Below are 55747 nucleotides of genomic sequence, written 5' to 3'. Positions count from 1 at the left end.
GCCGCCGCACTTGGGACAGGTGCCCACCTTTTTGTGTTCTTCCTTCTGCCTTTCCTGCGGAATGATGCGGCCTTTTTCGTCGCGGGTGAAGTTGGTGGTGTAGCGGCATTCGGGGTAGCCCGTGCAGGCCAGGAATTCACCGCTCTTGCCGAATTTCACCACCAGAGGCTTGCCGCATTCCGGGCAGGGCACATCGGTGGTGAGACCGCCCTTCACGGGGGCCATGTTCTTTGCTGCCGCTTCGAGCGTGGGGGTGAAGTCCCTGGAAAAGTCCTTCATGAGGTCCACCCAGCCCAGTTCTCCGTCGGCCACCTTGTCGAGATTGTTTTCCATTTCGGCGGTGAAGCCTACGTCCATGAGTCTCTTGAAATGGTCGCGCAACTGGGAACAGACCACATTGCCCAGATCCGTGGGAATGAAGTGCTTGTCTTCCAGGCGCACATATTCGCGGTCCTGAATGGTGGAAATGATGGTGGCGTAGGTGGAGGGGCGGCCTATGCCTTTTTCTTCCAGCTCGCGAACCAGCGAGGCTTCGGTATAGCGCGGCGCAGGCTGGGTGAACTTCTGTTCCTTGTCCAGCTTCTGCAAGGTGACGACTTCGCCTTCGCGAAGAGGCGGAAGCGCGCTTTCCTCTTCGTCCACGGAACGGGGCATGACGGCGAGAAAGCCCGGGAAGAGCAGTCTTTCGCCCCTGGACTTCCACTGTCCGGGGCCGCAGGTAAGGGTGACGGAGGTGTCGTGATAGGTGGCGGCGGCCATCTGCGAGGCCACGAAGCGGCACCAGATGAGACTATAGAGCCGGTACTGGTCGGAAGAGAGAAATTCCTTCACGTCCTGAGGGGTGAGGGCGACGTCCACGGGGCGTATGGCTTCGTGGGCGTCCTGCGCGCTGGTCTTGCCCTTGAAGGAACGGCCCTTGCCGCCCGGGGCCATGTAGTCCTTGCCGAAGCGCGATTCTATGTATTCCGCTGCGCTTTTCTTCGCCTCGTCGGCGATGCGCACGGAGTCGGTACGCATGTAGGTGATGAGGGCGGTGGTCCCTCTTTCGCCGAGTTCGATGCCTTCGTAAAGGCGCTGGGCCGTACTCATGGTGCGTTTGGAGGTGAAGCCTATGCGCTGGTTGGCCGTCTGCTGCAGGGTGGAGGTGGTGAAGGGGGGCAGAGGGCTGCGGGAACGTTCCTTTTCCTCCACCTGCGTCACCACGAAGGGCTGCCCGGCCATGGCCTGTTCCATGGCGTCGGCCGCGGCCTTGCTGGCGATGAGTATCTTGCGGGCGGCCTTGCTCTCGCCGTCTTCCCCGGAAAGCTGCTTCAGCGTTCTGGCGAAGTTCGTTTCCACCTTGACAAGTTCCGCCTTGAAGGGCGGGGGCGTGGCCCCGGCAAGCAGGGCGCGGAAGGTCCAGAACTCCTCGGGGACGAAGGCAAGCCGTTCCTCTTCCCGTTCCACGATGAGGCGCAGCGCCACCGACTGCACGCGGCCTGCGGAAATGCCCCGCTTCACGGTCTTCCACAGAAGGGGGGAGATCTTGTAGCCCACGAGCCGGTCGAGCACGCGGCGGGCCTGCTGGGCGTTGAAGAGGTCGGGGTTGATGTCGTGCGGATTGTCGAGCGCGTTCTTCACGGCGCGGGCCGTGATTTCGTTGAACTGTATGCGCTTGATGTTCTTCGCCTTGTTTTTGATGACTTCGGCGATGTGCCAGGCAATGGCCTCCCCTTCGCGGTCGGGGTCGGGGGCGAGGTAGACGGTATCGGCCTTGGAAGCGGCCTCCTGCAGGTCGTGCACGACCTTTTCCTTGCCTTTGATGATCTCATAACGGGGGGCGAAGTCGTGGGCTTCATCCACGCCTATTTCCTTTGTGGGCAGGTCGCGGATATGCCCCACGCTGGCCTGCACCATGTACTTGCCGCCCAGAAATTTCTTGATGGTCTTCACCTTGGCCGGTGATTCCACAATAATGAGATCCTTGCCCATACAACGCTCGCAGATAGGAATTTGGAGGGAAATTTCCCGCCTCAAGGAACATACGTCAAAAGGGGGGAGCGTCAAGCCCCGGAAGGAGAAAAGAGCCGGTTTCGCGTCATTCCCCCCGGTAAAACGCCGTGCGGCGGCCGTTTTTCCGGGGCGGACATGACGGCGACGCGGGAGACTCGCCCTTATGCGTTTTTCCCGGGGCGGATTTTTCAGAACAGTTCCGCCTCATGGGCGTGAGCGTCGAACACGATGCGCTCAGGCCCCAGGCCGAGCATACTCCAGCGCTTTTTCAGCGCTCCCCTGTCGCCGTAGAGAAATCCCTGACAGAAACGGGGAAGCACCAGCCGTTCCGGTTCTCTGCCCAGCGCGTCCCGGGCTTCCTTCGCGGCGGAAAGCAGGGACTCGGCCTGGATGAGCGCTCCGAGGGCGGGGTGACGGGGGCCGGCAATAAGCGCCCTGTCGAAGGCCGGTTCCGGCGCCACGGCCAGACGAATGACGGGCACGCGCGCCTTCCAGGCCATGTGCAGCGCCGTTCCCAGAGTACGGACGGTATCTTCCACGCTCCAGGGGCGGTAGCTGCCCTCGCGGTACCACCGGGCAAGCACCGTCCCCTCGGGCACAAGGCAGGGATAGAAGCGCAGACAGGCGGGAGAAAGAGAGAGCGCCTTTTCCACGTCGGCCAGAAAGACCTCGGGCGTGCTTCCCGGCATTCCGGGAAGAAGCTGTATGCCGAGCGAGAGACCGGCCCCGGCAACGGCCCTGCATCCGGCCTCGGCCCCGCTTCCCGAGTAGCCGCGGCGGGAAAGGGCGAGGGCTTCATCATCGAAGCTCTGTATCCCGAGTTCCACAAGATCGACGCCGGCAATAAGCAGTTCCTTCAGTACGGCGGGGGAAAGCGCGTCGGGTCTGGTGGAACAGCGGGCACGGGTGACGCGCCCGCAGGAACGCATGTTCTGCAGAAATTCAAGGCAGAGGGCACGCTCCGACTCCGGCAGAGCGGTGAAGGTCCCGCCGTAAAAGGCGAGTTCTCTCTCTTCCCGTGCCGTGCAGGGAGATGCTTTTTCCAGAAGAATACGGGCTTCGGCAAGAATTTCCTTTGTGCCGGAAGGTACTTCATGCCCGGTCTGCTTGTCCTGCGCGCAGTAGACGCATTGACCGGGGCAGCCGAGAAAAGGCAGAAAAACCGGAAATATGCGCCCGGCTCTGTATTGTCTTTCCCCTGTATGGAAACGGACGCTCCGACCATGGTGAACGGCGGGCGTAAAAAAGAATGTCGACATTTTTTCGCCTCGGAAGAAAGCTCTTGATGTTCTAATCGCTAGCGTTTAGGATGGCAAGGTATCCCCCGTGTTAAAAACTCGGGAGGTCTTTGGAGGTCTGTACTGTCATGTCTGAAGAAAAATGTATTTTCTGCCTCATTGCAAAGGGAGAAATTCCCTGTGCGAAAGTATATGAGGATGATAGTGTCCTGGCGTTTCTGGATCTTTCTCCTGTCCATCCCGGGCATACGCTGGTCATTCCCAAGGAGCATTACAAGGATATGCTTCATGTGCCCTGCGAACTCGGGACGGCGGTGTTTTCGGCTCTGAAGAAGGTGGGCGCCGCCGTGATGGGCGCTACCGGCGCTTCGGGATTCAACGTCATGCAGAATAACGGATTATCCGCCGGGCAGACCATGTTTCATATCCATTGGCATATTATTCCCCGTTTCGACGGGGACGGTCTCGGCGTATGGGAGCAGGGGAAGTATCCCGACGCCGCAGCCATGCAGGACATGGCCGCCAAGGTGGCTTCGTACCTGGAAAAATAATCCGTCTTCAGGAAGGAGTGGCAGGAGGAACATATGAATAAGGCTCTTACCAAGGCAGACATTGTGGAAGCGGTGTACAACGACAAGAATCTTGGCCGCAACCGTGCGGAAGTAAAGAATATCGTTGAAAATCTGCTTTTGCTGATGAAGCAGGCCATCAAGAAGGACGACGCGCTTCTGATCAGTGGTTTCGGCAAGTTTGAAGCCTACGACAAGAACGCCCGCAAGGGGCGCAACCCCCAGACCGACGAATCCATCACCCTGCCTCCGCGCAAGGTCGTGGTGTTCCGCCTCTCCCGCAAGTTCCGCATGGAGCTCAACGGCGGCGAAGAAGCATAAACGCCGCATACAGCTTGAAGGGGCCCGCTTCGGCGGGCCTTTTTTCTTGTCCGGGAAAAGGGCGGCGCGCTGTACTCCCTGTTTTTTTTGCGTTATAGCCTAAGGCGCGTCCTCCGGCTTTTTCCGGGGGAAAATCCTGGCCGTGCGGCCAGATGTGAGAGGTGATCATGTCCGTTCCCGTTCTTGATGCCGCCGCCTGGACGGCAAAGCTTATGGAACTGCCGCGTCACGGCGCGGCAAAGGTCACGGCGTTCTATGAACACCGCATGGGAGCCGTGTGCAGGGATGCAAGGTTCCTTCTGGTGCCGCTGGACGACCACATGGTGCACCGCGGCGACGCCATTTTCGAAAGTCTGTCCTTTCTGGAAGGACGCATAGTGCAGCTTGACGCGCACCTTGCCCGCATGAGGCATTCCGCCGAAAGGCTGAAGCTTGCGCCCCCCTGTTCGTGGGAACAGCTCCGGGACATCATGCTCACCGTGGCGAAGGCCGGCGGCGAAGCTTCCGGCGGGCTCAAGGTGCTGCTCGGGCGCGGCTGCGGCGGCCTCGGCGTGGACCCTGCCGAATGCCCGGAAACAAGCCTGTACGTCGTGGCCACCAAGGGCGCCCCCCTTCAGGAATCCTTCTGGCTCAAGGGGCTTACCGCGGCGAAAAGCGACGTGCCCGCCAAGCAGGAGTGGCTCGCGCAGATCAAATCCACCAACTATCTTGCCAACGCCCTCATGGCCATGGAGGCCAGGGAAAAGGGCGTGGACCTCACCTTCTCCTTCGACGAGCGGGGATACCTTGCCGAAGCGGCCATTGCCAACGTGGCCATGGTGGACAGGGAGGGAAGGCTGCTGCTTCCCAACTTCCGTCATGCGCTGCCCGGCACCACGGCCATTCTGGCCATGGATCTGGCAAAGGCGTTCATGAGCGTAGTTCTCACCGATATCACGGAAGAAATACTGGAACAGGCTTCCGAGATTCTGGTACTTGGTACTACATGCGAGTGCGTGGCGGTCACGCACTACAACGGCAAGCCCGTAGGCGACGGCCGCCCCGGTCCCATTGCGGACAGGCTGCGCCATCTGCTGCATGACGCTCTTGTGACCGGAGGCGTGCCGTTCCTCGAATGATCAACAAGTGAGGAACTCATGCGCATCAAAACTCTGTTCACCGGTTTTTGCTGTGGTATCATCCTGGCTCCCGCGCTGGCCTTTGCCGCCGACAACGCTCCCGCTCCCAAGGCGAAGCAGACCGTGGCCGATACTCCCTTCGTGATCGTGGCCCCCAGTGAGGAAATCGTGGTCACCTTCCCGCTGTTCCTTGTGGAACGCGGCGTGGTGGAGAGCGTGGACATGAAGAACGGCACCTTCTCCCTCAAGGACAAGGAAGGCGGGTTTTCCACCATCAAGGTGACGGACAACACGCTTGTTGAAAACGTGTACGCCGACATCTTCACTTGGGAAACCAAGAAGGGCATCGCCGATCTGAAGAAGGGCGACAAGGTGCGCGCCCGCGTGTTCCCCGGCGAGGACGGAGAACCTTCTTCGGCCATTTCGCTGGATGTGTATAAGTTCTAACCCTGTTTCAGGTTCCCGGACGGACCTTTGAAGGGCCGGAGCCTCCCTGCCGGGAGGCCCGGCCTTTTCTGCGCGCATTGTCCGGGGCAGGGGGCCCCATTCCGGCATGAACGGCCGGGGGAAGACGGGCGTCCCCCGCCGTTCTGGGGAAATCTTTCTGTTGCCGGCAGCGGGAGCGCCTTCCGCCCGGAAACTTCAGAGCATGTTCACCGGGTCGAGGTCCAGCGAGATGCGCAAGTCGTGCTGAAGGTTCCCCATGTCTCTGAGCGCCAGGGCGTAGGCCTGCCGCACGACGTGCCATGCGCCCGCCTTGATGAGGCACTGGAAGCGCGAACGGCCCTGTATGCGGGCAAGCGGAGCGGGGGCCGGGCCGAGTACGGTAAGCCCGAGCTCCCTGCCGTGCTTTCTCAATGCGGAGGCGAAGGCGTTCACATATTTCTGGCCTTCGTTCCAGTCCCAGGGATAGGAAAGACGTATGAGGGCAAGCTTGACGAAGGGGGGATAGCGCCGCTGTCTGCGCAGGGCTATCTCGTGTTCGTAAAAACCTTCATAGTCGCCGTTTTCCACGAACTTCCAGCAGTAATGATGAATGTCCCGCGTCTGGATGAGCACGCGTCCCGGCTTTTCGCCCCGCCCGGCGCGTCCCGAGGACTGTACCAGAAGCTGGAAGGTGCGTTCCGCCGAACGGTAGTCGGGCATGTTCAGCCCCATGTCGCCGTCGGCCACCACGGCAAGGGTGACGTTGGGAAAGTGATGCCCCTTGGAGAGCATCTGCGTGCCCACGAGTACCTGCGCCTCCTGCCTGGCAAACGCGGAAAGGATTTCCTCCATGCGGCCGGGCCTTGCCGTGCTGTCGCGGTCGAGCCGGAGTACGCGTCCTCCGGGGGGGAGCGCGCCGGCCAGTTCTTCGCCGGCCAGGCTTTCTTCCAGTTTTTCCGTTCCCTCTCCCATGGGCAGAAAGTTCATGCCTCCGCATTTTTCACAGGGCGAGGGGTAGGGACGGGTATGGCCGCAGTAATGGCAGACCAGTTGTTCGCGCTTCTTATGGTAGGTGAGGGCGATGTCGCAGTGGGGGCATTTGGCCACGGTACCGCAGTCCAGGCAGTACATGAGGGGGGAATAGCCGCGGCGGTTGAGCAGAACGACGGCCTGCTCCCCTTTCTGCACCGTTTCCCGCAGCGCCTCCACGGCTCGCGGAGACAGCAGGCGCGAAGAGGGCTGTTCCCTGATGTCCACCAGTTCTATGACGGGAAGGCTCCCCCCTCCCGCGCGGTGCGTCAGTCTTGCCAGAGGAAAGGCCCCTTCCATGGCGGCGTGGAAGGTTTTGATGTCCGGTGTGGCGGAACCCAGGATAAGCAGGGCCCTGTGCCTGCGCGCTCTTTCCCAGGCCACCTCCTTGGCCTGATAGGGCAGACGGTCTTCCTGCTTGAAGGAACCGTCGTGCTCTTCATCCAGCACGATCGCGCCGAGGGGAGGCATGGGCAGAAAAAGAGCCGAGCGCGTGCCGATGATGAGGCACGGCTCCTTGCGTGCGGCAAGGCGGCGGAAGGTGCGTTCCCTCTGCTGCTGACTCTGGTAGCCGTGATAGAAGAACAGCGGCGTGCCGGGAAAGCGCTCCGCGGCGTCGCGCCTGAGCTTGAGGGCGATGGCCACTTCCGGCGCGAGAATGAGGGCCGAGCGTCCCCGCGCGAGGCAGGCCCGGGCAAGTTCCAGATACACGGCGGTCTTGCCGCTGCCCGTGATGCCGAAAAGAAGGTGAGGGGAGGGGCGCTCCTGCCCTTCCGCCAGCGCATCCATTTCCCTGCAGTAGCCGTCGAGCGCGGCCTGCTGTTCCTCGCTGAGGGTAAAGGGAGCCTCCGGCGGCGGAAGCAGGTCTTCCCCGGGTTCGGCTTCGTCCTCCTCCGTATCGCAGGGGCGCAGCTCCACCAGCTTGTTCTTGACAAGACTCGTCAGCGCAGGGCCGCTGTCCGGCAGGGCCTCGCGCAGTTTTTTGCGGGAACAGACGCCGTTCTTCAGCAGCCAGTCCAGCACTTCGCGCTGTCTGGCCGCATGAGGCCGCACGGGCCAGGGCGGATCGCAGGCAAGAGCGCACAGTTCGCCCTGCGCCGCGTCTTCCGCCAGCATGAGAAGTTCCGCCCGGCCGTTCATGAAGTCCTGCGCCAGCGATGCGCGTTCGGCCTGCGGCATGGAAGGAATGTCCCGCAGGGCGAAAAGTCTCGGCCTGCGGCCCTTGCCGTTCAGGTCGGGCAGGTACTGGCGCACGCGGATACGCGCCGTGATGCGCAGCCCCTGGGGCAGAAGATTGCCGAGAATGCGCCCCGGCGAGGAGTACTGGCGGGCGGCAAGCTGCGCCACGGTATCCATGTAGTCGGCGGGAAGAAGCGGCGTTTTTTCCAGCGGCCAGGTAAGGGGGCGCAGCGTGATGCCTTCTTTCCGGGGCATGGCGTGCTGCCCGGAGAAGACGCCGTGTTCCGCGTTTTCGTCGTCTTCGGAAAAGACGGCGACGATGACTCCCGCGCGTATGGCTCCGTTTCCGAGCGGAACGGCCACGCGTATGCCCGGCTGCCAGGAAAAGCCCGGAAATTCCTCCGGGGTGAGATAGCTCAGCGTGGCATAGGGGGGGGAGCACAGGGCGACGTGGCAGATCATGCGTTGGTCCTTATCCTGAGAACGTGCGACGCGGCGGAAAAAGGCGGCGCAGGCACCGCCTCAGGGGAAAAGGGCGTTTCCGGCAGAGCCGCCCGGTTCAGCCCTTGAACACGAAGAAGGCCCCGGCCACGATGAGGGCAAAGCCTATGGCATGGTTCCAGGTGAGGCTTTCTCCGAGGTATACCGTGGAGAAGATGCCGAAGATGGTCAGGGAAATGACTTCCTGTATGGTCTTGAGCTCCGCGGCGGAAAAATAGCCGTACCCCACGCGGTTGGCGGGTACCTGCAGGCAGTATTCAAAGAAGGCTATGCCCCAGCTGACGAGAATGGCGCCGATGAAGGTCAGGGAATGGTGGCGCAGATGTCCGTACCAGGCATAGGTCATGAAGATGTTGGAGCCTATGAGCAGGACGACGGTGATGAGAGGAATGGGGAGATGAAGCGTCATGGCGGCTCTCCGGTGTGCGCCCCTGGAACGGGAGGAGCCCCGTGTGCCGGAAGGGCGGCGCATACGGCTTTACGCGGCGGAACAGGGGCCTGCGTTTTTGCGTATTGCCCCGCCCGTACGCGGCACGGACGGGGCCTGTCCGAAAAAGAAAGGGGAGCATGCTCCCCTTTGATGAACGATGTCGCCGGGCGCGGCCCGGAGACTACAGATCGAATTCCTTGTGCAGGACGTTCACCGCCAGTTCCAGATCGGCTTCGTCCACCAGGCAGGAAATCTTCACTTCCGAGGTGCTGATCATGATGAGGTTGATGCCCGCCTTGTAGAGGGCGTCGAAGGCGCGGCTGGCGGCGCCGCTGTGGTTGCGCATACCCACTCCCACCACGGAGACCTTGGCGATATTGGAGGAATGTTCGATGCTGCTGCACGAAGGAGCGGCCTTTTCCAGCACCTCCAGGGTACGCTTAAGGTCCTTGCGGGACACGGTGAAGGCCATGTCGGTCACACCGTCGCGGCTGGCCGTCTGGATGATCATGTCCACCACGATGCCTGCGTTGCCCAGCGGGCTGAAGATGCCGGCCGCGGAGCCCGGGCGGTCATGCACGTCGCGGAGCGTGACCCTGGCCTGATCCTTGTCAAATGCAATGCCCGAAACGAGCACGGACTCCATCATACTGTCCTCCTTGGTGACCAGCGTGCCCGGATCGTTTGAGAAGGTGGAACGCACCCGGACAGGAACATTATATTTTTCGGCGATTTCTACGGAGCGGATTTGCAGAACCTTGGCGCCCATGGAGGCCATTTCCAGCATCTCGTCGTAGCTTATGCGCTCCATCTTGTGGGCGTCCTTGCACATGCGCGGATCGGTGGTGTACACGCCGTCCACGTCGGTGTAGATATCGCATATGGTGCCTTCGCCGAGAGCGGCGGCAACGGCCACGGCGGAGGTGTCGGAACCGCCGCGCCCCAGCGTGGTGAGGCGCATGTCGGGAGTGCGGCCCTGGAAGCCGGCCATGACCACCACATCATACGTCTGGAAGGCTTCGCGGATGGTCTCGGCGCTGATGGAGTCGATACGGGCGCTGCCGAAGGCGTCGTCGGTGACGATGGGAATCTGGAAACCCAGGAAGGAGCGCGCCTTCACGCCCGAGTCGCGCAGGAGCATGGAAAACAGCGCCACCGATTCCTGCTCGCCGGTGGTAAGCAGAACGTCAAGTTCCGCGGGATCAGGTTCGTCCGACCACTGGTAGGCCCTTTCCAGCAGGCTGTTGGTCTGGCCGTAACGGGCGGAGAGGACCACCACCACCTTGTTGCCTTCCTCAAGGGCGGCAAGCACCTTGGCGCGCACTTTTTTCATGCACTCCAGGTCGGCGACGGAAGATCCTCCGAATTTCTGCACAAGAATACGCATAGCACATCCTGAAAAAAGGAGATAAGGAACGGTTAAGCCTCATCAGCAGGCAAAAAACGCATCTGAAGCGCGGGACGCAGGCCCTGCAGGAGCGCAGCCGCCTTTTCTCCCCGGGCTTCGATGCTTGCCAGCCGGAAAGCTTTGCATGATTTGTCACTGTTGTCCAGCGCTTTTGCCCCGTCTCCGTCCACGGGGCGGAGAGTCACGTCGAGCCTTTCCTCCGCCTGTCGGCCGGGAGCAAGATACTGCGGCCATTCCAGAAGCAGGAACGGGTCGCCTTCTTCCAGCATTTCTTCCATTTCCTCCGGCAGGGAGGCTCCTTCCGAAAGGCGGTACAGATCGGCGTGCAGCACTTCCGGCCGGGTGGGGTACACGTTGCACAGCGTGAAGCTGGGGCTCGCCACCTCGGCGCAGTCTCCGCCGGGCAGCGCGGAAACAAAGCCGCGCGCAAGGGTGGTCTTGCCTCCGCCGAGATCCGCAAAGAGGTACAGATTGCGTACGCTCGAGGCGCTCATGGCGCGGGCCAGCATGGCTCCGAGTTCCATGGTGTCCTCGGGACTTTTCAGAACAAGGTGCATATATCCTCCTTGCGGGGTTCTCCCGCCAGATGCGCGACGCGGGGCAGAGCGTCCGCAAGGTCGCGCGGGTCGTTGCCGCGCAGGGGAAATTCCCGGCAAAGAAGCATGCCGGAAAGAGCATGCAGCCATACGCCGAGCGTGGCGGCAAGTGCGGCCTTCCGTCCGCGAGCCGCAAGCGCCCCTATGATGCCGGCAAGAGTGTCGCCGGAACCGGCCACGGCAAGCTGCGGCACGTTCCACGGAGAAATGACGGCAGGTTCGCCCGGAACGGCAATGAGCGTGCCTTCCCCCTTCAGTACCCATACGGCAGGAGCCAGGCGGGCAAGTTTTTCCAGTGCGGAGAAGCGGTTTTCCTGCACCTCACGGACGGATATGCCGAGAAGACAGGCTGCTTCCCCGGGGTGCGGCGTAAGCACGTCGCAGGGCCGCAGCAGGGAAAGAAGTTCCGGCTTTTTCGCCAGGGCAAAGAGCGCGTCGGCGTCGATCACCATCGGGGGCAGGCCGGGAATGTTCAGCAGCCTTTCCACAAGCGAGGATGCGCCTTCGCTTCTGCCGAGCCCCGGGCCGAACACCAGCGCGCCGCAGCCTTCTGCCGCTTCGGCAAGGGGAGAGGCGTGTTCCGCGCTCCAGCTCTGGAACGGCGTATCGGCCAGAGCCCGGGTGATGACTGCGGGCATGGTATGGCGCGCAACGTCAAGCACGCCTTCCGGGCCCGCCACGGTGACAAGGCCTGCACCCGTACGCAGCGCCGCCCATGCGGCAAGGCAGGGAGCTCCCGTATAGGAGGAGCAGCCTCCGGCAATGAGCACGCGCCCGGCGTCTCCCTTGTGCGCAGGGCCCTCTTCCATGGGGAGGGCCGGAGTTTCGAGAATGCTCTTCATGCGGGGGGAGATTCCGTGTTCCACTCTGTAGGGAGAGCCGCGGTCTTCATCTCTCTGCCCCGGAACAAGCCAGGTGCGGAAGGAGGGCGGGTTCGTTTCCTCCACGGCGCGGGGCATGCCGATGGGAAGCACCTCCACGTCTCCCGTGAACTTTGCGGCCCAGGGCATGAGCAGGCCGGGCTTTGCCGCCTGAAACGTTGCCGTGACGTGGGCGCGCACGGCGTCCGGGCAGGGGAGGCCCGTGCGCGCGTCAAGCCCGGAAGGCACGTCCACGGCAAAAACAAGCCGGGCGGAAAGCGCGTTCATGTTTTCCACCAGCGCTTTTTCCTTTTCCCTCAGCTCTCCGCGGAATCCCGTGCCGAGCAGCGCATCCACAAGAATGTCAGGCGCAAAGGAAAGGGCTTTGTCCCACGCTTCTGCGGGAAGAAAGGGAACGCCGAGCCGCAGGGCGACATCCAGCCAGTGCCCCGCAGCCCCGTGTCTGTCGTCGGCGCAGCGGGTGCTCAGAATCAGAGGATGCGCTCCCGCATCCAGAAGATGCCTCGCCATGCAGAAGGCGTCGCCCCCGTTGTTGCCTTTTCCGGCCACAAGCAGCACGCGGCAGGAGGCGAGTCTGAGCCCCCGCTCCCGCACGGCACGGCGCAGCGCGTCCATGGCGGCGCGCGCCGCGTTTTCCATGAGCGTTTCTTCCGCCAGGCCCGAGGCTATGGCCCCGGCATCCCAGCGCGCCATTTCTTCCGGTGTGGGAACAGGAACGAACATGAGTTTTCCTCCGCGCGGCAGGGCCGCGCTTTTCCGTTGCCTCCTCCGCGCAGGCAGCTGCGCGAAAAGGAACGGTCATGATTCGAGAATCACCACGGCTCCGGCCACGTCGCGTTCATGGGAAATGGAAACGTGCACGGCTCGCACGCCCATTTCTTCTGCTCTGACTTTGGCCGCACCGTGAAAATGAAGTTCGGGCCGGCCTGAGGCAAGGGTGAGTATTTCCACGTCATGCATGCCTATACCGTGGGCGAACCCCGTGCCGAGAGCCTTGACCGCGGCTTCCTTGGCGGCGAATCTTCCCGCCGCGTAGGCCACGCGGGCCGCAGAAGCTGCGGGCAGGGCGCTGCGTTCCTTCTCGGTGAGCAGGCGGGCAAGAAAGCGTTCGCCGTACTTTTCCAGCATGGTCCGTATGCGCGGCAGAGCCGTAAGGTCGAACCCCGTGCCTTGTATCATGGCGTCCTCAGTGCAGAATGTTCCAGAGCATTTCCCCGGCGGTTACGTAGAGAAACACGGCAAAGAATCGCCGCAGCACGGGTACCGGCAGGGTATGGGCGAGTTTCGCGCCGAGGGGCGCGAAGAAGACGCTGGAACAGGCGATGCCCAGCGTGGCGGGCAGATTGATGTAGCCGAGGCTCCAGGCGGGAAGCAGCGGGTCGCCCCAGCCCACGATGATGAAGCCCACGGTGCCCGATATGGCTATGGGCCAGCTTATGGCGGCAGAGGTACCCACGGCCTGTCGCATCTCCACGCCGCACCAGCGCAGAAAAGGCACGGACATGCTCCCGCCGCCGAGCCCCACGAGGCTGGACACGCCGCCGATGGTGAAGCCCGCCGCCGCAAGAGCGGCCCTGCCGGGCATGGTCTTTCGCGGATGCGGATAAAAATCAAGCAGCATCTGCGTGGCGATGCACACGAGAAACACGACGAAAAAGCCCCGCAGGCCGGAAGTGGACATGCGCGAGGCCAGCCATGAGGCACAGAGCGTGCCGATGACGATGGCCGGGGAAAGGCCGAGAACGTATTTCCACAGAACGCCGCCCATGCGGGCATGAGAACGCGTGCTCGACACGGCCGTGAACAGAATGCTGGAGAGCGACGTACCCACGGCCAGATGCATGATGAGTTCCGGCGCAATGTTGCTCTGCAGCCGGAAAATCATGTTCAGAAGCGGCACGACCACGAGCCCCCCGCCGATGCCGATGAGCCCGGAGAGAAAGCCTGCGGTGGCGCCGCAGAGAAGGTAGAGCAGAAGAATGGTCATAACAGCGTGTGCGGCAGGAATGCTCCTGCCGGGAAAGCGGCGGGACCGGCCCGGTATTCCGGGCCGGTCTGAGGCGCTAGGCCAGAATGTCGGAGTTGATGGAGGCGATGTCGGCGCAGCCGGTGAGGGCCATGGCCGAGGTGAGCTGGCCCCTGATGTCGGCCACATAGGCGGCCACGCCGTCGGTCTGTCCGCCGATGGCGGCCACGGAGAAGGGGCGGCCGATGAGCACGGCCTTCGCACCGAGGGCGAGGAGCTTGAGCATGTCCGTGCCGGAGCGCACGCCGCCGTCGGCCAGTACGGGAATTCTGTCGCCCACGGCCGAGGCTATGGCGGGCAGCACTTCCGCGCCGCCGCGGGTGCCGTCGAGCACGCGGCCGCCGTGATTGGATACCACGATGGCGTCGACACCGGCGTCGATGGCGATGCGGGCGTCGATGACGGTCATCACGCCCTTGATCATGAACTTCGCGCCGCGTTCATGCACGAAGCGGGCGATTTCGGCAAGTTCCTCAGCGCTCTTGGGGGCGACGGGACGGCCCTGGAGGCGCAGGGTCACAAGGCCCGCGGCGTCCACGTCCATGCCCACCACGGGGCAGCCCGTGGCGGTGGCGGATTCGAGCCTGTTCCACAGAAAATCGCCTTCCCACGGCTTGATGAAGGGAATGCCCCAGCCTTCCGCCTTGCGGATGGCTGCAAAGGCGCAGTCGGGAATGAGGGAACCCACGCCGTCGCCGCCGCAGCCGATGATGCCGGCCTTTTTGGAACCGCAGATGACGGCTTCGGCATAGGCGGCTTCATCCACGGGATTCTGCGAGGCGTCGCCCATGTTGAAGGCCACGCCGCCGATGGGGGCGGCGAGCAGGGGAAGGGCGAGCTTCAGACCCAGGATTTCGGTGGAGGTGTCGGGCTGGGCCGCGGTGTGCAGGCAGCGCATGGCCAGCTTCACGCGGGCCAGAGCCTCCACATTGGCGCGGAAGGAGGAACCGGTGCCGAGTCCTCCCATGCCGGGCACTTCCCCGGCGCAAACGCGGCCGTCGCACTGCGGGCAGACGCGGCAATGGCCCTTCATGCGTTCACGGGCCAGCTGTTTGATGGATGCGTCCATGCTTGTCTCTCCTGTACGGGTAGAACGGTTCTGGGCCGGCGCGGCGGGCGCGCCGGAAACGGATCAGGCCCTGTGAGCGGCTTCCAGTTCGGCGGCGGCCTTTTCCACGGCGGCCTTGTAGCCTTCGCGTTCGGCGCGCAGCAGGGCGGCCACGCGTTCATCGTGCAGCGCGATGATCTGGGCGGCCAGCCAGGCGGCGTTCTTCGCGCCGTTCAGGGCCACCGTGGCTACGGGGAAGCCGGAGGGCATCTGCACGGTGGCATACAGCGCATCCAGTCCGCCGATGGAGGAACCGGCCACCGGAATGCCGATGACGGGCTTTATGGTACGGGCGGCCACGGCGCCCGCAAGGTGGGCGGCCATGCCGGCGGCGCAGATGTACACTTTGCAGCCGTCCGCTTCCAGCTCTTCCATGAGCTTTTCGGTACGCTCGGGCGTGCGGTGCGCGGAAGTGACGGTGTAGCGGTAGGAAATGCCGAGTTTTTTGAGCACGTCGGCGCAGCCGCGCACGACGGGATCGTCGGAGGCGGAACCGATGAAGATAGCGACTTGAGTCATGGCGAATATCCTTTTCCCGGAATAGTCCGGATTGCAGCGGTCCTTGGGGCGGGCCGCGCGGGGTTCACATGGGCTTTCAGGCGAGATGCAGTCTCTTCAGGCCCTTGTTGCCGATATCGGTGCGGAACTGGCTGTGCTCCATGGCAAGCAGGGCCAGCCCTTCATAGGCGCGCGTCTGGGCGTGCTTCAGGTCGCTTCCGAGGGCGGTGACGCAGAGCACGCGGCCGCCGTTGGCAAGGATGCGTCCTTCCCCGGCCTTCGTACCCGCCTGGAAAACGCGCACGTCTTCCAGAGCTTCGGCCTTTTCTATGCCCGAGATGGGCATACCCTTGGGGTAGGAGTCGGGGTAGCCTTCGGCCGTGAGCACCACGCCGAGGGCGGAACGCTCTTCAATCTCGAGACTCACGGTGTCGAGCGTGCCGTCGATGCAGTGGAGCATGATGTCCGCCAGATCGCTTTTCAGGCGCATGAGCAGGGGCTGGCATTCCGGGTCGCCGAAGCGCACGTTGTATTCCAGCACCTTGGGGCCGTCCTTGGTCATCATGAGTCCGGCGTACAGAATACCCTTGAAGGGGGCGCCGCGGCGCGCCATTTCCGCAAGAATGGGGCGCGCCACCACGTCGGCCATGGCGGAGAGTTCGGCGTCGGGAAGAACGGGAGCCGGGCTGTACGCGCCCATGCCGCCGGTGTTGGGGCCCTTGTCGTTGTCGAACACGGCCTTGTGATCCTGAGCCGAGGGCAGAGGCAGGGCGGTTTTGCCGTCGCAGAAGCAGAGGAGGGAAACTTCCTCCCCTTCCAGAAATTCCTCGATGAGCACGGTGCTGGCCGCTTCGCCGAAGGCGCTGTTTTCAAACATGAGGTCGAGGGCGGCGTGCACCTCCTCCATGGTCATGGCCACCACGACGCCCTTGCCCGCGGCAAGGCCGTCGGCCTTGACCACCAGCGGCGCGCCGTGCCTTTCCACAAAGGCCTCGGCATCCGCGCGGCTGGTGAACACGCCCGCCGCGGCGGTGGGCACGCCCGCCTTCTGCATGACTTCCTTGGCGAAGGACTTGCTGCCTTCAAGCTTCGCGCAGGCGGCCGAAGGGCCGAAGCAGGCTATGCCCGCTTCCTGCATGGCGTCCACTATGCCGAGGGTGAGGGGAAGTTCGGGGCCAGGCACCACGAGATCGACGGCCTTTTCTCTGGCAAAGGCCACAAGGCCCTGAATGTCGCTGTCCCTGATGGGCACGTTGACGGCCACGGAGGCCGTGCCGCCGTTGCCGGGAGCAACGAAGATGTCCGTCACGTCCGGCCGCTGGCTGAGCTTCCAGGCCAGGGCGTGTTCTCGTCCGCCGGAACCTACGATGAGTATGCGCATACTATCCTTCCTTAAATTCATGGTTCTCAAAGGCTCGTTTGCCGGAAGCCTCACTGTGCAAAGGCGGCTTTCCGGTTCCGTCCCCGCCCGGAACGCGCCGGACGGGGACGGAGAAAACGCGCTATTTCATGAACAGCATTTCCTGATAGCTGGGCAGGGGCCAGAGATCGTCGGCCACCATGTTTTCCAGCCTGTCGGCCCACTGACGCAGCTCTTCCATGGCCGGAAGCACGCTGTGCAGGCACTGTTTCGCACTCTTGAGCAGATGTTCCTCGCAGGGCGACCAGTCGAGCTCGAGCACGCGTTCCTCAAGCGTGCGCAGGGAAGTCTCGAAATGCCCGATGACCTCGGCCAGATCCTTGAGGGAGTCAAGCGAGGCGGGCACTCCCAGCGCGGTGCAGGCGGTGGCGGAGGAGGCGAGTTCCTGGCGGTAGCGGACGGCCGCGGGATAGATCTGGGTGCGGGCCATGCGCACGGCGAGGCAGGCTTCGGTATGCACGGTCTTCAGATACTGCTCAAGCTGTATGTCCTCTCTGGCCTTGAGTTCCTGCCGGGAGAAGACCTGGTAGCGTTCGCACAGTTCCACCACTTCGGGCGAGGAGAACACCGGCACGGCGTCGGGCGTGGCCGGATAGTTGGGCAGACCGCGGCGTTCGGCCTCCTTCTGCCAGATTTCGGAATAGCCGTTGCCGTTGAAGATGACGGCGCTGTTTTCCTCCATCACGTTCTCGATGAACTTCTGCACGGCCTCGCCCAGGCTGAGGTGTTCCTCCTGCAGGGCGTTTTCCAGGAAGGTGGCGGCATAGTCCAGAGATTCGGCCATCATGGTGTTGAGCACCACGAGGGCGTCCGCGGCGGACATGGAGGAACCGAGGGCGCGGAATTCGAAGCGGTTGCCCACGAAGGCGAAGGGACTCGTGCGGTTGCGGTCGCCCGGATCGGCGGGAAGCGGGGGCAGGGTGTCCACGCCCACGTTCATCATGCGCTTGCCCTGAGCGCCCACGACCTGGCCCACGCGGAACTGTTCGAGCACGTCGGTGAGCTGGTCGCCGAGGAACAGGGACATGATGGCGGGCGGCGCTTCGTTGGCGCCGAGACGCCTGTCGTTGGAGGCGGAACTCACCACCGCGCGCAGGAACCCGGCATGGCGGTGCAGGCCGCGGATGACGGCGCACAGGAACACGAGGAACTGGGCGTTTTCATGGGGGTTGTCGCCCGGCGCGAAGAGGTTGCCCACTTCCGGGCTGCCTATGGAGTAGTTGAGGTGCTTGCCCGAGCCGTTGATGCAGTCGAAGGGCTTTTCATGCAGCAGGCAGGACATGCCGTGGCGGCGGGCCGTCTTCCTGAGCACCGTCATGATGAGCTGGTTGTGGTCGCAGGCGAGGTTGCCCGACTCGAAGGTGGGAGCGATTTCGTACTGGCTGGGGGCCACTTCGTTGTGGCGCGTCTTCACCGGTATGCCCAGGCGGTAGAGCTGGCGTTCCACATCGGCCATGAAGCCGAGCACGCGGCTCGGAATGACGCCGTAGTACTGGTCTTCGAATTCCTGCCCCTTGGGAGGACGCGCGCCGAAGAGGGCGCGGCCTGCGATGAGCAGGTCGGGCCTTGCGGAAACGAAGGTGCCGTCGATGAGGAAATATTCCTGTTCAAGGCCGCCGTTGGACATGATGGGCATGGTGGGATTCATGCCGAACAGACGCAGCACGCGGGCGGCCTGCTGGTTCAGAGCCTGGTTGGAACGCAGAATGGGCGTCTTTTTGTCGAGGGCGATGCCCGTCCAGGAAAGGAACACCGTGGGGATGCACAGCACCATGCCCGCGGGGCTTTCCATGAGGTAGGCGGGGCTGGTCACGTCCCACGCGGTATAGCCGCGAGCCTCGAAGGTGGAGCGAAGCCCGCCGGAGGGGAAGCTCGAACCGTCGGCCTCGCCCTGCACGAGGGCGCTGCCGCTGAACTGGGCCAGCGCTCCGCCCTTGCCGTCGGGATCGAGGAAGCTGTCGTGCTTTTCCGCGGTAAGGCCGGTCAGAGGATAGAAGACATGGGTGTAATGGTCCGCGCCGCGTTCCATGGCCCAGGATTTCATGGCGTTGGCCACCACGTCGGCCACGGCGGGGTCGAGGCGACGGCCGAGGTCGATGGTGGTGCGCAGGGATTTGTACACGGCCTTGGGCAGGTAACGCCGCATGGCCTTGTCGTCGAAGACGTTGCAGCCGTAATATTCCGTGGGATCGGTGTGGCTTTCGGCCGCTGCGGGGCGGCCCCCCGCTATGTATTCCGCGTCATGGCGTCTCGTGGCGACGGAAAGCACGGCATGACTGCGGCTGGCGTTGGCGGAACTCATGCGAACTCCTTCAAAAAAATGATGACAGGCCCGGAGAACCGGGCCTTTCGGCGTTGGGGATGTCCCCGGGTCAGTCTATGGAAACCACTTCCAGGGCGAAGGTGAGGTCCTTGCCCGCCATGGGGTGGTTGGCGTCGAGTACGATGTGCTTGTCGTTCACTTCGCAGATGGTCACTTCCAGTTCCCCCTGATCGGTGGAAACGTGCAGCATCATGCCCACCTGCGGCTTGATGGTCGGCGGCACCTGTTCCAGGGGCACGGGGAAGAGAAGCTGCTGCTGTCTGGCACCGTAGGCTTCCGCCGCGGGAATGGTCACGGAGAACTTGTCGCCGACTTCATGGCCCATGACGGCCTTGTCGAAGCCGGGAATGACCTGGCCGGAGCCGACCTTGAAGCGCAGGGGGCTGCCTTCGCGGGAACGGTCGAACTCGGAACCGTCGTTCAAGGTGCCAACATAATGGACAGAAACAGTGTCGCCGGGTTTAATGGGCATGGGAACCTCTGGGGAAGAGTGTTGAAAAAAGGACGCGCGCGTGCCGTTTCCCGTGTCGGACGGAACGGTGCGCCGGAAAGATGCTTTCCGATTGACGGCATCGGCACAGGACGATACCTAACACAGAGATCGTCCAACTCCAAGCGCATTTAATGGATGGAGGCCTGCGGTATGACACCCGAAAAGAAAGACGGCGCGCAGCCGGGACAGTTCAGCCTTCTCGGCACGGCGAGCACCATGGGGCTGCACATGGTTTCCGGTCCCGTGGTGGGGGGCGGACTGGGCTGGCTTGTCGACGAGTGGCTCGGTTCCTGGCCCGTGGGGTCGGCCGTAGGGCTTCTTCTCGGGCTGGCCGCGGGGTTCCGCAACGTATGGATCGACGCCCGCTATCTTGCACGGAAGAACGCCGCGCAGGATGCAGAGGAGAAGGCCCGGCGCGAAAAGGAACTTCGGGAGCGGGAAAAGGTTCCTTTCCGGGAGGAAAGGAAAGACCGGAAGGCTCTGACCGCCGATGACGCGCACGATGAGGCCGGGCGGGACGCCCCGGCCGACGATGCGTTCACGGCGTCCGTGCTTGCGGGAACCGCCACGCCCGGAGACAGGGAACTCGACGAACTTGAGGAATCTCTGGAAGCCATACGCCGCGCCCTTGAGGAGAAAAAAGACCGCGGTGTTTCCGGCAGCGGGGAGAAACATGAACATAATTGAACAAGCGGACCGGCGGCTGTGGAGGAAGGGCTTCGTCCATGCCCCGATCCGGTGCGCCGTGAGAAATCTTTTTTTCTTTTCCCTGCTGCTTTTTCTGGCGGGAACCGCCGCGCTTCCATGGGGAGCGAACGTCTTCTGGTGCGGGGTGATGGCGCTTTTATCCTTTTGGAATTTTTATACTCTTGCGCTTTTCATCCAGCGCGCCCTGCCCGCGGTCATTCCCGAGGAGGACAGACGCGGTGAAGCGAGCGGACGCATTGTGAAAAAAGGTTTGCTCATCAGAACGCAATTGAGGCTTTTCATTACCGGAATTTTCGTGTATATAGCATTAGTCGTTTTTCAGGCGAGTCCGGCCGCTCTTGCGGCGGGGCTTTCCTCGGCGGTCATCATCATACCGGTCTCTCTGATTTTCCGGTAGCGAATAAGCCAGGGCACATACAGGAGGTTTCCATGGCTGCATCAGGACTGGCGCACCCTCTTCTGCTTTCGACCGTTTTCCACATGGATGAGATCACGGTCGCGGGCATGACCATCGAGACCAAGTATGTGTTCTTCACCTGGCTCGGCATGGCCATTCTTCTCGTCACCGGGCTTGTGCTGCGCAGAAACATCAGCACCGTTCCCGGCAGACTTCAGCTTTTCTTCGAGGTGCTGGTGGACGGACTGGAAAAGTTCATCCTCACCAATCTCGGCGAGAAGGGCCGCCGTTTCGTGCCCCTGCTCGTTTCCATCTTCATCTATGTGCTCACCATGAACCTGCTGGGTCTCGTGCCCGGCTGCGACGCTCCCACCGCGAACCTGAACACCACCATCTCCATCGCTCTGTGCGTGTTCATCTATTACAACTATGTGGGCATCCGCACCTGGGGATTCGGGTATATCCACCACTTCACCGGTTCCAGCAAGCCGCTGATTCCGCTGATGTTCCCCATTGAGGTCATTTCCCATCTGGCCCGTCCGCTTTCCATGTCTCTGCGTCTTTTCGGCAACATCTTCGCCGAGGAAATGACGCTCATCATCTTCTTCGGCTTCGGCGCGAGCATCTACATCGGCGTGCTCCTCGGCACGGTTCCCATGTACTTCCTGTTCCTGCTCGGCAAGGTTCTGCAGGCCTTCATCCTGTTCATCCTGTCCATGATCTACATCCAGGGATCCGTGGAACACGCCCACTAAGCCGGCTCACCTTCGGGGGAATGGCCTTACGGCCTCAACATTCATAATTGTAATGGAGTTTTACCATGCGCAAGATCGTTCTTTCCACGCTGACCACCCTCATGCTCCTCGCCGTTGCCGCCGTGGCCTTCGCCGCTGACGGCTCCGCCTCCAGCAGCTTCGGTCTCGCCGCCGCCGGCATCGCCCTCGGCATCGGCCTCGCCGCTACCGGCGGCGCTCTCGGCCAGGGTTCCGCCATCAAGGCCGCCTGCGAAGGCATCGCCCGCAACCCCGACGCTTCCGGCAAGATCTCCCAGTCCCTCATCCTGGGCCTCGCCTTCATCGAATCTCTGGTCATCTACGCCCTTCTCGTGGCGCTCATCCTGCTCTTCGTGAAGATGTAGTTGCATTTATCGGGCGGGGAGGATATATTCCTTTCCGCCCCTTATTCTTTTAACCGGCAAAAAACATGAACCAGACTCCCAAATACGAACATATCCCCCGCGCTACCATTCAGCGGCTCGCCACCTATCTTCAGGTTCTTGAAGCCATGGACAAGGATGGCGTCCAGGTCATTTCTTCCGAACCCCTTTCCCGGGCGTGCGATGTGAACGCCTCTCAGGTTCGTAAGGATCTTGCCTACTTCGGCGAATTCGGCGTTCGCGGCGTAGGCTATTATGTGTCTTATTTGCTGGAAGTCATCAAAGCCTGCCTCAACGCCAACCGCGAATGGCGCGCCGCCCTCGTGGGTGTGGGCAACATGGGCAGGGCTCTGCTCAATTACCAGGAATTTCGTCGGCACGGCTTCACCATCGTGGGCGCGTTCGATTGCGATCCGTTCAAAATCGGCGAAAAGCTCTACGGGCTGGAAGTCTACTGCACCAAGACGCTCATGGAAAAGGTGCCCGAACTGGGCATTGAAATCGGCATCATCACCGTTCCGCCGGAACGCGCACAGCGCGCGGCCACCCAGCTTGTGGACGCCGGCATCAAGGGCATTCTGAACTATTCCGCCGCCCGCATCACGGTGCCCGATCATGTGTTTGTGGAATACGTCAACTTCTTCCATCAGATTTACTCTCTGACGTTCAACATCTCCACGAAGCAGCGTTGATTTTTCCGGCGCCTGCGTCGCCGCCCGAAGCCGCCCGTCAAAAACGGGCGGCTTTTTTATTAAGGCCTTTAGGCAGTTGAGGGAGCGGAAGCGACCGAAACAGAAAACCACCCGCTTAGCGGGTGGACCACAAAATGGTTATACCTAAAAAAACACCTTTTCGATAAGACGGAGTTGTTCAGGCTCCCGTCCACATCGAAAAGGTGTTTTTTTATGGCGAAAGAACAAAATCTGGCACATACGAAATGGCTGTGTAGGTACCATATTGTCTTCACTCCGAAGTATAGGAGAAAAGTGATTTACGGGCAATACCGTGAAGAAATAGGAAAAATAATACGACAGCTTTGTAATTACAAGGGAATCGAAATTATTGAGGGACATATGATGATAGACCATGTGCATATGCTTGTCATGATACCGCCAAAGTATGCGATATCGTCGGTTATGGGGTATATAAAGGGTAAAAGTTCACTGATGATTTTTGATAAATTTTCCCAGCTGAAATACCGGTATGGCAATCGGAGATTCTGGAGCGTGGGATATTACGTCAGCACAGCAGGTTTGAACGAAGCAACGATCAGGAAATATATACGGGATCAGGATAGAGAAGATATCATGCTTGATAAGAGGACGTGCAGGGAATATACGGATCCGTTCAGTCCAAAGCAGGGAAAGCTCCTTGAGGAGCAGGCTACGAGTCAAAGTACATGGGGGCTTGAACTGTTGAAAAAAAGGCAGGGCGCCGACCAGAGAAGTTCAAGCCGGCGCCCTTAAGGCGCGAGTAAGTAACAAGCCCTTACAGGGCTGGTCAAGCCACCCGTTTTACGGGTGGTCCTGACTCCGGCGAACTTCCGTTTCCTGTTCTGCACGGCGGCGGAAAAGCAGCCGGAAGCAGCGATGCGCCTTTCGGCGCGGGCGTCTTATCGTCAGGGCTGGACGGACCCGACCTTCGGAAAAAGGCTCTCGGCCCGGCTTCCGCCTTCCCCCTCCCCCCGCCCGCATGAGATTTTTCCGTTCTCACGCGCTGCCGCAAGGTTTTTCTCTGACGGGCGGAGGTTTCGTCTTTTCCTGTGCGTTTTTCCGTCCGTCTTCGGCAGAGATGCCGCCTTGCGGGGACGGGAAACGGCAGTAAACCGGTCTTTTTTGTTTTTTCTGCGAAGTTTGTCGATAATGGGCGTTCTATCTACTTGCTCATCCGGCCTCCATAGCTTATCAATAAGGAAAGGGCGCGAGAGGAAACATAGCCGTCATATCCATGCTTCCTGCGCCTTTGAGAAGAAAGGCCGGATACATCCGGCTTGTACAAAAACGCTCTGAACCGGCTGCCGTCTCTGCCCCCGGTTCTTCAAGGAGATAGAAGAGTTATGGAAAAGTTGGATCTGCTGGCTCAGCGTATAGATGGCCTCATTCAGGAACTGGATCGCCTCCGCGAGGAAAATCATCAGCTCCGTGAGGAAGGCAAGCGTCTCCGTGAAGATCTGGAACTGGGGCAGATGGCCTCCGAGGAGCTTCAGGAGCAGCTCAACCGTGAACGCAGCGTTCGCGATGAGGCCTGCAACAGAGTCGACGAACTCATCAGCCGCATCCAGAGCACGCTTCCTGCCGCGGAACAGCAGCAGAACGGCTAACGGCAGGCGGCCGCCATGCACAGTTATCAGGTTGACCTTTGCGAAACGCATGTCGCCTTCCGTACCGAGGCCGACCCCGACAGGGTGGAAAAGGCCAGGAAGTATGTGGAAGAACGATATGCCAGGGTAAAGGCGCAGGGCGGCCAGTACGGCAGAGACAGGTTGATGGCCATGCTGCTTCTCAGCATGGCGGACGATCTGCTGGAACTGCGGGAGCGCACCAGCCGGGCGGATTCCCGGCTTGATGAGCTGCTGCAGAGTTTGAAGGAAAACACGCCGGGCGAAGGTGGGGAGGAGCAACCCGCCGAAAAAGAGGAGAAAACTCTTTCCCGGTAGCCCATATTCCCTGGGATGTGCGTGGGGAGCTAGCTTGCGCCGGCCTCACTAGCGTTAGCAGGGAGCCAGTCTCCGAAATGGTGTGCATACCCGCTTTGTGCGAGGCAGCCTGAAGTTTCGGACAGGCGCCCACTTGGAGACCACCAGGTCTCGTGCCAGCAGCTTTTCACGGCATCCCGGGTTCTTTTTTCCTTCTTTCGTATCTTGCCCACCTTCTTCGGCGGGCTTCCAGACACTCCTCTCAGGAGCGCGGTCCGGCCGCGCAAAGTCCGTCGTGCCCAGCGCACGGGCGGATCATATCGGGCGTTGCCCGTCAACATATCACAGGAACTACCATGGATGACATCATTTATTACGCCTTCGCGCTGGTCAGCCTTGTGGCCGGCGCGCTCCTCGGCGTCTTCATACAGCGGCATGTGACCAGCAAACGTATCGGCGAGGCCAACGAACTGGCCCAGCGCATCGTGGAAGAAGCGCGCAAGGAAGCTCAGGCCCAGAAGAAGGAAATCCTCCTTCAGGGGCAGAACGAGATTTTCAGCCAGAAACATGCCTTCGAGGCGGAATGCAAGGATCAGGAACGCGCGCTCAAGAACCGTGAGAAAAAGCTCCAGGACATCAGCGACCGCATGGAAGAGAAGATGGAGCGCATCACGCAGAAGGAGCACGACATTCTCGCTCAGGAAAAGGAGCAGACCCAGCGCGAACGCGTGCTGGCCGAAAAGGAGCTTCAGGTCGAGGCTACGCTGGATGAGCAGGAACGCCGCCTTCAGGAAGTTTCCGGCCTTACGGCGGAAGAAGCCAAGGCCCGACTTTTTGAGGAAATAGAGTCCCGCACGCGTCACGAGGCCGCCAAGATGATGCGCGTCATCGAGACGGAAGCCCGGGAGACGGCGGACCGCAAGGCCAAGGAAATTCTGGCCTGCGCCATACAGCGCTATGCCGGCGATTATGTGGGCGAGCAGACGGTGACGGCCGTAACCCTGCCCAGCGAAGACATGAAGGGCCGCATCATCGGCCGCGAGGGCCGCAACATCCGTGCTCTGGAAGCGGCTACGGGCGTGGACCTCATCATCGACGATACGCCGGAAACCGTCATCCTTTCCGCCTACAGCCCCATCCGCCGTCAGGTGGCCCGCATGGCTCTGGAGCGCCTCATTCAGGACGGCCGCATTCACCCCGCCCGCATTGAGGACATCGTGCACAAATGCGAGCAGGAACTGGAAGTGCAGATCCGTGAAGTGGGCGAACAGGCCACCTTCGACGCGGGCGTGCACGGCATCAATCCCGACATCATCCGTCTGCTCGGTCAGCTCAAGTACCGCACGAGCTTCACGCAGAACGTGCTGCAGCATTCGCTGGAAGTTTCCGCCCTCTGCGGCATGATGGCCGCGGAACTCGGCATGGACATCAAGCGCGCCAAGCGCGCGGGCCTGCTGCACGATATCGGCAAGGCCGTGGATCATGAGGTGGAAGGTTCCCATGCTCTCATCGGCGCGGATATCGCCAAGAAATACGGCGAAGGCAAGGATATCGTACATGCCATTGCCGCCCATCACGAGGATGTGCACCCCGAAACGGCGCTTGCCGTGCTGGTGCAGGCCGCGGACTCCCTTTCCGGCGCACGCCCCGGCGCGCGCAAGGAACTGCTGGAGAACTATGTCAAGCGTCTGGAGGATCTGGAGAACATTGCCGATTCCTTCGAGGGCGTGGCCAAGTCCTATGCCATACAGGCGGGCCGCGAGCTGCGCGTCATCGTCAATTCCGACAATGTGGACGACGACAGCACCTATCTGCTCTGCAAGGACATTTCTGCCAAGATTGAGGAAAACCTCACCTACCCCGGCCAGATCCGCGTGACCGTCATCCGCGAACGCCGCGCCGTGGGCTTTGCCAAGTAGCTTCATACCGTTGTTATGAACGCGGCTTATCATGGCCGCGTTCATCGTTTTTCCATAAGGATGCGTTCCATGTTCCAAGCCCCTTCCGATTTTACGCCTGATTTTTCCAAAGCCGGAGGCCTTGTGGCCGCCATAGCTCAGGACGCCGCCACCGGCGAAGTGCTCATGCTCGCCTGGATGAACCGGGAAGCCTGGGAAGCCACCCTTGCCACAGGCGAGGCGCATTACTGGAGCCGCAGCCGCCAGAAGCTGTGGCACAAGGGGGAAAGCTCCGGCAACGTACAGAAGGTGCTGGCCATCCGTCTCGACTGCGATTCCGACGCCGTGGTGCTGGAAATCGAGCAGGTGGGCGGTTCCGCCTGCCATACCGGCAGAAGAAGCTGTTTTTACCGCCGGATCACGCCCGGGAGCGGGGAAGTATCCCTCTGCTGCCCGCAGGTCTTCGATCCTGCAGAAGTGTATAAGAAGTAGAGGCTCAAAGCATGAAAGCTCAGCTCAAGCTCGGTATCCCCAAGGGATCTCTGGAAGAAGCCACCATCGCCCTTTTCGACAAGGCAGGATGGAAAATCCATAAGCATGTCCGCAACTATTTTCCCGACATCAACGACCCGGAACTGACGGCCAGACTGTGCCGAGTCCAGGAAATTCCCGAATACATCCAGAACGGTATTCTGGATGTGGCCCTCACCGGTAAGGACTGGCTGGAGGAACGCGGCGTTTCCTACGGCGGCAAGGAAGACAGCGACGCTCCCGTGGTGGTGATTTCCGATCTCGTGTATTCCAAGGTCTCCAACCGCAAGGCCCGCTGGGTGCTGGCCGTGGCCGGGGATTCTCCCTATCAGTGCGCGGCCGACCTTGAAGGCAAGCGTATTTCCACGGAACTTGTGGGCGTGAGCCGTCGTTACTTCGAGGAAAAGGGCGTTCCCGTCCAGATCAACTATTCCTGGGGCGCCACGGAAGCCAAGGTGGTGGAAGGCCTGGCAGACGCCATTGTGGAAGTGACGGAAACGGAAACCACCATCCGTGCCCACGGCCTGCGCGTCATCGACGAGGTCATGGCCAGCAATACCGTGCTCATCGCCAACCGCGACGTGTGGAACGACCCGGAAAGCCGCCGCAAGATCGAGCAGATCGACCTGCTTCTGCAGGGTGCGCTTCGTGCGGAAAGCCTTGTCTGCCTCAAGATGAACGCTCCCACCGCCCGTCTGGACGCCATTCTCGCGCTTCTGCCCGCCCTGAATTCTCCCACCGTGGCCGCGCTGCGCGATCCGGCCTGGGTGTCTCTGGAAACCGTGGTGGATACCCATGTGGTGCGCGACCTTATTCCTCAGCTGCATGAACTGGGGGCAGAAGGCATTCTGGAATACAGCCTCAACAAGGTCATCTAGTTTTTTTCTTTGACAAAAAAGGCCGGAGTGCGTGTTTTTCGTACTCCGGCCTTTTTTGTTGCGCATACTCCGCCGTAACTATCTCCGTGCTGCGGAAGTCCTGCCGGGGCAGGACGGCCTTTTGCTCCGGCATATGGCAAAAAGGAAGGCGCCGGAGAATATGCGGCGCAGGCGGCAGAGTGTGTTTCGTACCGGAACACCAAGGCGCTTCGATACCGGCCCTTCATGAGCACAAGGAGGCGCTGCCGGGCGGGGCCGCACGGAAGGAGCCTTCCTTCGGCCTGCAGGATCCCGTTTTTTGCCGCATACAGGCCTTCTGCGGTGCGCCAGGGGAAGTTTTCTGCCCGGCATGTGCGTCGCCGCTTTGGAGCGGAAGCCTCCGGGAAAGGGTGATGGTCCGTCAGAGCCTGGCGCATCGTTTTTTCGGCAGAAGCGGGACAACGCGGGCCTTGTTTCCGCGGGCGCATCCTGACCGCAGGCTTTTTCATCCTGCGGAAACGTCTGTCCGCGTATGGATGCGGGGAGATTCCTGCTCCGCCATGGAGCAGAAGGCTGCAAAAAAGGCCGCCGTTTCGCAGGAAACGGCGGCCTTTTCATGGTAAGGGAGAAGCTTACAGGAACATGCCGGGGTTCGCCACGGAAACAAGATCCCGCTTCATGAGCTCTTCGGCAATCTGCACGGCGTTGAGAGCCGCGCCCTTGCGCACGTTGTCGGCCACGATCCACAGGTTCAGGGCGTTTTCGCAGCTTTCGTCTTCGCGGATGCGGCCCACGAACACGTCATCCTCACCGGCGGCGTTCACGGCCAGGGGGTAGAGGTTGGCGCGGGGGTTGTCCAGCACCTGGATTCCGGGAGCCTGCGAGAGAATGACGCGGGCCTGGGCGGCGGTGAGCTTCTTTTCCGTTTCGATGTTCACGGATTCGGAATGGCCGAAGAACACGGGAACGCGCACGCAGGTGGCCGTCACGCGGATGTTCGGATCGAGCATCTTGTGCGTTTCGTTCACCATCTTCATTTCTTCCTTGGTGTATTCGTTTTCCTGGAAGACGTCGATGTGAGGCAGGCAGTTGAAGGCGATCTGATGGGGATAGGCCTTGGGTTCGATATCCTGCATGTTGAAGAGACGGCGCACCTGGGTTTCCAGTTCGTCGATGCCCTTCTTGCCCGTTCCGCTCACGGCCTGCATGGTGGTCACCACGATGCGCTTGATGACGGCGGCATCGTGCAGGGGCTTCAGAGCCACCAGCATCTGGATGGTGGAGCAGTTGGGGTTGGCGATGATGCCGTTGTGCTTTTCCAGATCGTCGGGGTTCACTTCGGGAACCACGAGGGGGCAGCGCTCATCCATGCGCCAGGCGCTGGAGTTGTCCACCACCACGCAGCCGGAGGCCACGGCATGAGGCGCAAATTCCGTGGAAACGCTGCCGCCGGCGGAGAAAATGGCGAGATCGATGCCCTTGAAGGAGTCCTTCGTCAGTTCCTTGACCGTGATTTCATCGTCTCCGAAGGGAACTCTGGTTCCGGCGGAACGGGCGGACGCAAGGGCGGTAATGGAAGCGCAGGGGAAACGGCGTTCGGCGAGGGTTTTCAGCATCTCGCGGCCGACGGCGCCGGTAGCGCCGCACACTGCAACATTAAGGGACTTCTTCATGGCGGGAAACTCTCCTGTTCCAAACCTGCGTAAAAATCGCAAGTTTTGCATTATTGTAAAACGGATCTTTGCACCTGTCTTGCTCACATGTCAAGTCATGCGTTCTTTTTCTTTAAGTTTTTGCCAAGAGTGAAAGTAAAATCGGCAACTTGAAGGGATGCTTCATTTTTCTTCCTCCCGGAGAGGAAGGACTTGCGATGTTTTACGTCTTGGTTATGATGTCGGCAGGAGGACGCGATATGAGAATATTCCTTTTCCCGTTTGCGATCATGCTCCTGTCCGTATGCTGTCTTGCCGGCTGCCTGAGCGAAGACCGCCTCGACGACGTGAAGGTCGACGGCAGCATGACCACCGTGCTCGGCACGGGCAGCGGTTATTCCGGCGGTGGCGGTCAGATGCGGACCGGCATCAGTTTTTAGTTTCCCCCATCCTCAACCCAGGTCATCCCGATGCTTGCCATTCTCGACTACAAGGCGGGAAACCAGACCAGCGTTCTGCGTGCGCTGCGTTCTCTGGGCGTTCCGGCCGAGATCACGGCCGACCCGTCGACCATACTTGCCGCCGAGGGCGTGATCTTCCCCGGCGTGGGCGCGGCCGGACAGGCCATGGCCCAGCTCACCTCCACCGGCATGGACAAGGTCCTCCGAGACGTTGTGGCCATGCAAAAGCCTCTGCTCGGCATCTGCCTCGGCTGCCAGATTCTTCTGGAACACAGCGAGGAGAACGATACCCGCGCTCTCGGTATTCTGCCCGGCGTCTGCCGCCGTTTCCTGCCGGAATGGAAGGACGGCGGCGAACTCATCCGCATTCCTCACATGGGCTGGAACACGCTGGAGGTGAAGCGGCCCTCCGTGCTTCTGGAGGGGGTGGATAAGGACGCGCGCTTCTATTTCGTGCACAGCTATTATACCGAACCTGCTCCCGAGCTCGTCATTGCCACGAGCAGTTACGGGTGCGAGTTCACGGCGGTGTACGGCCGCCCCGGACTCTGGGCCGTGCAGTTTCACCCCGAAAAGAGCGGCCGCCCCGGGCTGAGGCTGCTGACGAATTTTTACGACTACTGCAGGGAGGCCGCCCGTGTCTGAGAAAAGCCGTCTGAGCAAAAGGCTCATTCCCTGTCTCGACGTGCGCAACGGCCGTCTGACCAAGGGCATCAGGTTCAAGGGCAACGTGGACATCGGCGATCCGGTGGAAACCGCGCGCCGCTATTATGAGGAAGGCGCGGACGAAATCGTCTTCTACGACATCACGGCTTCCTGCGAGGCGCGGGGCATTTTTCTCGATGTCGTGGAGCGTGTGGCGAGCAATATCTTCATTCCTTTTTCCGTGGGCGGAGGCATTTCCTCGGTGGAGGACATGCGCGCCGTGCTGCTTGCCGGGGCGGAAAAGGTTTCCGTGAATTCTGCCGCGGTGAAGGATCCCTGGCTCATCAGCCGGGGGGCGGACGCCTTCGGTTCCCAGGCCGTGGTGGTGGGCATGGACGTGAAGCGCGTGGACGTGAGCGAGGCGTGTCCTTCCGGCTATGAAATCGTCATACACGGCGGCCGCAGGCCCATGGGCATCGACGCCGTGGCCTGGGCCCGCCGCTGCGAGCAGCTCGGGGCCGGCGAACTGTGCGTCAATTCCATTGATGCCGACGGCACCAGGGACGGGTACGAGCTTACGCTCACCCGTATGATCTGCGATGCGGTGACCATTCCCGTCATCGCTTCCGGCGGCGCCGGTGCGCCCGGACATCTGGTGGATGCCGTGACATCGGGCGGAGCCTCCGCCGCGCTCGTGGCCTCCATCGTGCACTACGGGCAGTACACCATCGCGGAGCTCAAAGATTACATGGAAAAGGCCGGAGTTCCGGTACGGAAGGTATAGTTTCGCCCCGCCTCCGGCGCGCATTGTTGCGGCCGGAAGGCAAAGAGCCTATGCTTGCCGCTTCCCTACGCCATCATCCGAGGAGTACCCACATGTCTCACGATTTTCCCGTACGCCGCGCGCGCATGGAATATGTCTGCATGAACTGCGGCCGCCGTCATCCGGTGGACGCCCTTCTTTATACCTGCCCCGACTGCGGCGGCGTTCTTCTGCTTGAGGACCTTGACTTCGATGAAATGAAGGAAAAGGGCGCTCAGTACTGGCGCGACCTCTTCGATGCCCGCCGCGCCACCCGCACGTCCGCCCTGCGCGGGGTGTTCCGCTTCTACGAACTCATGGCTCCCGTGCTGGAGGAAGAGGACATCGTCTACCTCGGCGAAGGCGACACGCCCATCATCGAGGCTTCCGCAGAGCTTGAGAAGAAAGTCGGCCGCCGCTTTGCCTACAAGAACGACGGCATGAACCCCAGCGCGTCTTTTAAAGACAGAGGCATGGCCGGGGCCTACAGCTATCTGAAGTCTCTGGTGCGCAGGAACGGCTGGAAGGAAGTGCTCACCATCTGCGCCTCCACGGGCGATACTTCGGCAGCCGCGGCCATGTACGGGGCCTATGTGGGCGCGCCCATCCGCACCGTGGTGCTTCTGCCCCACGGCAAGGTGACGCCCGCGCAGCTTTCCCAGCCTCTCGGTTCCGGCGCGCAGGTGCTGGAAGTGCCCGGCGTGTTCGACGACTGCATGAAGGTGGTGGAATACCTGGCCGAACATTACCGCGTGGCGCTGCTCAACTCCAAGAACAGCTGGCGCGTGCTCGGGCAGGAATCCTATGCCTATGAAGCGGCCCAGTGGTACGGCTGGGACATGGCGGGCAAGGCCCTGTTCATGCCCATCGGCAACGCGGGCAACATCACATCCATGATTTCCGCCTGTCTGAAGATGCACCGCCTCGGCATCATCGAGGAACTGCCCCACATCGTGGGCGTGCAGTCCGAACATGCCGACCCCGTGTGGAGATACTACAGCACTCCGAAGGAGAGGCGCGAATATCATCCCGTGACCGTACAGCCCAGCGTGGCGCAGGCGGCCATGATAGGCAATCCCGTTTCCTTCCCCCGTGTGAGGAATCTCGTGGATCGCTTCGAAGCTGCGGGCGGCCGTTTCGATGTGGTTCAGGTGACGGAACAGGCCATCATGGATTCCATGATTCTCGCCAACCGCCACGGACACATCGCCTGCACGCAGGGCGGAGAAAGCTTTGCGGGTATGCTGAAGGCCGATGAACTCGGTCTGCTCGGCAGAGAGGAATTCTGCATTCTCGATTCCACGGCCCATGCCCTGAAATTTGCGGGATTCCAGAACATGTATTTCGAGGATTCCTTCCCCGCTGAATACGGCGTGAAGGCCCGTCCCGAGCTTGTGAACCATCCGAAGCTTCTGCTCACCGCCGAGGAGCGCGCCGCCCTGCCCGAAGGGGAGTTCACCCGCGCCGCCGCCCTTGCCGTGGCCGAAGCCGCGGGGCTGGACGCCAGAGCTTGATCGGGCGCGTGTTCGCAAAGGCCCGGATACGGGCCGTTTGCGGAGAAGCCGCTTGACAGCGTGTGTCTCACAGGCTATCCATCATTCATCGGATACTCCAGACAAGTATCCCGACTCAACTCGGAATTATTAACTAGTGCCGGACCTTGTTTCGGCCGAACATTGGAGGCTGTTATGGGCTACAAGATTACTTTTGACGCTGACAAGTGCGTCGGCTGCGGCCAGTGCGTGGATATCTGCCCCGTGTCCGTCTGGGAAATGCACGACGGCAAGAGCGATCCCGTGAACGCTGAAGAATGCCTTGGCTGCGAATCCTGCACCGGCGTTTGCGAACACGACGCCATCACGATCGAAGAAGACTAACGATCGGCCGTTCCGGCGAGGGCGGCTTTGTCCGCCCGGATTCCGCGTGTTCCGCGCAGAATCCGTAACGACTCGGAGTCGCCCGTGAACGCCGACGGATCCGCCGTTTTCCGGCGGTCCGTGTGAGCCTGTTACCGCCGGATGGGCTTTGCTCATCCGGCGGTTTTTTAACCGTTTTCTGGTGGAATGTATGAAGATCAACCCGGAATTGGACGCTATATTTCAGGAGTATGATCGGCTTGTCGCCCAGGCCGATCAGCTTTTCGACCGTGTGAAACAACAGTTTCCCGAAGAAGTGGCCTGCACCACGGGGTGCAGCAGCTGCTGCCATGCCGCCTTCGACCTTTCTCTCGTGGAAGCCATGGCGCTGAACCGCGCGTTCAACAGGGAGTTCGATTTCGGTATCCGCCGTTCCGCCGTGCTTCAGGCCGCAAGCGACGCCGACCGTCAGCTCACCCGCCTGAAGAAGCACTATTTCCAGCAGGCCCGCCAGGGCATGTCCGATGAGGATATCATGGTGGAGGCCGCGAAGGAGCGCGTGCGCTGCCCGCTGCTCGGGCTCGACAATACCTGCATTCTTTATGAGCACCGCCCCATCACCTGCCGGCTGTACGGTATTCCCACCTCCATCCACGGCAAGGCCCACGTCTGCGGGGAATGCCGCTTCAGAAAGGGACAGCCCTACCCCACCGTGGCGCTCGACCGCATTCAGGACCGCCTGGCGGACATGAGCCGCCGCATCGGCGCGGCCGTGGGCTCCCGCTTCCGTGAGCTGCATCGCGTGTATGTGCCCGTATCCATGGCCCTCATCACCAAGTACGACGATGCCTATCTCGGCATAGGGCCCGCCCCCAAGGAGTAGCCATGTCCATAGCTCCGCTTCTGCGCAACGAGAAGCCCCGCAGCCTTACGGCGGAAGAGGAAAAGCTCAAGCGCGATCTGTACGAGAAGATTCCGGCGCGCCGCCGCAAATTCATCGACCGTATCGGCTATGAGAACTGGGACCCCTTCCCCGAGCCCAACGAGCCCATAGAAATCCGCAAGGACGTGACGCAGCGCACGGCCCAGCAGCTCATGCAGGAATTCATCCGCTACAAGAAGTGCGAAGCGCAGCTTTCCGGGGAATCGGGGCCCAGCGAAGCGTTCATCCAGGGCGTCATGGAAGGCGCCGTGGCCGTGGTGAACAAGCAGGAAAAATTTCTCGGCACCTTTGAATTCGCCGTCTGGTACCAAGAACTCCTAAAAAAGGAAGGTCATCACTGATGAAAGACCGCTATACGGACATTCACGAATATGTCCATGATCTTCAGGAAGCCATTGAAAAAGACCCGAAATGCGCCATTCATCACTATAACCTCGGCGTTGCCATGCTCTCGCTCGGCGACTACACCGAGGCTGAGGAATGCTTTCTGAACGCCGTTCGTCACTCCGCTCACATGGCGGAAGCCTTTGTGCAGCTCGGCGGCCTGTGCCTGCGCCGCGGCGACCTCGACGGATGCATGCAGTACAACAAGGAAGCTGCGGAATGCCGCGCCAAGTTTCCCGTTGCCTGGGGCAACATAGGCTTTGTTCACCTGCAGAGAGGCGAAGTGGACGAAGCTATCGCCGCGCTTCACAAGGCTCTCACATGGGATCCCAAGTACATTCAGGCACGTGCCACCTTCGCTTCCGCCCTTTACATGAAGGGGGAATATGAAAAGAGCGCCGAAATGAGCAGAATGGTTCTTGAACAGGAACCTTCCTTTGCTCCGGCCTGGAATAATCTTTCTCTTGCCTGCCTTGAACTCGGAGATGTGGAAAAAGCCAAGGAATACGCCCAGAAGGCGTGTGAATTCGGCTACGATGTTTCCGACGATTACTGGAAGCTGCTCGAGGAATCAGCGAAAAAAGCCTAGTTGGAGCTTGCGGAAAAAAGACTTTTTCTGTAGGAAGAGCGGGCAGGTTCACGAGAATTTCACCGGCGCGCGGGCCCGAAAGGGTTTCGACGTCGCCGGTTTTGTCGTTCATAACGGCCGTGCTTTTCGGCTCAGCTGCCTTCCGGCCCTTGAGAATGGAGGGTTTTGCCGCCGGACAAATACTTGTCAATAAAGCACGAGTTTGTTATTGAAGGTACAAATGGGCCTGAGGAGAGATTGTTTTTAATTTTTTAAGCAGGGGACTTTTTTATGGCAAATGAAAACATTGTCGTTGACGATGGCCGTGCGAAATGGTCTGACCTTTGGCTGAAGGAAGACTATTGGGCGATCTGGATCGGCTTCTTCATCCTGATTATCTCCGGCCTCATCATGATGAATGGTCGTGCCGACATCGAGGCTCAGCTCAGCAAGTATGACGCCATCATCACCGCTGAGAAGGCCAAGCCCATCAAGACCATCGAGCTCATTCAGGCTCAGGCCGCCAAGAAGGGTGTGGCGGGCAACAAGCTTCCGGCCGCCAAGACCATCATTTCCTACCTGAAGACGCCCGCCAAGTGGTCCGGGAATCCTCTTGATTCCTTCATCACCCATGCCGACGCCTCCGCCAAGCCTGCGGCCGAAGCTGCCGCCAAGGCCGCCGCTGAAGCTCTGACCGCCGCCAAGGCCGCTCAGGACGCCGCTTCCGCCGCTTCCTTCCAGAACGCCGACCTGAACAAGGCCGCCGAAACCGCCATCGCCGACTGGCAGAAGGCCGACAGCGCCGCCGCCAAGGCCAAGGCCAAGGTCGGTTCCGACACCAATCTGATCCCTAATCTCATCATTCTCGGCATCGCCCTCGGCGTGATCACCGCCGTCGGCATGGGCGTCATGGGCTTCAACATGGTGCAGTACTTCATCGGCTTCCTCGGTGTGTACGTGCTGTGCCTGTTCGCCAACTTCCTCGGCGGCTACAAGCCCACGGCGACCTACGGCCTGAATGCTGAAATCTGGTCCATCATCGTCGGTATGGTCGTCGCCAACACCATCGGCACGCCCAAGTGGATGAAGCCCGCCGTGCAGGTGGAATACTTCATCAAGGCCGGCCTCGTGCTGCTCGGCGCCGAAGTGCTCTTCAACAAGATCCTCGCCATCGGCATTCCCGGCATCTTCGTGGCCTGGGTGGTCACTCCCATCGTGCTCGTGTCCACCTACATCTTCGGCCAGATCGTGCTGAAGATGCCCTCCAAGACCCTGAACATCACCATCTCGGCCGACATGTCCGTGTGCGGTACCTCCGCCGCCATCGCCGTGGCCGCCGCCTGCCGCGCCAAGAAGGAAGAACTGACCCTGTCCGTGGGCCTCTCCATGGTGTTCACCGCCATCATGATGATCGTCATGCCTGCCTTCATCAAGGCCGTCGGTATGCCTGAAGTGCTCGGCGGCGCCTGGATCGGCGGCACCATCGACGCGACGGGCTCCGTGGCCGCCGCCGGTGCCTTCATCGGTCCCAAGGCTCTGCAGGTTGCCGCTACCATCAAGATGATCCAGAACGTCCTCATCGGCGTGAGCGCCTTCTGCGTGGCCATCTACTTCGCCACCAAGGTCGAAGCTCATGAAGAAGGCGCGAAGGTCGGTCCCATGGAAATCTGGAACCGCTTCCCCAAGTTCGTCATCGGCTTCCTCACCGCCTCCATCGTGCTGTCCACCATCGCCGGCAACCTCGGCGCTGATCTCGGCAACGCCCTGATCTCCAACGGCACCAACAAGATCACCGTGCCTCTGCGCGGCTGGTTCTTCGCTCTGGCCTTCATCTCCATCGGTCTTGCCACCAACTTCAAGGAACTCGCCGGTTACTTCAAGGGCGGCAAGCCCATCATCCTGTACGTCTGCGGTCAGTCCTTCAACCTGGCTCTGACCCTCCTGATGGCCTGGATCATGTTCTACAAGGTGTTCCCGGAAATCACCGCGAGCATCTAACGCGTGAACCTTTGAAACCTTGCCCGCACCGCCTTTCAGCGGTGCGGGTTCTGGACGTGAAATGACAACTCTCTCCTCTTCCAGCAGAAAGGTCGCATGGCTCAAGCTCATTGTGCTCAGCGCCGCCGCATGGCTTTTTCTGGGTGAATTTCTGCCGTGGGTGTATGATGTGGTTCCGCCGCTTCGCCATTCCCGCGATCAGCAGGCCAAGTACGACATTTCCGCCGGAGCCATTTACTATACGGATGTGCCGGTCTCTCTCGAAAGTGAGATGGCCTCCCGCGAGGCTGTGCAGAAGGCCATAGAACTTCGGGCCTCCTCCATGTAGCTTTGTCCCGTCAGGGACCTCGTAAAATGCCGCAGGCAGACGCCTTCGGCATTTTTTTTAGGCATGAAATGCCTATTGTTCTCGCGGTGAGCACTGTGGTATGGTAGGCCGGCACGCCGGGCCTTGTGATGAAGAAGGGCCGGCGCCTAATCTTTATTCATGGAAAAACATATGCAGCATCTCGAAAGCATGGGGGACAAGTGGTTTGTCCTCGGAGTCGGTTCTGAAGATATTCTCGGCGTCATGTCCACCACTCTGGAACATGGCGGAAGCCGTCCCGTATGGGGCATGAAGAACGAAAGTGTGGAGCGCATTCTCATGGCCTGGCCCAGTGAGTCGCTTCTGCGCACGTCCGTGCTCATGGTGGGCAAGCCGGAAGGCAAGCTTTCCGCCGCCGCGGTGACGCCCTTCATGGAAGGTTTCGCCAATCAGCTCACCATCAGGGACACCTATGCCTGGAAGGGCGGACATGCGGGCGAAATTCTGGCCGAACCGGAAGATTTTCCCGGTCTGTGGTTCTACGATCCTCTCTTCTTCCGCGATACGGAAGGCGACGTGAAGGGCAAGACCTGTACCTTCGTGCTTTCCGGCCTCTGCTTCGGCATCCGCCGAGCGCTTCTGGACGAGCTGACCGTTACGGAAGGTCCGGCCTATGAGCGCCATGCTCTGGAATGGATGAAGGCCAACCCCACCAAGACGCGCCTCGACGTGCCTCCGCTCAAGCTTCCCCTCAAGGGAAGAACCCTTATGGATCTGGGTGAGCATTACAGCGAATATCAGTGCCATGCCTCCATTTTCGACGTGGACAGCTTCATGTTCGGTCCTGAGAAGGGACAGATCAGGATATACCGTTTCGGCATAGCCTTCGGTAATCCCGAAAAGCCGGTCTACGCCATCATCTACGCCCCTGAGAAGGTGTGCCACAAGGGCTATGTGCCCAAGGAAGGCGATGATGTGGATATGGTGTTCTGGCTTCAGGGCCGTGTCGACGATACGGCGGGCAGCCTGGCCCCCTCCGACGCCGCAGAAGAAGAGGAACATGCGTAAATGGCCGGACTGAAGGATACCGTGCTGCGCGTGGCGGGCGTCATCGAGGAGTCCATCGTCGACGGCCCCGGGCTCCGTTTCGTGCTTTTTCTTCAGGGCTGCCGTATGCATTGCAAGGGCTGCCAGAATCCCCAGACCTGGGATTTCGAGGGCGGGACTCCGGTTTCCGCCGAGGATATTCTCGCCCGCATTCAGGGCGATCCTCTGGTGCACGGTATCACCTTCAGCGGCGGCGAGCCTTTCGAACAGGCGGAGGCGCTGCTTCCCCTGGCCGCCGAGCTGAAAAGGCGCGGTTATCATCTCATGGCCTTCAGCGGCTACACGCTGGAGCAGCTTGTTCAGCGGCAGGAATGCCGTGAGCTGCTTTCTCTGCTGGATCTTCTGGTGGACGGGCCTTTCGTGGAGGAACAGAAATCTCTGGAACTTCGTTTCCGGGGATCGCGCAATCAGCGTATCCTGAACATGGCGGCCACCCGGGAAAACGGCTGGCAGGCCGTGCCGGATGCCCTGAACGGTCCCATCATACGCTAGGCGTATGATGGTTTGACGGCATGTGTGAGCCCGTCGCCGAAAGGCGGCGGGCTTTGTCTTTAACGCTTCCCTGCGGAAGGGGAATGTTTTCTGCTCCTGGGACGGCAGCAGGGCGTCGGCATACCGGATGCGCCGGAGTTGCGGCTATCGCCCTCATGCCGTGTCTGCGGACGAAGCAGAGGCGGGGTGCGGGAAGTCTGCACGACGTCTTCTCCGGTCCGTTGTGTGCCGGGGAATGGAAGCTTTTCCGGCAAAGGCGTCCGGGAATGTTTCAGACGGAGCGGGAAAGAAAACGTATGCCGTGCCTCGGTTCCCTTAGCGGAGAAGTTTTGGCAAAACGGCTCCTGGATGTGGAAAAAAGCGCGTCAGAGGATGTGTCGACGACGTTTTCCGGGGAGAAGTTCATTGCCCGGAAACGGAGAAAAAGAGCGGGAAAAGGGCGTGCAGGACGCAAAAAAGGGGGGACGGATATCTTTTCCCCTGCTGCAGAGAGTCCCGGATTCGGAACACGGGGGGCGGCATGGGATGACGGCGTTTTTCATGTCCGCCGCACGGCTGCCGGAAGGCAGCCCGGTGCGGAAAAAGAAAAGCGGGAACGGATTGGCTCCGTTCCCGCCTTCATCGCCTCGGAGGACGAAGGGTTACTTCCAGTTGTCCATGCTGCAGTGCTTCACACGGTCGCGTTCTTCGGCGGCCTTGCCGTCGTTGAAGCGGTCGAGGGTGCCTACAAGGTAACCGGTGATGCGGCGGATACGCTCGAACTTGACATTGGAACCGACGAGAATCTGGTCGGTGGCGGCAGCCACATCGGATTTGCAATGAACCATGAGACGCTCCTTAGAGTTTGATATTGGCAATTTTGTCGTGGGCTTCGCTGCGTTCGTCGCTGGTGCGGCTGTCGTGTATGTAGCCCTTGATCTGTTTCAGAACGGAAAGGGGGATGCCTTCGCCGTCGTGGCGTCCGCAACGGGGACAGACATCGCCGATGATGCCGGTGTAGCCGCAGACCGGGTCGCGGTCCACGGGGTGGTTGATGGAACCGTAGCCTATGCCCATTTCCTTCATGGCCTTGACGATGTCCTCGAAGGCCTGGAGGTTGTTGAGCGGATCACCGTCCACTTCCACATAGCTGATGTGCCCGCCGTTGGTGAGGGCGTGGTAGGGGGCTTCGAGACGCAGCTTGTTGAAGGCGTTGATGGGGAAATACACCGGAATATGGAAGGAGTTGGTGTAGTAGTCCCTGTCGGTGATGCCGGGAATGTTCCCGAAAAGCTTGCGGTCGTATTTGACGAAGCGGCCGGCGAGACCTTCGGCGGGCGTGGCGATGACCGTGAAGTTCAGGCCGGTTTCCTCTCCCTTGGCGTCGGCGCGTTCACGCAGGGTGCGCACGATGCGCAGCCCCAGTTCCTGAGCCTCTTCCGATTCGCCGTGATGGACGCCGATGAGCGCCTTCAGGCATTCGGCAAGGCCGATGAAGCCCGTGGTCAGGGTACCGTGCTTGAGCACTTCGCCCACTTCGTCGTTGGGGGCGAGATCGTCGGAATCGAGCCAGATGCCCTGTCCCATGAGGAAGGGATAGTTGCGGCAGCGCTTGTGGCTCTGGATTTCCAGACGTTCGAGAAGCTGGTCGAAGACCAGGGTGATCTTCTCGTTGAATTCTTCAAAGAAGCCTTCCACATCGCCGCGATGCTTGAGGCCCAGGCGGGGCAGGTTGATGGACGTGAAGGACAGGTTGCCTCTGCCGAAGGTGGTTTCGCGTTCGCTGTCGTAGCGGTTGGCCATGACGCGGGTGCGGCAGCCCATGTAGGCCACCTCATGGTTGGGATCATCGCCCTTGAGGTAGGGGGCGTTGAACGGCGCATCCATGAAGGAGAAGTTGGGGAACAGCCGCTTGGCGGACACGCGGCAGGCGAGCTTGAACAGATCGTAGTTCGGGTCGCCGGGGTTGAAGCTGTAGCCGTCGCGCACCTTGAAGATGTGGATGGGGAAGATGGGCGTTTCGCCGTTGCCGAGCCCCGCATCTTCGGCCAGCAGGGTGTTCTTGATGACCATGCGGCCTTCGGGCGTGGTGTCCGTGCCGTAGTTGATGGAGCTGAAGGGCACCTGAGCGCCGGCGCGGCTGTGCATGGTGTTCAGATTGTGCAGCAGCCCTTCCATGGCCTGATAGGTGTCCTTGTCCGTCTTGGTGATGGCCTTGTCGATGACATGATCGGCCTCGGCCGCAGGCAGGCGCTTCGTGAGTTCGCCGCGCACGAAGGCGAGACCTTCCTCATTAAGAATGGAACGGAAGGAGGCGTATTCCCCCGTGGGGAAGGCATGGGCGCGCAGAGCGGTCTTCACGTCGTTGCGGAAGTCCTCTGGAGCGTCGCGCATGTCGAGAGCGAGGTCGATGTTCTTGATGAAGCTGCGGGCCACGCCGGGAGCGAGACCGTACTCGAAGTTGGGAATGCTCTGCCCGCCGTGCTGGTCGTTCTGGTTGGACTGTATGGCGATGCAGGCCAGGGCGCTCGCGCACTGGATGCTGTTGGGCTCGCGCAGGAAACCGTGACCGGTGTTGAAACCGCCGTTGAACAGCTTCTTGATGTCGATCTGGCAGCAGGTCGTGGTCAGCGACAGAAAATCGAGGTCGTGGATATGGATGTCGCCTTCCTCATGGGCGCGGCTGAATTCGGGCGAGAGCAGATAATTCTTGTAGAAGGCCTTGGCCGCCTCGCTGCCGTAGCGGAGCATGGTGCCCATGGGGGTGTCGCCGTCGATGTTGGCGTTTTCGCGCTTGAGGTCCAGCTCCTTGGCGTCGGTGAAGGAAAGGTCCTTCAGCGTGTTCATGAGGCCGGTCTTCATTTCGCGCACGCGGGTGCGCTCGTTGCGGTAGAGAATGTACGCCTTGGCGGTGCGGGCGTGCCCGGCTTCGATGAGGGCCTTTTCCACCAGATCCTGCACATGCTCCACGTCCGGGGTGTCGTTGCCCTCGGCTTCGAGCATGTCGAGCACCTGATCGGCCAGATTGCGGGACATGGCGCGGTCGGTGCCGCCCTGAGCTTTTGCCGCACGAAAGATCGCCTCATCTATCTTGGCTATGTCGAAAGGAACCACGCGCGAATCTCGTTTCTTGATGAAGCGGATCATACCTTCTCTGAAACCTCTGAAAACTTCATCCTGGCGGGAACCAGGGAATGCGCCGAAAATTCGGCTTTATGACAACATATTGGTTATACTGACAAAAACAGCCGGAATTCCATATTCTTAGAACAAGGTTTTCAGGCGTCGTCCAAGGGTGGGAACCCATATTTCCCTACCCTGAGAAGAAGAGCCTAGCCTGCCGGAAGGAGCGGGTCAAGCGTCGTTCGGAAAAGAACGGAGGGTTAGGGGAAGTTCTTTTCATGAGATGTGACTGAGGGCGCGGCTTCGGCGCAGTCCAAAAAAATTTTTTGTGCGGGAAGAGGGCGGGGACGGGGCGCGTCGCACTCTTGACAAGGGGAAAAGTCGCGGGTAAAAGATGGTCACGCAGTGGAAGGTAAGGTCCATTTCGGATCTTGCCTTTCTTACATCCTGATGCACCGCGCAAGGCGGTCTGGTGGGGTGGCCTGACGACGGCCTCCCTTTTTTTATTATATAAGGTATATTGCATGGGAAAAGGTCTTTCTGCTGAGCAGATCATCCGCCGTGTCCGTGAGGCGGCGGAGCCCGTGATCGCTTCCTTCGGCCTGATGCTCTGGGGCATTGAACTGGTGGCCGGGGGGCGCACGGTGGTGCGTGTGTATGCGGACGCTCCGGCGGGTCGCGCCGATGCCGGAACCGAGGGCAACGGCGAAGACGGCGTGCTGGAAGGCGTATCCGTCGATCAGTGCGCGGAAATCTCCCGCATGGTCGGGCTGGCCCTGGAAGTCGACGAGGTGTTTTCCGACGCCTGGGTGCTGGAGGTTTCCTCCCCCGGTCTGGACCGCATGTTTTTCGAGCCCGCCCAGCTTGTTCCCTATGTGGGGAGCGACATCGACGTCACGCTTACGGATCCCCATCCCGACATTCCCGGGCGGCGCAAGTTCAAGGGGCCGCTCAAGTCCGTTTCCGACGGACAGTTCGTCATGGAGGTGCCGCTCATGCCCGCTTCGGGCGAAAAGCCCGAGCCTGCGGATGTTACCATCCGCTGGGACAGGGTCAAGAAGGCGCGCCTCATTCCCGTTTTTCCTGACACCAGCAAGCCCGGAGCCGGAAAGAACGCAAAGAAAGCGTCCGGCAAAGGCGGAGGTAAGAAAGCATGAGCCTGGAACTGAAGAAAGCCATTGAACAGATCAGCAAGGACAGGGGGCTCGACCGCGACATGCTCGTGAGCACCCTCGAGGAAGCCGTGCGCACCTCCGTGACGCGCAAGTACGGCGACGATCTGGACGTGGAAGTACATTACAGCGACGATACCGGGGACATTGAGGTCTTCCAGTTCAAGTTCGTGGTGGAAGAGGTGGAGGACCCCCTCACCCAGATTTCTCTGGAGGAGGCGCGTCAGCACGATCCCTCCATCCAGATCGACGACGAGATGGGCTTCCGCCTCAAGGTGGAGGACCTCGGCCGCATCGCCGCCCAGTCGGCCAAGCAGGTGATCATCCAGCGCATGCGCGACGCCGAGCAGGAACTCATCTACGAGGAATTCAAGGACCGCGTGGGTGAGATCGTCAGCGGCATGGTGCAGCGCCGCGACAAGGGCGGCTGGGTCATCAACCTCGGCCGCACCGAAGCGCTGCTCCCCCGCGAGGAGCAGATTCCCCGCGAGCATTACAAGCGCAACGACCGCATCCAGGCCCTCATCATCGACGTGCGCCGCGAAGGCCGCGGCCCGCAGGTGATCATTTCCCGCGCGCACCGCGACTACATGGCCGCCCTGTTCCGCCGCGAAGTGCCGGAAGTGGACGACGGCAGCGTGCAGATCATGGGCGTGGCCCGCGACCCCGGTTCCCGCGCCAAGGTGGCCGTGCTCTCCCGTGAGCGCGACATCGACGCCGTGGGCGCGTGCGTGGGCGTGCGCGGTTCCCGTATTCAGAACATCGTGCAGGAGCTGCACGGCGAGCGCATCGACATCGTGGTGTGGAATCCCGACATCGCCACCTATGCCCGCAACGCGCTGGCTCCGGCCGTGGTTTCCCGCATCAACGTGGACGAAGCCTCCAATCTGCTGGAAGTCACCGTGCCCGACGATCAGCTCACCAACGCCATCGGCCGCAAGGGGCAGAACGTCAAGCTCGCGGCCAAGCTGCTCGGCTGGAAGATCGATATCTTCACCGAATCCCGCTACCATGAAGCCAACGCCGCCGGACGCGGCCTGGAACAGGTGGCCAGCGTGGCCGAAATTGCGGTGGACAAGCTGATGGAAGCCGGATTCCGTTCTCTGGACGCCCTGCGCGGAGCCACCGATGCGGAACTGGCGGAAAAGCTGGAGCTTACCGACGCCCGCATCGCCGATCTGCGCGCCGCCGTGAACTTCCTCAGCCCCGTGGTGGAAGGCGTTTCCGGGGAAGAGGAAAAAACGGAAGCGGGAGAGGAATAGCAGCATGGCGGAAAGGCAGGGACCCGTCCGCATGTGTGTCGTATGCAGACGGCGCTTTGCCAAGTCGCAGCTCATGCGTCATGTGCCTGCCCCAGAAGGCGTCGCCGCCGGGAACGGGCTTGAAGCAGATGAAGCTCAGACAAGGCCCGGCAGAGGCTGGTATGTATGCGATGACCCGCATTGCCGGGAACGCTTCGCAGGCATGAAGTTCAGGCGTAAATCTCATAAGGGGAGCAAGAATGGATAGGATAAAGATAAAGGATGCCGCAACCGAGCAGGGCATGAAGCCCGAAGAACTCGTGGCCCGCCTGCGCGAGGCCGGGATAGAAAAGACGGTAAAAGGTTCCCTCTCCCCGGAAGAATACGAAAAAGTCAAGGTTAAAAAGTCGGAGGCCTCTGTGGAAGTTGTCCGCAAGGATGTTATTATACGTCGTCGTTCCAAGCCGGCAGCAGCGGAAGCTCCTGCCGCGCCCGTAGTGGAAGAGAAGGCTGCGCCCGCCGAGGCCGCGCCCGCGTCCGCTCCCGAAGCCGCGCCCGTGGAGGCGAAGGCCGCTCCTGCCCCGGAAAAGGCTCCTAAAAAGGCCAGAAGCCCCCGTGAGGCCGCTCCCGTGGCCCGCATCGTGCGTCCCGCCCGCGTGGTGACGCCGGAGCCCGCTCCTGCCGCCGTGGTGGTTGCTCCCGCTGCTTCTGAGGAAAAGAAGGTGGAAAAGCCTGTGGAAAAAGCGGCTGAAAAGCCCGTGCAGGCCGCTGCCGTCGTTGTCGAGGCTCGTGCCGAAGAACCCCGTCAGGACAAGGCTGTCCGCGCCCGCAAGGTGGACGTGCCCGCCGCCCGTATCGTGACGCCGAAGCCCGCGCCTGTGGAAGCGAAGCCTGCCGCCGCAGAGGAAAAGCCCGCCGCCGAAGTGAAGGCCGATGCCACCAGGGGGGATCGCCCCCGTCGCGCTCCCGCTGCGTCTGCGGAACCGGAAGGTTCTTCCCAGCCCAGCCTGCTGCCTCCGGTGCAGGAACGCCGTCACGCCCCTGAGGAAGGAGAAGGCGAGGATTCCCGCAAGAAGGCGCAGCCCGTCGTTGCGGACGGCGCGCCCCGCGTGCGCGTGATTTCCCGTCCCGATCCCACGCAGGCCCGTATAGTGCGCCCGGCTTCTCCTTCGGAAGGCCGCTCCGGCCGTGACGGCGACAGCCGCCGCGACGGCGGACGCCGCGATATGCGCGACTCCCGCGGTTCCCGTCCCGATGCCCGCGACGGACGCGATTCCGACAACCGCGACCGCGAAGGCAGAGATCGCGACAACCGCCGTTCCTCCGGCAACCGTCCTTCCGGCGGCCGTTCTTCCGGCGGCGCGCCCTTTACGCCGCCCTTCGGCCAGCAGCCTCCCATGGAAGGGGAACAGAGCCGCAAGAAGCGCAACAACAAGAGCCGCCGTTCCGTGGACTTCCCTCAGGATTCCGATGATTTCAGCCGCCGTCACGGCGGGCCCGACATGGACGATGATGAAGGCATGGTGCGTACCCGCCGTTCGCACAAGCCCAAGAAGCAGCAGCATCAGGCTCCCAGCCAGTCCACCCAGCCCATGAAGGCCGCCAAGCGCAAGATCCGCGTGGAAGAATCCATCCGTGTGGCGGACATGGCCCATCAGATGGGCGTGAAGTCCAGCGAGATCATCAAGATTCTCTTCGGCCTCGGCGTGATGGCCACCATCAACAACGCTCTGGATATCGATACCGCCACGCTGGTGGCTGCGGAATTCGGTTATGAAGTGGAAAAGGTGGGCTTCTCCGAAGAAGCGTATCTGCTCCCCGCTTCCGCCGATACGCCGGAAATGCTCAAGCCCCGTCCTCCGGTCGTGACCATCATGGGCCACGTCGACCACGGCAAGACCTCCCTGCTCGACGCCATCCGCAAAACCAGCGTGACCAGCGGCGAAGCGGGCGGCATTACGCAGCATATCGGCGCCTACCACGTCAAGACCAAGCGCGGCGACATCGTGTTCCTCGATACGCCCGGTCACGCGGCCTTCACCGCCATGCGTGCCCGCGGCGCTCAGGTGACCGACCTTGTGGTGCTCGTGGTTGCCGCCGACGACGGCGTCATGGAACAGACCCGTGAAGCCATCAACCACTCCCGTGCGGCCGGTGTGCCCATTCTGGTGGCCGTGAACAAGATCGACAAGGAAACCGCCAACCCCGACCGCGTGCTCCGCGAACTCTCCGAGCTGGGCCTCCAGCCCGAAGAATGGGGCGGCGATACCGTGGTGGGCATGGTTTCCGCCAAGACCGGCAAGGGCCTCGACGACCTTCTGGAACTCATCGCCCTTCAGGCCGAAATCATGGAACTCAAGGCCAACCCCGACAAGCCCGCCCGCGGGCATGTGGTGGAAGCCAAGCTCGACAGAGGCCGCGGCCCCGTGGCCACCGTGCTGGTGCAGGAAGGCACGCTCCATCAGGGCGACGTCTTCGTGTGCGGCGTGTTCTCCGGCCGCGTGCGCGCCCTCTTCAACGATCAGGGCCGCAAGATCAAGGAAGCCGGACCTTCCATGCCCGTGGAAATCCAGGGCTTCGAGGGCGTGCCGGAGGCCGGTGAAGAGTTCGTGTGCCTCGAGGACGAAAAGACGGCCCGCCGCATTGCCGAATCCCGTGCCACCAAGCTCAGGGAAAAGGAACTGGCCAAGGTCTCCCGCGTGACTCTGGAGAACTTCCTCAAGCAGAGCGCGGACGCTCAGGAAACCCTGGTGCTCAACGTGGTGCTCAAGGCCGACGTGCAGGGTTCTCTGGAAGCCATTACCGAATCGCTGCGCAAGCTCAGCACCGAGAAGGTGCGCATCGACATCATCCACGGCGGTGCGGGTGCGATTTCCGAATCCGACGTCATGCTGGCTGCGGCCTCCAACGCCATCATCATCGGCTTCAACGTGCGTCCCACGGCCAAGGTCAAGGAAGTGGCCGAACAGGAGCAGGTGGATATCCGCTTCTACGACATCATCTACAAGCTTGTGGATGAGATCAAGAGCGCCATGGCGGGCCTTCTGGCTCCCGTGTCCAAGGAAGTGTACCTCGGTCAGGCGGAAGTGCGTCAGACCTTCTCCGTGCCCAAGGTCGGCCTTATCGCGGGCTGCATGGTTACGGACGGCAAGCTCACCCGTACCGCCAATGTGCGCCTGCTGCGCGACGGCGTGGTGGTGTACACCGGCAAGATCGCTTCCCTCAAGCGCCTCAAGGATGACGCCCGTGAAGTGGTCCGCAACCTGGAATGCGGCGTGGGCCTTGAGAACTTCCACGACATCAAGATCGGCGACGTCATCGAAGCCTTCGAAATGGTGGAAGAGGCGGCCTCCCTCGACTAAGGGCACGGCACGCCGGAAGGCGGAGCCATACAGATGAAACACGGGCGGAAAGCACATGCTTTCCGCCCGTTCCTTTTAAGTCGTATCTTCCAGAGGGGAAAAAGCGGAAAAGAACGAAGCATGAAAGAGAGGCGGATGTCTTTTCCCTCTTCTGTCGCCTTGTGCAGCTCCTTTCCGGGAAAAGGGCAGTGGGGGTGCCGTAAGGAAGAAATGCCTCTCTGCGGCCCGAATAGAGGCGAAAAAAGGTAAGAAAAGGTCCGGGGAAGCATTTCCCCGGACCTTTTCTGTCTGATGACGAGGTCAGTTCTGAGCTACGCCCCAGTCGCGTCCCTTTTCGGGATTGAGCTGCCACACCTTCTTGTGCAGTTCGTGCAGCAGTCGCGGGTCCATGAGCAGGGCGGACTTTTCCTGTTTGGAAAGGCCGAAGGGGCCCTTGTCCAGAGCCTTGGCCAGCAGGGAGCGGCGCATTTTTTCCCGGGTTTCCCCTATGGGGCGTTCCCATGTGCGGCGACGGATGAGCGCGATGTGCAGCGCATGTACGCGGGGAATGACCACAGCGCGCGTGAAGCCGCGGGAAGACGCGATGGTGAAGGGGGAGTAGCGGTCGGGTCGGGCGAGTTCCGTGTGCATGTCGGCCTGTTCCGGCTCTTCCCTGAGCTCCGAGGAGGTGACGAACAGCCCCATGCGGCGGGCGGCCAGACCCCAGCTTACACGGCTTGTGAATACCGAAAGGGGGATGGACAGGGCCAGCCCCACGGCGATGGGCGAGAACCACCAGAAAAAGCCGGGATTGATGAGCCACATGAGTCCGCCCCAGAGAATGCCGATGAGCGTGCCCCACCAGTGGAATCGTATGGCGTCGCCCCAGCTCGTGCCCATGTCGCTGCGGTTCTGCGTATTCCACGATACCTTCCAGCCGAGCAGCGTGGTGACCACGAAGAAGCTGTGGAAGAGCATACGCACGGGGGCGAGCAGGGTGGAAATGAGAACTTCCGCAAGAACGCTCATGCACATGCTTCCCGTACCGCCGAAGTTCTTCGCTCCGCCCTTGCGGAGGGTGAGGATGATGGCGAAGATCTTGGGCATGAACAGCATGATGCAGGTGCTGCCGAGCAGCAGCAGCGCCCATTTGGGGTACCATGTGGGCCAGATGGGGAAGAGCGTGGGCGAGTTCGGGAAGTAGGTGGGCGGAATGAAGGCTTCCGTCACGGCCTGAATGGAGCTGAATACCAGGAAGAAGAACCACAAAAGCGCCGAGGCGTAGGACATGATGCCGTTGATGAACAGGGCGCGGTGCGTGGGGAAGATGCCGCCGGAGAAGATGAGGCGGCTGTGCTGGAGGTTGCCCTGGCACCAGCGGCGGTCGCGGATGAGTTCGTCGATGAGGGATGGCGGCGTTTCTTCCCAGGAACCGTCGAGATCATAGGCCAGCCATACGCCGTAACCCGCGCGGCGCATGAGCGCCGATTCCACGAAGTCGTGGCTCAGAATGTCGCCTGCGAGAGGGCCGCGGCCGGGCAGGGTGGGAAGCTGGCAGTGACGGATGAAGGGTTCCACGCGGATGATGGCGTTGTGTCCCCAGTACTGGGCGTCGCCGAGCAGCCAGAAATGCAGCCCGGTGGCGAACACGGGGCCGTAGAGGTGGTTGGCGAACTGCTGCACGCGGGCTACGAGGCTGTTCATGTTCACGGCGAGCGGAGGAGTCTGTATCATGCCCATTTCCGGGTGCAGCTCCATGGATTTCACCATGCGTACCATGGTGCTGCCGCGCATGACGCTGTCGGCGTCGAACACGATCATGTACTTGTACTGCGCGCCCCAGCGGCGGCAGAAGTCGGCCACGTTGCCGCTTTTGCGCTTGGTGTTGTTGCGCCTGCGGCGGTAGAAGATATGCTCGAAGCACCGTTCTTTGCGGCAGAACTCGTACCAGGCCTCTTCTTCCGCCACCCATGCGTCGGGGCTGGTGGAATCGCTCAGAATGAAGATGTCGAATTTGTCGCTTTCGCCCGTGCGGACCAGGGAATGCCAGGTGGCGGCTATGCCGGCCATGTACCTGTGAGGATCTTCGTTATACACGGGGAAGAGAATGGCCGTGCGCGACTCTTTGGGAATTTCCACCTCGTCGCATCCTCTGGTGGGGGTGAAGCGGTCGACCTTGCGGGAAAGCACCCAGCAGCCCGCCACGCACATCCAGAATCCTATGGAAATCCAGCCGAACAGGATGGCGAAGAGCACGGCGGTCACGATTTTGACGGCTTCCACGCCCTGCTGCGGCAGTATGCTGTACATGAGATAGGCGCCGATGACTGCGGGCACGAGAATCAGCGTCATGAGCAGGCTGCGGCGGCGGCCCGCCACGCGTTCCCATTCCATCTGACGACGCTGGCGTTCCGCACTGTCCTTCCAGGAGGCGCGTTCCTTGATGCCGGAAGGGAAGATGCGGAAAAGACGGCTCAGCGTCTTTTTGAAAATGCTTATCCAGGGCGTGCGGTCCAGTTCCTCCGCAAGCATGGAGCTGCGGGTCATGCCCGGAGCGGACATGAGGTGGGGGGCGTCGTCGCCGGGAATGAGTTCACGGCCTTTTTCCGCCAGAATGGCGTGCAGGCATACGAGGGCTTCCTCGTAGTCGGGGTGGTCGGAGGAGCAGCGTTTCAGGCTTTCCAGGGCAAGTTCCACACTTTCCCTGGGAGAAAGATTCAGGCCGCGCGCGTAGAGCAGTATGCGGTCACGAACGCGGAAATCCATATCCTGATAGGAATTCATACGAAGACCTTTGGCTGGAGGTTGCGGGCCGCCGGGAGAAATGGCGGAAGAAGGCCTGTTCCGGCCTTTTGGCATGTCCCGGAAGAAAAGGCCCCGGCGCTGCGCCGGAGGCCTTGTGCGGTCAGGCTACTGGGGCTGGAGCTGCCAGTCGTATATCCAGGTTTCGGTAATGGGGTCGGGGAGGTTTTCCCCCTTCTTGAGCAGAGCGCGGAAACGAAGATTGACGGGGCCCTTGCGCGCGGCCATGAGGCTCTGTATCACGCCTTCCTCCTTGGGCAGACGGACGGTGAACGTCAGTCTCCAGCCGTTGCTTGCATCGTTGCGGATGAGCTTCTTTTCCAGAAGCGGAATGGGCTCGGGCGTTTCCACGATGCTGGCAAGACCCGTATCTTCCGGCAGGGTGGCCAGTTCTCCGCCGGCGAAGTCCACATGGAAGGTCATGGTGTCGCCGCTGCGGGAAATGCGGGTGGAAGTCACCTGGCCGAGTTCATGACTCGTGCTCTGCGGAGGCATCCAGTACAGCTTCCAGGAATACATCTGCGTGTCGGGGTAACGCAGTTCCGCTTCGGGCTGATCGGGCTTGTTCTTGTCGCGCGGCTTGTCGGGCGTCCAGAATGCCACGATGTTGTCGTGCATTTCGTCGTCGGTGGGAATTTCCACAAGGTTCAGGGTGCCGGGGCCCCAGTCGCCTTCCGGTTCCACCCACAGGGAGGGACGCTGTTCATATTTTGCGTCGATGTCCTGATAGCTCTTGAAGTCGAAGTCGCGCTGCATGAGACCGAAGCCCCTGGGGTTGGACAGCGGGAAGGTGTTCACGCTGAGGCGCTTGGGATTGGCGAGGGGGCTCCAGAACCAGTGCTTGTCGCCGTTCACATAGAGCAGGCCGTCGGAATTGTGGACTTCCGGGCGGTAGTCGCCGGGCCGGCCGTTCTTCTCTTCTCCGTAGAAGAACATGCTGGTGAGCGGGGCAAGCCCTATTTTCTGGAAGTTCTTGGCGTCCTTGCGGGTGAAGAGCGCACACTTGACCTCCATCACGGTGGGAGAGCCGGGCGTGATGATGAAGCGGTAGGCCCCGGCCATGCTCGGGCTGTCCATGAGGGCGTAGATGGTGATGCTTGCCGCATCAGCCTCGGGTTTTACGATCCAGAATTCTCTGAAGTACGGGAATTCCTCACCCTGAGCCGTGGCTGTGTCGAGCGCAAGGCCGCGGGAATAGATGCCGTAACGGGTGCCCTGGGCCAGCGCACGGAAATAGGAGGCCCCGAGGAAGATGGCGAGCTCGTCCTTGTAGTCGGCGCGGTTGAGCGGATAATGCAGGCGCAGGCCCGCAAAGTTCATGCTCTTCGTTTGCGCCACCTGTTTGGAGAGCTCTTCACTGCCGTACTGGAAGAGCGAGGTGTCGAAGGAAATGTCCTCCACGCCGTCGCTGTTGACGACATGCATACGCACGGGCATGTCGTAGTACAGGCCGGGATGGAAGAACTGCACGGTGAAGGGCAGGCCCTCCTCGGCCCAGAGCGCCTTTTCCGGCAGGTAGCGGATGGAGCTCCATTCGTCGTAGTTCAGCTTGGTAAGGAACTCGGGCGCGGGGGTGGCAGGTACATAGGCCGTGCCCGCAAGATCCTGTGCCCTGGCCTGCACGTCGGCAAAGGTGAAGGGTTCCGAGGCGCCTGCGGGAAGGGGTTCCGCAAAGAGGGCGGCCAGCAGACAGAAGGAAATGATCATGCGGTGAAACATAGGAAGCAACTCCCTGAGGATTGGGGATTCTCTATCCATGACAACGTCAGAGACCGGCAGTAGAAAAAAGCGCCTCGGCATACACGGCCCGGGCTGCCTGCGGAGGCGGGCAGGTCGTTTCGGCCGGGCGGGACATATACGGGACGCATGTTGAGCTTCTTCTTCCCTCCCTACTTAAAGCCGGAATGGTTCTATGTCCAGAGATTTTATCCGCTTGCGGCACGGGGAAGCCTAAGGTAGGATATCTGCCCGAAACGGAAGTTTTCTTTTTTCACGATACTGAAGGTCACCTATGGATGCATTGCTGGAACTTGTGCAGGTAAGCCGGGAATTTTCCGTGCGCAGAGGCTTTTTCGACCCGCGTCCGGCGAGCGTCAGGGCCGTGGACAGGGTGAGCCTTTCGCTGTATCCCGGGCGGACGCTGGGCCTTGTGGGAGAATCCGGCTGCGGCAAGTCCACGCTGGCGCGCATGGCTGTGGGGCTTCTGCCTCCTTCTTCCGGCGAGGTGCTGCTTTCCGGCCGTCCCCTCGGGGAATGGACGGCTTCCGAAAGGGCAAGCCGCATTCAGATGGTGTTTCAGGATCCGTTTTCTTCGCTGGACCCCCGCCAGACGGTGGGCGCGGCCGTTGCGGAACCGCTCGTGCTTGCGGCGAAGGCTTCGGGGCATCCTCTTTCCCGTGCGGAAAGTCGCGCACGCGTGGGGGATATCCTTTCCCGCGTGGGGCTTCAGCCGGAACATATCGACAGGTATCCCCATGAATTTTCCGGCGGTCAGCGGCAGCGCATCGCCGTGGCGAGAGCCGTGGTGGCCGGGCCGCGGGCGCTGGTGTGCGATGAGCCCGTTTCGGCTCTGGATGCTTCGGTACAGGCGCAGGTTCTGAATCTTCTGAAGGACATGCAGGAAAACATGGGCCTTGCCTACCTGTTCATTTCCCACGATCTCGGTGTGATAGGCTTCATGAGCGATGACGTGGCCGTCATGTATCTGGGGCGCGTGGTGGAAACGGCCGCCTGCAGCGAGCTTTTCGCCCATGCCGCCCACCCCTATACCGAAGCGCTCATGGCCGCCGCGCCTTCGCGCGATCCGTCGCGCAGGGGGCGGGGCACGCTTCTTTCCGGCGAGATGCCGAGCCCGCTTTCCCCTCCCCGGGGCTGCGCCTTTCATCCCCGCTGCCCCCATGCCGGACCGCGGTGCAGGGAGGAGGAACCTCCTCTTGTTTTCGTCAACCAAGGGCATGCCGTGCGCTGCCATTTTCCGTTGTGAGGATATGCATGATCATTCTCGACAAACAGTATGTGTCCCGGGAGCTGAAGGAATATCTGAGCGAAAGCCGCGTTCCCGTGCTGCGTAACGAGGCCGCGCTTGCCGCCGCTCCCGAGGGAACCTTCCATCTGGTTTCCGATGAGGAGGCCGACGCGCTGCTCGCTCAGGGCGAGCGCATCTACACCACCTGCGAGAACTCCCTTTCGTGGGTGCTCCGCCATTCGCCGGACAGGGGGCTGCAGAAGGGCATAGCCCTCTGCAAGGACAAGGCAGCCTTCCGCCGTATGCTTGCGAAGATCTATCCCGATTTTCTGTTCCGCGAAGTGGCCGCCGAAGAGCTTGCGGACATTGATTTTCATGAACTGAAGACCCCCTTCATTCTGAAGCCTTCCGTGGGGTTCTTCAGCGTGGGGGTGTACACCATCTTCAGCGAACAGGACTGGAAGAACGCTCTGGAGGACATCCGCCGTCATTCCTGCGACTGGAAGAAGCAGTATGATGAAAGCGTGGTGGCCAATACCCGTTTTCTGCTGGAGCAGTACATCGGCGGAGAGGAATACGCCGTGGACTTCTATTACGACGGCGAGGGCAAGGCCGTCATCGTGAACATCTTCCATCACGAATTCGCCTCCGCCGACGATGTGAGCGACCGCCTGTACTGCTCCGGCGCATCCATCATCCGGGAACATCTTCAGCCCTTCACGGATTTCTTCAACCGCATGAATGAAGAGATGGGGGCGCGCAACCTTCCCATCCATCTGGAACTTCGCGTGGACAACGGCAGGATCATCCCCATCGAGGCCAATCCCCTGCGTTTTGCGGGCTGGTGCCTCACCGATCTTTCCCTGCACGCCTACGGCTTCCGCACCTATGATTACTTCCTGAACGATATCCGTCCCGACTGGGACAGCCTGCTGAAGGGCAGGGAAGAGAACATCTATTCCTTCATCGTGCTCAATCCCCCTGCGAGCCTGAAGAGCGGGGACGTGTTCCATTACGACAGGCTCTGCGCCTCCTTCGGCAAGGTGCTGGAACTGCGTCCCATCGACTACCACACCGGGCCGGTGTTCGGCTTCCTGTTTACCGAGACGAAGGCTTCGGACAGGGCGGAACTCGACCATATTCTGAGAAGCGACCTGACGGAATACCTGAACTAGCATATTCCTGACCGGGCGCGTGTTGCGGAACTTCCGAAAGGGGGTTCCGCTTCTTTATCCCTGTTTCATGCCGGAAGGCGGGGCTGTACACGGTGCGCGGCCGTGCCGGAGGAGAGGGCAGGGAACAGGCTGCGGGCGTGACGCCCGGCGTTTTTTGGGGGCTGATTTCGGGCGGCGTCGTTTCCTGCATAATAAGAAAAGGCTTTTTGCGGGAAAGCATCTGGAGGGAGAAAGCGGCCGGAGAAAGGCGAGGGAACGACGGTCTGCCGGAGGCATGTTCTCTTCCTCCGGGCGGAGACAGAAAAAAGCCCCCGCTTCCTTCCCGGAAGCGGGGGCTTTTCAGGCAGTGATTGCGGAACCTACACGATGCCGTGTTCGCCGGGGCGTTCGTAGTCGTTCTTCTGGTTGGTCTTGGCGTGGTAGAGATCCACGTCGCCGAAGGCGATGAGGATGGGGGAAGCCACGAAGATGGAGGAGAAGGTACCGAAAATGATGCCCAGGGTGATGGTGAGGGCGAAGTCGTGAATGACGTTGCCGCCGAGCAGGTACAGCGAGAAGCTGGCCACGAGCGTGGTGGCGGAGGTCATGATGGTACGCGAGAGCGTCTGGTTCACGGACTTGTTGATGATGGTGCCCATGGTGGGTTTGGGATGGGCGTCGGCAGGCACGGCGCGCAGGTTTTCACGGATGCGGTCGTACACGACGATGGTGTCGTTGATGGAGTAGCCCACCAGGGTGAGCAGGGCGGCGATGACGTTGAGGTCGATTTCCACGCCCATGAGGGTGAGCAGGCCCAGCGTGACGATGATGTCGTGGATGAGCGCGAGGATGGCGCCGAGGGCGAAGTTGAGCTTGAGCTTCCAGCAGCTGATGATGGTGATGACCATGCCTATGGCCACGCCCCAGAGCCGGTTGAAGTCGAGATAGGAAGCCCCGTACACCGCGCCCCAGAGCACGAGGGCCATGGCGCCGGCCATGAACCAGCTGTATTCGAAG

The 55747-nt window shown here is 61.2% G+C and carries 52 protein-coding genes, 1 other RNA gene and 1 pseudogene (2 of these 54 running past the window's edge); 34 read left to right on the top strand and 20 right to left on the bottom strand.

Going from position 1 to position 55747, the window contains the following annotated elements:
* Positions 1-1971, bottom strand: partial view of a type I DNA topoisomerase gene (gene topA, locus CZ345_RS15950; RefSeq protein ID WP_077074038.1) — the 5' portion only. 342 nt of this gene lie to the left of the window's left edge; only the first 1971 of its 2313 coding nucleotides appear in the window; its start codon is at positions 1969-1971; the stop codon falls past the left edge of the window.
* Between the two features lie 209 nt (positions 1972-2180).
* Positions 2181-3251, bottom strand: coding sequence for an elongator complex protein 3 (locus CZ345_RS15945; protein ID WP_077074037.1), 1071 nt, complete (start codon positions 3249-3251; stop codon positions 2181-2183).
* A gap of 107 nt (positions 3252-3358) precedes the next feature.
* Between CZ345_RS15945 and CZ345_RS15940 the strand changes: the two genes are divergently transcribed.
* The 4 genes from CZ345_RS15940 (at position 3359) to CZ345_RS15920 (ending at position 5685) form a co-directional block, all read left to right on the top strand.
* Positions 3359-3781 carry an HIT family protein gene (locus tag CZ345_RS15940; RefSeq protein WP_077074036.1) on the top strand — a complete coding sequence of 141 codons (423 nt, stop codon included), beginning with the start codon at positions 3359-3361 and terminating at the stop codon, positions 3779-3781.
* Between the two features lie 33 nt (positions 3782-3814).
* Positions 3815-4120, top strand: a complete 306-nt coding sequence (locus CZ345_RS15935; RefSeq protein ID WP_077074035.1) for an integration host factor subunit alpha — start codon at positions 3815-3817, stop codon at positions 4118-4120.
* A gap of 167 nt (positions 4121-4287) precedes the next feature.
* Entirely contained in the window at positions 4288-5238 is a 951-nt protein-coding gene (locus CZ345_RS15925; protein WP_077074033.1) for an aminotransferase class IV, read from the top strand.
* Positions 5239-5256: 18 nt separating this feature from the next.
* Positions 5257-5685 (top strand): hypothetical protein, encoded by a 429-nt coding sequence (locus CZ345_RS15920; RefSeq protein WP_077074032.1) that lies wholly within the window; start codon positions 5257-5259, stop codon positions 5683-5685.
* A 195-nt stretch (positions 5686-5880) separates the two neighbouring features.
* Here the strand turns inward: CZ345_RS15920 and priA are convergent, their stop codons facing one another.
* The 12 genes from priA to CZ345_RS15860 form a co-directional block, all read right to left on the bottom strand.
* Positions 5881-8334 carry a replication restart helicase PriA gene (priA, locus tag CZ345_RS15915; RefSeq protein ID WP_077074031.1) on the bottom strand — a complete coding sequence of 818 codons (2454 nt, stop codon included), beginning with the start codon at positions 8332-8334 and terminating at the stop codon, positions 5881-5883.
* A gap of 97 nt (positions 8335-8431) precedes the next feature.
* Positions 8432-8782 carry a DMT family protein gene (locus tag CZ345_RS15910; protein ID WP_077074030.1) on the bottom strand — a complete coding sequence of 117 codons (351 nt, stop codon included), beginning with the start codon at positions 8780-8782 and terminating at the stop codon, positions 8432-8434.
* Positions 8783-8984: 202 nt separating this feature from the next.
* Positions 8985-10190 carry an aspartate kinase gene (locus CZ345_RS15905; protein WP_077074029.1) on the bottom strand — a complete coding sequence of 402 codons (1206 nt, stop codon included), beginning with the start codon at positions 10188-10190 and terminating at the stop codon, positions 8985-8987.
* 32 nt (positions 10191-10222) lie between these two features.
* Positions 10223-10768, bottom strand: coding sequence for a tRNA (adenosine(37)-N6)-threonylcarbamoyltransferase complex ATPase subunit type 1 TsaE (gene tsaE / locus CZ345_RS15900; protein ID WP_077074028.1), 546 nt, complete (start codon positions 10766-10768; stop codon positions 10223-10225).
* Complete coding sequence (locus CZ345_RS15895; protein WP_077074027.1) at positions 10753-12411, bottom strand: bifunctional ADP-dependent NAD(P)H-hydrate dehydratase/NAD(P)H-hydrate epimerase; 1659 nt, start codon at positions 12409-12411, stop codon at positions 10753-10755. Before CZ345_RS15895 ends, tsaE begins: the two co-directional genes overlap by 16 nt.
* Before the next feature lie 75 nt (positions 12412-12486).
* A complete protein-coding gene (locus CZ345_RS15890) occupies positions 12487-12867 on the bottom strand; it encodes a holo-[acyl-carrier-protein] synthase (protein ID WP_077074026.1) in 381 nt (126 codons plus the stop codon).
* 7 nt (positions 12868-12874) lie between these two features.
* Entirely contained in the window at positions 12875-13675 is an 801-nt protein-coding gene (locus CZ345_RS15885; RefSeq protein WP_077074025.1) for a sulfite exporter TauE/SafE family protein, read from the bottom strand.
* A gap of 76 nt (positions 13676-13751) precedes the next feature.
* Positions 13752-14783: an alpha-hydroxy-acid oxidizing protein gene (locus CZ345_RS15880; RefSeq protein ID WP_077074024.1), complete on the bottom strand. Its 1032-nt coding sequence runs from the start codon at positions 14781-14783 to the stop codon at positions 13752-13754.
* Positions 14784-14846: 63 nt separating this feature from the next.
* Positions 14847-15341 (bottom strand): 5-(carboxyamino)imidazole ribonucleotide mutase, encoded by a 495-nt coding sequence (gene purE, locus CZ345_RS15875; protein WP_077074023.1) that lies wholly within the window; start codon positions 15339-15341, stop codon positions 14847-14849.
* A gap of 76 nt (positions 15342-15417) precedes the next feature.
* Positions 15418-16701 carry a phosphoribosylamine--glycine ligase gene (gene purD / locus CZ345_RS15870; RefSeq protein WP_077074022.1) on the bottom strand — a complete coding sequence of 428 codons (1284 nt, stop codon included), beginning with the start codon at positions 16699-16701 and terminating at the stop codon, positions 15418-15420.
* Positions 16702-16822: 121 nt separating this feature from the next.
* On the bottom strand, positions 16823-19042 hold the full coding sequence (locus tag CZ345_RS15865) for a glutamine synthetase III family protein (protein WP_083717544.1): 2220 nt from the start codon (positions 19040-19042) through the stop codon (positions 16823-16825).
* A gap of 70 nt (positions 19043-19112) precedes the next feature.
* Positions 19113-19535, bottom strand: coding sequence for an FKBP-type peptidyl-prolyl cis-trans isomerase (locus tag CZ345_RS15860; protein WP_077074021.1), 423 nt, complete (start codon positions 19533-19535; stop codon positions 19113-19115).
* Between the two features lie 171 nt (positions 19536-19706).
* Here CZ345_RS15860 and CZ345_RS15855 point away from each other — a divergent pair, with 171 nt between their 5' ends.
* From CZ345_RS15855 to hisG, 12 genes and pseudogenes are all read left to right on the top strand, one after another.
* Positions 19707-20243, top strand: a complete 537-nt coding sequence (locus CZ345_RS15855; protein WP_077074020.1) for an AtpZ/AtpI family protein — start codon at positions 19707-19709, stop codon at positions 20241-20243.
* Positions 20206-20661, top strand: coding sequence for a hypothetical protein (locus CZ345_RS15850; RefSeq protein ID WP_162274992.1), 456 nt, complete (start codon positions 20206-20208; stop codon positions 20659-20661). The genes CZ345_RS15855 and CZ345_RS15850 overlap by 38 nt, the downstream gene beginning before the upstream one ends.
* Positions 20662-20693: 32 nt before the next feature.
* The gene (atpB, locus tag CZ345_RS15845) at positions 20694-21416 is read left to right on the top strand and encodes a F0F1 ATP synthase subunit A (protein WP_077074018.1); all 723 of its coding nucleotides are present in this window, start codon (positions 20694-20696) and stop codon (positions 21414-21416) included.
* Between the two features lie 65 nt (positions 21417-21481).
* Positions 21482-21799 carry an ATP synthase F0 subunit C gene (gene atpE / locus CZ345_RS15840; RefSeq protein ID WP_077074017.1) on the top strand — a complete coding sequence of 106 codons (318 nt, stop codon included), beginning with the start codon at positions 21482-21484 and terminating at the stop codon, positions 21797-21799.
* A 65-nt stretch (positions 21800-21864) separates the two neighbouring features.
* On the top strand, positions 21865-22509 hold the full coding sequence (locus CZ345_RS15835) for a redox-sensing transcriptional repressor Rex (protein ID WP_077074016.1): 645 nt from the start codon (positions 21865-21867) through the stop codon (positions 22507-22509).
* Positions 22510-22722: 213 nt separating this feature from the next.
* Positions 22723-23166, top strand: a pseudogene (gene tnpA, locus CZ345_RS15830) (IS200/IS605 family transposase); the annotation flags it as partial.
* Between the two features lie 707 nt (positions 23167-23873).
* Positions 23874-24137, top strand: coding sequence for a hypothetical protein (locus CZ345_RS15825; protein ID WP_077074015.1), 264 nt, complete (start codon positions 23874-23876; stop codon positions 24135-24137).
* Positions 24138-24152: 15 nt separating this feature from the next.
* Entirely contained in the window at positions 24153-24473 is a 321-nt protein-coding gene (locus CZ345_RS15820) for a cell division protein ZapA (RefSeq protein ID WP_077074014.1), read from the top strand.
* 4 nt (positions 24474-24477) lie between these two features.
* Positions 24478-24660: non-coding RNA, 6S RNA (gene ssrS / locus CZ345_RS15815), on the top strand.
* Between the two features lie 148 nt (positions 24661-24808).
* The gene (rny, locus tag CZ345_RS15810) at positions 24809-26371 is read left to right on the top strand and encodes a ribonuclease Y (RefSeq protein ID WP_077074013.1); all 1563 of its coding nucleotides are present in this window, start codon (positions 24809-24811) and stop codon (positions 26369-26371) included.
* 69 nt (positions 26372-26440) lie between these two features.
* Complete coding sequence (gene hisI, locus CZ345_RS15805; RefSeq protein ID WP_077074012.1) at positions 26441-26842, top strand: phosphoribosyl-AMP cyclohydrolase; 402 nt, start codon at positions 26441-26443, stop codon at positions 26840-26842.
* A gap of 11 nt (positions 26843-26853) precedes the next feature.
* The gene (gene hisG, locus CZ345_RS15800; protein ID WP_077074011.1) at positions 26854-27759 is read left to right on the top strand and encodes an ATP phosphoribosyltransferase; all 906 of its coding nucleotides are present in this window, start codon (positions 26854-26856) and stop codon (positions 27757-27759) included.
* A 611-nt stretch (positions 27760-28370) separates the two neighbouring features.
* On the opposite strand, the gene CZ345_RS15790 is transcribed toward hisG, so the two are convergent.
* Complete coding sequence (locus CZ345_RS15790) at positions 28371-29411, bottom strand: aspartate-semialdehyde dehydrogenase (protein WP_077074009.1); 1041 nt, start codon at positions 29409-29411, stop codon at positions 28371-28373.
* A 239-nt stretch (positions 29412-29650) separates the two neighbouring features.
* Between CZ345_RS15790 and CZ345_RS15785 the strand changes: the two genes are divergently transcribed.
* From CZ345_RS15785 to nrdG, 12 genes are all read left to right on the top strand, one after another.
* Positions 29651-29830 (top strand): hypothetical protein, encoded by a 180-nt coding sequence (locus CZ345_RS15785; RefSeq protein WP_077074008.1) that lies wholly within the window; start codon positions 29651-29653, stop codon positions 29828-29830.
* A 30-nt stretch (positions 29831-29860) separates the two neighbouring features.
* Entirely contained in the window at positions 29861-30496 is a 636-nt protein-coding gene (hisH, locus tag CZ345_RS15780; protein ID WP_077074007.1) for an imidazole glycerol phosphate synthase subunit HisH, read from the top strand.
* Complete coding sequence (hisF, locus tag CZ345_RS15775) at positions 30489-31280, top strand: imidazole glycerol phosphate synthase subunit HisF (protein ID WP_239446715.1); 792 nt, start codon at positions 30489-30491, stop codon at positions 31278-31280. Before hisH ends, hisF begins: the two co-directional genes overlap by 8 nt.
* A 92-nt stretch (positions 31281-31372) precedes the next feature.
* Positions 31373-32812: a threonine synthase gene (gene thrC, locus CZ345_RS15770; protein WP_077074006.1), complete on the top strand. Its 1440-nt coding sequence runs from the start codon at positions 31373-31375 to the stop codon at positions 32810-32812.
* Between the two features lie 174 nt (positions 32813-32986).
* Positions 32987-33175, top strand: coding sequence for an indolepyruvate ferredoxin oxidoreductase subunit alpha (locus CZ345_RS15765; protein ID WP_077074005.1), 189 nt, complete (start codon positions 32987-32989; stop codon positions 33173-33175).
* A 196-nt stretch (positions 33176-33371) separates the two neighbouring features.
* Positions 33372-34037, top strand: a complete 666-nt coding sequence (locus CZ345_RS15760) for a YkgJ family cysteine cluster protein (protein ID WP_083717599.1) — start codon at positions 33372-33374, stop codon at positions 34035-34037.
* A gap of 2 nt (positions 34038-34039) precedes the next feature.
* Positions 34040-34438 carry a hypothetical protein gene (locus CZ345_RS15755; RefSeq protein WP_077074004.1) on the top strand — a complete coding sequence of 133 codons (399 nt, stop codon included), beginning with the start codon at positions 34040-34042 and terminating at the stop codon, positions 34436-34438.
* Positions 34438-35070, top strand: coding sequence for a tetratricopeptide repeat protein (locus tag CZ345_RS15750; protein ID WP_077074003.1), 633 nt, complete (start codon positions 34438-34440; stop codon positions 35068-35070). Before CZ345_RS15755 ends, CZ345_RS15750 begins: the two co-directional genes overlap by 1 nt.
* Positions 35071-35340: 270 nt before the next feature.
* Complete coding sequence (locus CZ345_RS15745; RefSeq protein WP_077074002.1) at positions 35341-37047, top strand: YeiH family protein; 1707 nt, start codon at positions 35341-35343, stop codon at positions 37045-37047.
* A gap of 61 nt (positions 37048-37108) precedes the next feature.
* Positions 37109-37375: a hypothetical protein gene (locus CZ345_RS15740; protein ID WP_077074001.1), complete on the top strand. Its 267-nt coding sequence runs from the start codon at positions 37109-37111 to the stop codon at positions 37373-37375.
* 171 nt (positions 37376-37546) lie between these two features.
* On the top strand, positions 37547-38422 hold the full coding sequence (locus CZ345_RS15735) for a hypothetical protein (RefSeq protein WP_144277396.1): 876 nt from the start codon (positions 37547-37549) through the stop codon (positions 38420-38422).
* Positions 38423-38953 (top strand): anaerobic ribonucleoside-triphosphate reductase activating protein, encoded by a 531-nt coding sequence (nrdG, locus tag CZ345_RS15730; RefSeq protein ID WP_077073999.1) that lies wholly within the window; start codon positions 38423-38425, stop codon positions 38951-38953. It begins immediately after the preceding gene.
* A gap of 641 nt (positions 38954-39594) precedes the next feature.
* Here the strand turns inward: nrdG and nrdD are convergent.
* Both nrdD and CZ345_RS15720 read right to left on the bottom strand, forming a co-directional pair.
* On the bottom strand, positions 39595-39780 hold the full coding sequence (nrdD, locus tag CZ345_RS15725; protein ID WP_077073998.1) for an anaerobic ribonucleoside-triphosphate reductase: 186 nt from the start codon (positions 39778-39780) through the stop codon (positions 39595-39597).
* Positions 39781-39790: 10 nt separating this feature from the next.
* A complete protein-coding gene (locus CZ345_RS15720; protein ID WP_077073997.1) occupies positions 39791-42079 on the bottom strand; it encodes an anaerobic ribonucleoside triphosphate reductase in 2289 nt (762 codons plus the stop codon).
* A 500-nt stretch (positions 42080-42579) separates the two neighbouring features.
* On the opposite strand from CZ345_RS15720, the gene CZ345_RS15715 reads away from it, so the two are divergent.
* Genes CZ345_RS15715 through infB form a run of 4 tightly spaced genes read left to right on the top strand, consistent with a single transcriptional unit; the run spans position 42580 to position 47830 of the window.
* Positions 42580-43212, top strand: coding sequence for an LSm family protein (locus CZ345_RS15715; protein WP_077073996.1), 633 nt, complete (start codon positions 42580-42582; stop codon positions 43210-43212).
* A complete protein-coding gene (gene nusA, locus CZ345_RS15710; protein ID WP_077073995.1) occupies positions 43209-44489 on the top strand; it encodes a transcription termination factor NusA in 1281 nt (426 codons plus the stop codon). The genes CZ345_RS15715 and nusA overlap by 4 nt, the downstream gene beginning before the upstream one ends.
* Before the next feature lie 4 nt (positions 44490-44493).
* Positions 44494-44736, top strand: a complete 243-nt coding sequence (locus CZ345_RS15705) for a YlxR family protein (RefSeq protein WP_077073994.1) — start codon at positions 44494-44496, stop codon at positions 44734-44736.
* The gene (infB, locus tag CZ345_RS15700) at positions 44729-47830 is read left to right on the top strand and encodes a translation initiation factor IF-2 (RefSeq protein ID WP_077073993.1); all 3102 of its coding nucleotides are present in this window, start codon (positions 44729-44731) and stop codon (positions 47828-47830) included. Before CZ345_RS15705 ends, infB begins: the two co-directional genes overlap by 8 nt.
* Before the next feature lie 300 nt (positions 47831-48130).
* On the opposite strand, the gene mdoH is transcribed toward infB, so the two are convergent.
* Entirely contained in the window at positions 48131-50593 is a 2463-nt protein-coding gene (gene mdoH / locus CZ345_RS15695; RefSeq protein WP_077073992.1) for a glucans biosynthesis glucosyltransferase MdoH, read from the bottom strand.
* A 126-nt stretch (positions 50594-50719) separates the two neighbouring features.
* Positions 50720-52330, bottom strand: a complete 1611-nt coding sequence (locus CZ345_RS15690; protein WP_077073991.1) for an OpgD/OpgG family glucan biosynthesis protein — start codon at positions 52328-52330, stop codon at positions 50720-50722.
* Positions 52331-52622: 292 nt separating this feature from the next.
* Between CZ345_RS15690 and CZ345_RS15685 the strand changes: the two genes are divergently transcribed.
* Both CZ345_RS15685 and CZ345_RS15680 read left to right on the top strand, forming a co-directional pair.
* Positions 52623-53594, top strand: coding sequence for an ABC transporter ATP-binding protein (locus CZ345_RS15685; RefSeq protein ID WP_077073990.1), 972 nt, complete (start codon positions 52623-52625; stop codon positions 53592-53594).
* Between the two features lie 8 nt (positions 53595-53602).
* Positions 53603-54751, top strand: coding sequence for an ATP-grasp domain-containing protein (locus tag CZ345_RS15680; RefSeq protein WP_077073989.1), 1149 nt, complete (start codon positions 53603-53605; stop codon positions 54749-54751).
* A gap of 359 nt (positions 54752-55110) precedes the next feature.
* Here CZ345_RS15680 and secF read toward each other — a convergent pair whose 3' ends face one another.
* Positions 55111-55747, bottom strand: partial view of a protein translocase subunit SecF gene (gene secF / locus CZ345_RS15670; RefSeq protein ID WP_077073987.1) — the 3' portion only. The gene runs 479 nt beyond the window's last position; 637 of the gene's 1116 nt are visible here — the last part of the coding sequence; its start codon lies off the right edge, out of view; it ends in the stop codon at positions 55111-55113.

The organism is Mailhella massiliensis (assembly GCF_900155525.1).
Classification (GTDB): Bacteria; Desulfobacterota; Desulfovibrionia; order Desulfovibrionales; family Desulfovibrionaceae; genus Mailhella; species Mailhella massiliensis.
Note: the sequence above shows the minus strand (reverse complement) of the source record. Positions and strands in the feature narration are given on the sequence as shown.

Excerpts from the sequence above, each read along its gene's own strand:
- CZ345_RS15745 (WP_077074002.1), top strand. The coding sequence starts at position 35,341 with ATGGCAAATGAAAACATTGTCGTTGACGATGGCCGTGCGAAATGGTCT.
- CZ345_RS15755 (WP_077074004.1), top strand. The coding sequence starts at position 34,040 with ATGTCCATAGCTCCGCTTCTGCGCAACGAGAAGCCCCGCAGCCTTACG.
- atpE (WP_077074017.1), top strand. The coding sequence starts at position 21,482 with ATGCGCAAGATCGTTCTTTCCACGCTGACCACCCTCATGCTCCTCGCC.
- CZ345_RS15790 (WP_077074009.1), bottom strand. The coding sequence starts at position 29,411 with ATGAAGAAGTCCCTTAATGTTGCAGTGTGCGGCGCTACCGGCGCCGTC.
- CZ345_RS15920 (WP_077074032.1), top strand. The coding sequence starts at position 5,257 with ATGCGCATCAAAACTCTGTTCACCGGTTTTTGCTGTGGTATCATCCTG.
- purD (WP_077074022.1), bottom strand. The coding sequence starts at position 16,701 with ATGCGCATACTCATCGTAGGTTCCGGCGGACGAGAACACGCCCTGGCC.
- nrdG (WP_077073999.1), top strand. The coding sequence starts at position 38,423 with ATGGCCGGACTGAAGGATACCGTGCTGCGCGTGGCGGGCGTCATCGAG.
- CZ345_RS15945 (WP_077074037.1), bottom strand. The coding sequence starts at position 3,251 with ATGTCGACATTCTTTTTTACGCCCGCCGTTCACCATGGTCGGAGCGTC.
- CZ345_RS15895 (WP_077074027.1), bottom strand. The coding sequence starts at position 12,411 with ATGTTCGTTCCTGTTCCCACACCGGAAGAAATGGCGCGCTGGGATGCC.
- CZ345_RS15685 (WP_077073990.1), top strand. The coding sequence starts at position 52,623 with ATGGATGCATTGCTGGAACTTGTGCAGGTAAGCCGGGAATTTTCCGTG.
- CZ345_RS15925 (WP_077074033.1), top strand. The coding sequence starts at position 4,288 with ATGTCCGTTCCCGTTCTTGATGCCGCCGCCTGGACGGCAAAGCTTATG.
- thrC (WP_077074006.1), top strand. The coding sequence starts at position 31,373 with ATGTCTCACGATTTTCCCGTACGCCGCGCGCGCATGGAATATGTCTGC.
- nrdD (WP_077073998.1), bottom strand. The coding sequence starts at position 39,780 with ATGGTTCATTGCAAATCCGATGTGGCTGCCGCCACCGACCAGATTCTC.
- CZ345_RS15750 (WP_077074003.1), top strand. The coding sequence starts at position 34,438 with ATGAAAGACCGCTATACGGACATTCACGAATATGTCCATGATCTTCAG.
- CZ345_RS15905 (WP_077074029.1), bottom strand. The coding sequence starts at position 10,190 with ATGCGTATTCTTGTGCAGAAATTCGGAGGATCTTCCGTCGCCGACCTG.
- CZ345_RS15940 (WP_077074036.1), top strand. The coding sequence starts at position 3,359 with ATGTCTGAAGAAAAATGTATTTTCTGCCTCATTGCAAAGGGAGAAATT.
- CZ345_RS15910 (WP_077074030.1), bottom strand. The coding sequence starts at position 8,782 with ATGACGCTTCATCTCCCCATTCCTCTCATCACCGTCGTCCTGCTCATA.
- CZ345_RS15690 (WP_077073991.1), bottom strand. The coding sequence starts at position 52,330 with ATGTTTCACCGCATGATCATTTCCTTCTGTCTGCTGGCCGCCCTCTTT.
- CZ345_RS15865 (WP_083717544.1), bottom strand. The coding sequence starts at position 19,042 with ATGAGTTCCGCCAACGCCAGCCGCAGTCATGCCGTGCTTTCCGTCGCC.
- hisI (WP_077074012.1), top strand. The coding sequence starts at position 26,441 with ATGTTCCAAGCCCCTTCCGATTTTACGCCTGATTTTTCCAAAGCCGGA.
- CZ345_RS15935 (WP_077074035.1), top strand. The coding sequence starts at position 3,815 with ATGAATAAGGCTCTTACCAAGGCAGACATTGTGGAAGCGGTGTACAAC.
- hisH (WP_077074007.1), top strand. The coding sequence starts at position 29,861 with ATGCTTGCCATTCTCGACTACAAGGCGGGAAACCAGACCAGCGTTCTG.
- CZ345_RS15715 (WP_077073996.1), top strand. The coding sequence starts at position 42,580 with ATGGGAAAAGGTCTTTCTGCTGAGCAGATCATCCGCCGTGTCCGTGAG.
- purE (WP_077074023.1), bottom strand. The coding sequence starts at position 15,341 with ATGACTCAAGTCGCTATCTTCATCGGTTCCGCCTCCGACGATCCCGTC.
- priA (WP_077074031.1), bottom strand. The coding sequence starts at position 8,334 with ATGATCTGCCACGTCGCCCTGTGCTCCCCCCCCTATGCCACGCTGAGC.
- CZ345_RS15880 (WP_077074024.1), bottom strand. The coding sequence starts at position 14,783 with ATGGACGCATCCATCAAACAGCTGGCCCGTGAACGCATGAAGGGCCAT.
- CZ345_RS15735 (WP_144277396.1), top strand. The coding sequence starts at position 37,547 with ATGCAGCATCTCGAAAGCATGGGGGACAAGTGGTTTGTCCTCGGAGTC.
- rny (WP_077074013.1), top strand. The coding sequence starts at position 24,809 with ATGGATGACATCATTTATTACGCCTTCGCGCTGGTCAGCCTTGTGGCC.
- CZ345_RS15835 (WP_077074016.1), top strand. The coding sequence starts at position 21,865 with ATGAACCAGACTCCCAAATACGAACATATCCCCCGCGCTACCATTCAG.
- CZ345_RS15740 (WP_077074001.1), top strand. The coding sequence starts at position 37,109 with ATGACAACTCTCTCCTCTTCCAGCAGAAAGGTCGCATGGCTCAAGCTC.
- infB (WP_077073993.1), top strand. The coding sequence starts at position 44,729 with ATGGATAGGATAAAGATAAAGGATGCCGCAACCGAGCAGGGCATGAAG.
- CZ345_RS15820 (WP_077074014.1), top strand. The coding sequence starts at position 24,153 with ATGCACAGTTATCAGGTTGACCTTTGCGAAACGCATGTCGCCTTCCGT.
- CZ345_RS15855 (WP_077074020.1), top strand. The coding sequence starts at position 19,707 with ATGACACCCGAAAAGAAAGACGGCGCGCAGCCGGGACAGTTCAGCCTT.
- CZ345_RS15825 (WP_077074015.1), top strand. The coding sequence starts at position 23,874 with ATGGAAAAGTTGGATCTGCTGGCTCAGCGTATAGATGGCCTCATTCAG.
- CZ345_RS15720 (WP_077073997.1), bottom strand. The coding sequence starts at position 42,079 with ATGATCCGCTTCATCAAGAAACGAGATTCGCGCGTGGTTCCTTTCGAC.
- CZ345_RS15705 (WP_077073994.1), top strand. The coding sequence starts at position 44,494 with ATGGCGGAAAGGCAGGGACCCGTCCGCATGTGTGTCGTATGCAGACGG.
- nusA (WP_077073995.1), top strand. The coding sequence starts at position 43,209 with ATGAGCCTGGAACTGAAGAAAGCCATTGAACAGATCAGCAAGGACAGG.
- tsaE (WP_077074028.1), bottom strand. The coding sequence starts at position 10,768 with ATGCACCTTGTTCTGAAAAGTCCCGAGGACACCATGGAACTCGGAGCC.
- CZ345_RS15680 (WP_077073989.1), top strand. The coding sequence starts at position 53,603 with ATGATCATTCTCGACAAACAGTATGTGTCCCGGGAGCTGAAGGAATAT.
- atpB (WP_077074018.1), top strand. The coding sequence starts at position 20,694 with ATGGCTGCATCAGGACTGGCGCACCCTCTTCTGCTTTCGACCGTTTTC.
- CZ345_RS15785 (WP_077074008.1), top strand. The coding sequence starts at position 29,651 with ATGAGAATATTCCTTTTCCCGTTTGCGATCATGCTCCTGTCCGTATGC.
- CZ345_RS15885 (WP_077074025.1), bottom strand. The coding sequence starts at position 13,675 with ATGACCATTCTTCTGCTCTACCTTCTCTGCGGCGCCACCGCAGGCTTT.
- hisG (WP_077074011.1), top strand. The coding sequence starts at position 26,854 with ATGAAAGCTCAGCTCAAGCTCGGTATCCCCAAGGGATCTCTGGAAGAA.
- CZ345_RS15765 (WP_077074005.1), top strand. The coding sequence starts at position 32,987 with ATGGGCTACAAGATTACTTTTGACGCTGACAAGTGCGTCGGCTGCGGC.
- mdoH (WP_077073992.1), bottom strand. The coding sequence starts at position 50,593 with ATGAATTCCTATCAGGATATGGATTTCCGCGTTCGTGACCGCATACTG.
- CZ345_RS15860 (WP_077074021.1), bottom strand. The coding sequence starts at position 19,535 with ATGCCCATTAAACCCGGCGACACTGTTTCTGTCCATTATGTTGGCACC.
- CZ345_RS15890 (WP_077074026.1), bottom strand. The coding sequence starts at position 12,867 with ATGATACAAGGCACGGGGTTCGACCTTACGGCTCTGCCGCGCATACGG.